The 57,671-nt window shown below is 35.8% G+C and carries 60 protein-coding genes (1 of these 60 running past the window's edge); 51 read left to right on the forward strand and 9 right to left on the reverse strand.

Features of this window, described 5'->3' with window-relative positions; all coding sequences use genetic code 11:
• The first annotated feature begins 248 nt into the window (after positions 1-248).
• The 6 genes from IEV74_RS00005 to merA all read left to right on the forward strand — a co-directional run bounded on the left by IEV74_RS00005 (position 249) and on the right by merA (position 5,844).
• The gene (locus IEV74_RS00005; RefSeq protein WP_188453300.1) at positions 249-566 is read left to right on the forward strand and encodes a metal-sensing transcriptional repressor; all 318 of its coding nucleotides are present in this window, start codon (positions 249-251) and stop codon (positions 564-566) included.
• Between the two features lie 19 nt (positions 567-585).
• Positions 586-2,985 carry a heavy metal translocating P-type ATPase gene (locus tag IEV74_RS00010; RefSeq protein WP_188453301.1) on the forward strand — a complete coding sequence of 800 codons (2,400 nt, stop codon included), beginning with the start codon at positions 586-588 and terminating at the stop codon, positions 2,983-2,985.
• Between the two features lie 29 nt (positions 2,986-3,014).
• Entirely contained in the window at positions 3,015-3,221 is a 207-nt protein-coding gene (copZ, locus tag IEV74_RS00015) for a copper chaperone CopZ (RefSeq protein ID WP_188453302.1), read from the forward strand.
• Between the two features lie 159 nt (positions 3,222-3,380).
• Complete coding sequence (gene merR, locus IEV74_RS00020; protein WP_188453303.1) at positions 3,381-3,779, forward strand: mercury resistance transcriptional regulator MerR; 399 nt, start codon at positions 3,381-3,383, stop codon at positions 3,777-3,779.
• A gap of 32 nt (positions 3,780-3,811) precedes the next feature.
• Complete coding sequence (gene merT / locus IEV74_RS00025) at positions 3,812-4,099, forward strand: mercuric transport protein MerT (RefSeq protein WP_188453304.1); 288 nt, start codon at positions 3,812-3,814, stop codon at positions 4,097-4,099.
• 104 nt (positions 4,100-4,203) lie between these two features.
• Positions 4,204-5,844: a mercury(II) reductase gene (gene merA, locus IEV74_RS00030; RefSeq protein WP_188453305.1), complete on the forward strand. Its 1,641-nt coding sequence runs from the start codon at positions 4,204-4,206 to the stop codon at positions 5,842-5,844.
• A 70-nt stretch (positions 5,845-5,914) separates the two neighbouring features.
• On the opposite strand, the gene IEV74_RS00035 is transcribed toward merA, so the two are convergent.
• The gene (locus IEV74_RS00035; protein WP_188453306.1) at positions 5,915-6,436 is read right to left on the reverse strand and encodes a hypothetical protein; all 522 of its coding nucleotides are present in this window, start codon (positions 6,434-6,436) and stop codon (positions 5,915-5,917) included.
• 200 nt (positions 6,437-6,636) lie between these two features.
• Here IEV74_RS00035 and IEV74_RS00040 point away from each other — a divergent pair, with 200 nt between their 5' ends.
• The 10 genes from IEV74_RS00040 (at position 6,637) to qoxD (ending at position 14,315) form a co-directional block, all read left to right on the forward strand.
• On the forward strand, positions 6,637-7,251 hold the full coding sequence (locus IEV74_RS00040; protein WP_188453307.1) for a peroxiredoxin family protein: 615 nt from the start codon (positions 6,637-6,639) through the stop codon (positions 7,249-7,251).
• Complete coding sequence (locus IEV74_RS00045; protein WP_188453308.1) at positions 7,242-8,042, forward strand: RnfABCDGE type electron transport complex subunit D; 801 nt, start codon at positions 7,242-7,244, stop codon at positions 8,040-8,042. Before IEV74_RS00040 ends, IEV74_RS00045 begins: the two co-directional genes overlap by 10 nt.
• 77 nt (positions 8,043-8,119) lie before the next feature.
• Positions 8,120-8,407, forward strand: a complete 288-nt coding sequence (locus IEV74_RS00050; protein ID WP_229683016.1) for a DUF2933 domain-containing protein — start codon at positions 8,120-8,122, stop codon at positions 8,405-8,407.
• Positions 8,408-8,568: 161 nt separating this feature from the next.
• Positions 8,569-8,721: a hypothetical protein gene (locus IEV74_RS00055; RefSeq protein WP_188453310.1), complete on the forward strand. Its 153-nt coding sequence runs from the start codon at positions 8,569-8,571 to the stop codon at positions 8,719-8,721.
• Positions 8,722-8,816: 95 nt separating this feature from the next.
• Positions 8,817-9,053, forward strand: coding sequence for an SHOCT domain-containing protein (locus IEV74_RS00060; RefSeq protein ID WP_229683017.1), 237 nt, complete (start codon positions 8,817-8,819; stop codon positions 9,051-9,053).
• 218 nt (positions 9,054-9,271) lie between these two features.
• Positions 9,272-10,099 (forward strand): prolipoprotein diacylglyceryl transferase, encoded by an 828-nt coding sequence (gene lgt, locus IEV74_RS00065; protein ID WP_188453311.1) that lies wholly within the window; start codon positions 9,272-9,274, stop codon positions 10,097-10,099.
• Between the two features lie 411 nt (positions 10,100-10,510).
• Positions 10,511-11,422 (forward strand): cytochrome aa3 quinol oxidase subunit II, encoded by a 912-nt coding sequence (gene qoxA, locus IEV74_RS00070; RefSeq protein ID WP_188453312.1) that lies wholly within the window; start codon positions 10,511-10,513, stop codon positions 11,420-11,422.
• Between the two features lie 64 nt (positions 11,423-11,486).
• Positions 11,487-13,436, forward strand: a complete 1,950-nt coding sequence (gene qoxB, locus IEV74_RS00075) for a cytochrome aa3 quinol oxidase subunit I (RefSeq protein WP_188453313.1) — start codon at positions 11,487-11,489, stop codon at positions 13,434-13,436.
• Positions 13,433-14,029, forward strand: a complete 597-nt coding sequence (qoxC, locus tag IEV74_RS00080; RefSeq protein ID WP_188453314.1) for a cytochrome aa3 quinol oxidase subunit III — start codon at positions 13,433-13,435, stop codon at positions 14,027-14,029. The genes qoxB and qoxC overlap by 4 nt, the downstream gene beginning before the upstream one ends.
• Before the next feature lies 1 nt (position 14,030).
• Complete coding sequence (gene qoxD, locus IEV74_RS00085) at positions 14,031-14,315, forward strand: cytochrome aa3 quinol oxidase subunit IV (protein WP_188453315.1); 285 nt, start codon at positions 14,031-14,033, stop codon at positions 14,313-14,315.
• Between the two features lie 24 nt (positions 14,316-14,339).
• Here qoxD and IEV74_RS00090 read toward each other — a convergent pair whose 3' ends face one another.
• On the reverse strand, positions 14,340-14,594 hold the full coding sequence (locus IEV74_RS00090) for a hypothetical protein (protein WP_188453316.1): 255 nt from the start codon (positions 14,592-14,594) through the stop codon (positions 14,340-14,342).
• A gap of 553 nt (positions 14,595-15,147) precedes the next feature.
• Here IEV74_RS00090 and IEV74_RS00095 point away from each other — a divergent pair.
• The 21 genes from IEV74_RS00095 to IEV74_RS00195 all read left to right on the forward strand — a co-directional run bounded on the left by IEV74_RS00095 (position 15,148) and on the right by IEV74_RS00195 (position 34,053).
• Complete coding sequence (locus IEV74_RS00095; protein ID WP_188453936.1) at positions 15,148-16,212, forward strand: PIN/TRAM domain-containing protein; 1,065 nt, start codon at positions 15,148-15,150, stop codon at positions 16,210-16,212.
• 617 nt (positions 16,213-16,829) lie between these two features.
• Complete coding sequence (locus tag IEV74_RS00100) at positions 16,830-17,375, forward strand: hypothetical protein (protein ID WP_188453317.1); 546 nt, start codon at positions 16,830-16,832, stop codon at positions 17,373-17,375.
• Between the two features lie 87 nt (positions 17,376-17,462).
• Positions 17,463-17,672 (forward strand): SHOCT domain-containing protein, encoded by a 210-nt coding sequence (locus IEV74_RS00105; protein WP_229683018.1) that lies wholly within the window; start codon positions 17,463-17,465, stop codon positions 17,670-17,672.
• A 97-nt stretch (positions 17,673-17,769) separates the two neighbouring features.
• On the forward strand, positions 17,770-18,459 hold the full coding sequence (locus IEV74_RS00110; protein WP_188453319.1) for a response regulator transcription factor: 690 nt from the start codon (positions 17,770-17,772) through the stop codon (positions 18,457-18,459).
• Positions 18,456-19,835, forward strand: coding sequence for a sensor histidine kinase (locus IEV74_RS00115; RefSeq protein ID WP_188453320.1), 1,380 nt, complete (start codon positions 18,456-18,458; stop codon positions 19,833-19,835). Before IEV74_RS00110 ends, IEV74_RS00115 begins: the two co-directional genes overlap by 4 nt.
• Before the next feature lie 786 nt (positions 19,836-20,621).
• Positions 20,622-21,404 carry a YwmB family TATA-box binding protein gene (locus IEV74_RS00120; protein ID WP_188453321.1) on the forward strand — a complete coding sequence of 261 codons (783 nt, stop codon included), beginning with the start codon at positions 20,622-20,624 and terminating at the stop codon, positions 21,402-21,404.
• Positions 21,405-22,146: 742 nt separating this feature from the next.
• On the forward strand, positions 22,147-22,413 hold the full coding sequence (locus IEV74_RS00125) for a hypothetical protein (RefSeq protein ID WP_188453322.1): 267 nt from the start codon (positions 22,147-22,149) through the stop codon (positions 22,411-22,413).
• A 732-nt stretch (positions 22,414-23,145) separates the two neighbouring features.
• Entirely contained in the window at positions 23,146-23,520 is a 375-nt protein-coding gene (locus IEV74_RS00130; protein ID WP_188453323.1) for a hypothetical protein, read from the forward strand.
• Positions 23,521-23,536: 16 nt separating this feature from the next.
• Entirely contained in the window at positions 23,537-23,653 is a 117-nt protein-coding gene (locus IEV74_RS19965; RefSeq protein ID WP_188453324.1) for a glutaredoxin family protein, read from the forward strand.
• A 699-nt stretch (positions 23,654-24,352) separates the two neighbouring features.
• Positions 24,353-24,814: a cytochrome c maturation protein CcmE gene (locus IEV74_RS00140; RefSeq protein ID WP_188453325.1), complete on the forward strand. Its 462-nt coding sequence runs from the start codon at positions 24,353-24,355 to the stop codon at positions 24,812-24,814.
• A complete protein-coding gene (locus IEV74_RS00145) occupies positions 24,814-26,793 on the forward strand; it encodes a heme lyase CcmF/NrfE family subunit (RefSeq protein ID WP_188453326.1) in 1,980 nt (659 codons plus the stop codon). Before IEV74_RS00140 ends, IEV74_RS00145 begins: the two co-directional genes overlap by 1 nt.
• 1 nt (position 26,794) lies before the next feature.
• Positions 26,795-27,292, forward strand: coding sequence for a cytochrome c-type biogenesis protein (locus IEV74_RS00150; protein ID WP_188453327.1), 498 nt, complete (start codon positions 26,795-26,797; stop codon positions 27,290-27,292).
• A gap of 16 nt (positions 27,293-27,308) precedes the next feature.
• Entirely contained in the window at positions 27,309-27,659 is a 351-nt protein-coding gene (locus IEV74_RS00155) for a hypothetical protein (RefSeq protein WP_188453328.1), read from the forward strand.
• The gene (locus tag IEV74_RS00160; RefSeq protein WP_188453329.1) at positions 27,649-28,578 is read left to right on the forward strand and encodes a hypothetical protein; all 930 of its coding nucleotides are present in this window, start codon (positions 27,649-27,651) and stop codon (positions 28,576-28,578) included. Before IEV74_RS00155 ends, IEV74_RS00160 begins: the two co-directional genes overlap by 11 nt.
• 12 nt (positions 28,579-28,590) lie before the next feature.
• The gene (locus tag IEV74_RS00165; RefSeq protein ID WP_188453330.1) at positions 28,591-29,286 is read left to right on the forward strand and encodes an ABC transporter ATP-binding protein; all 696 of its coding nucleotides are present in this window, start codon (positions 28,591-28,593) and stop codon (positions 29,284-29,286) included.
• Entirely contained in the window at positions 29,283-29,960 is a 678-nt protein-coding gene (locus IEV74_RS00170; protein ID WP_188453331.1) for a heme exporter protein CcmB, read from the forward strand. The genes IEV74_RS00165 and IEV74_RS00170 overlap by 4 nt, the downstream gene beginning before the upstream one ends.
• A 1-nt stretch (position 29,961) precedes the next feature.
• Positions 29,962-30,648 (forward strand): cytochrome c biogenesis protein, encoded by a 687-nt coding sequence (locus tag IEV74_RS00175; RefSeq protein WP_188453332.1) that lies wholly within the window; start codon positions 29,962-29,964, stop codon positions 30,646-30,648.
• A 16-nt stretch (positions 30,649-30,664) separates the two neighbouring features.
• On the forward strand, positions 30,665-30,778 hold the full coding sequence (locus tag IEV74_RS19970) for a CcmD family protein (protein ID WP_188453333.1): 114 nt from the start codon (positions 30,665-30,667) through the stop codon (positions 30,776-30,778).
• Positions 30,779-30,818: 40 nt separating this feature from the next.
• Positions 30,819-31,340: a TlpA family protein disulfide reductase gene (locus tag IEV74_RS00185; protein ID WP_188453334.1), complete on the forward strand. Its 522-nt coding sequence runs from the start codon at positions 30,819-30,821 to the stop codon at positions 31,338-31,340.
• Positions 31,341-31,384: 44 nt separating this feature from the next.
• A complete protein-coding gene (locus tag IEV74_RS00190; protein WP_188453335.1) occupies positions 31,385-32,101 on the forward strand; it encodes a hypothetical protein in 717 nt (238 codons plus the stop codon).
• Between the two features lie 32 nt (positions 32,102-32,133).
• A complete protein-coding gene (locus IEV74_RS00195; RefSeq protein ID WP_188453336.1) occupies positions 32,134-34,053 on the forward strand; it encodes a copper resistance CopC/CopD family protein in 1,920 nt (639 codons plus the stop codon).
• A gap of 136 nt (positions 34,054-34,189) precedes the next feature.
• Here the strand turns inward: IEV74_RS00195 and IEV74_RS00200 are convergent, their stop codons facing one another.
• Positions 34,190-35,719 carry a Na+/H+ antiporter NhaC family protein gene (locus IEV74_RS00200; protein ID WP_188453337.1) on the reverse strand — a complete coding sequence of 510 codons (1,530 nt, stop codon included), beginning with the start codon at positions 35,717-35,719 and terminating at the stop codon, positions 34,190-34,192.
• A 258-nt stretch (positions 35,720-35,977) separates the two neighbouring features.
• Between IEV74_RS00200 and IEV74_RS00205 the strand changes: the two genes are divergently transcribed.
• Positions 35,978-36,790 (forward strand): hypothetical protein, encoded by an 813-nt coding sequence (locus IEV74_RS00205; RefSeq protein WP_188453338.1) that lies wholly within the window; start codon positions 35,978-35,980, stop codon positions 36,788-36,790.
• Between the two features lie 205 nt (positions 36,791-36,995).
• On the opposite strand, the gene IEV74_RS00210 is transcribed toward IEV74_RS00205, so the two are convergent.
• Entirely contained in the window at positions 36,996-37,712 is a 717-nt protein-coding gene (locus IEV74_RS00210) for a hypothetical protein (RefSeq protein ID WP_188453339.1), read from the reverse strand.
• A 202-nt stretch (positions 37,713-37,914) separates the two neighbouring features.
• Here IEV74_RS00210 and IEV74_RS00215 point away from each other — a divergent pair, with 202 nt between their 5' ends.
• From IEV74_RS00215 to IEV74_RS00225, 3 genes are all read left to right on the forward strand, one after another.
• The gene (locus tag IEV74_RS00215; RefSeq protein ID WP_188453340.1) at positions 37,915-38,937 is read left to right on the forward strand and encodes a hypothetical protein; all 1,023 of its coding nucleotides are present in this window, start codon (positions 37,915-37,917) and stop codon (positions 38,935-38,937) included.
• A gap of 149 nt (positions 38,938-39,086) precedes the next feature.
• Complete coding sequence (locus IEV74_RS00220; RefSeq protein ID WP_188453341.1) at positions 39,087-39,566, forward strand: HAD domain-containing protein; 480 nt, start codon at positions 39,087-39,089, stop codon at positions 39,564-39,566.
• Between the two features lie 1,557 nt (positions 39,567-41,123).
• The gene (locus IEV74_RS00225) at positions 41,124-41,684 is read left to right on the forward strand and encodes a hypothetical protein (protein ID WP_188453342.1); all 561 of its coding nucleotides are present in this window, start codon (positions 41,124-41,126) and stop codon (positions 41,682-41,684) included.
• Positions 41,685-41,814: 130 nt separating this feature from the next.
• Here the strand turns inward: IEV74_RS00225 and IEV74_RS19975 are convergent, their stop codons facing one another.
• Positions 41,815-41,871 carry a YjcZ family sporulation protein gene (locus IEV74_RS19975; RefSeq protein WP_188453937.1) on the reverse strand — a complete coding sequence of 19 codons (57 nt, stop codon included), beginning with the start codon at positions 41,869-41,871 and terminating at the stop codon, positions 41,815-41,817.
• Between the two features lie 411 nt (positions 41,872-42,282).
• Here IEV74_RS19975 and IEV74_RS00235 point away from each other — a divergent pair, with 411 nt between their 5' ends.
• The 6 genes from IEV74_RS00235 to resA all read left to right on the forward strand — a co-directional run bounded on the left by IEV74_RS00235 (position 42,283) and on the right by resA (position 49,194).
• Positions 42,283-43,509 carry a coiled-coil domain-containing protein gene (locus IEV74_RS00235; protein ID WP_188453343.1) on the forward strand — a complete coding sequence of 409 codons (1,227 nt, stop codon included), beginning with the start codon at positions 42,283-42,285 and terminating at the stop codon, positions 43,507-43,509.
• Positions 43,510-43,750: 241 nt separating this feature from the next.
• Complete coding sequence (locus IEV74_RS00240; RefSeq protein WP_229683019.1) at positions 43,751-43,960, forward strand: SHOCT domain-containing protein; 210 nt, start codon at positions 43,751-43,753, stop codon at positions 43,958-43,960.
• Positions 43,961-44,049: 89 nt separating this feature from the next.
• Complete coding sequence (locus tag IEV74_RS00245) at positions 44,050-45,438, forward strand: sensor histidine kinase (protein WP_188453345.1); 1,389 nt, start codon at positions 44,050-44,052, stop codon at positions 45,436-45,438.
• Entirely contained in the window at positions 45,431-46,105 is a 675-nt protein-coding gene (locus IEV74_RS00250; RefSeq protein ID WP_188453346.1) for a response regulator transcription factor, read from the forward strand. The genes IEV74_RS00245 and IEV74_RS00250 overlap by 8 nt, the downstream gene beginning before the upstream one ends.
• A gap of 193 nt (positions 46,106-46,298) precedes the next feature.
• A complete protein-coding gene (locus IEV74_RS00255; protein WP_188453347.1) occupies positions 46,299-48,407 on the forward strand; it encodes a heavy metal translocating P-type ATPase in 2,109 nt (702 codons plus the stop codon).
• 211 nt (positions 48,408-48,618) lie between these two features.
• A complete protein-coding gene (gene resA / locus IEV74_RS00260; protein WP_188453348.1) occupies positions 48,619-49,194 on the forward strand; it encodes a thiol-disulfide oxidoreductase ResA in 576 nt (191 codons plus the stop codon).
• A 197-nt stretch (positions 49,195-49,391) separates the two neighbouring features.
• Here resA and IEV74_RS00265 read toward each other — a convergent pair whose 3' ends face one another.
• A complete protein-coding gene (locus IEV74_RS00265) occupies positions 49,392-50,621 on the reverse strand; it encodes an IS110 family RNA-guided transposase (RefSeq protein WP_188453349.1) in 1,230 nt (409 codons plus the stop codon).
• A gap of 314 nt (positions 50,622-50,935) precedes the next feature.
• Here IEV74_RS00265 and IEV74_RS00270 point away from each other — a divergent pair, with 314 nt between their 5' ends.
• The 4 genes from IEV74_RS00270 (at position 50,936) to IEV74_RS00285 (ending at position 54,899) form a co-directional block, all read left to right on the forward strand.
• Complete coding sequence (locus tag IEV74_RS00270; protein WP_188453350.1) at positions 50,936-52,492, forward strand: multicopper oxidase family protein; 1,557 nt, start codon at positions 50,936-50,938, stop codon at positions 52,490-52,492.
• A 175-nt stretch (positions 52,493-52,667) separates the two neighbouring features.
• Positions 52,668-53,012 carry a four-helix bundle copper-binding protein gene (locus IEV74_RS00275; RefSeq protein ID WP_188453351.1) on the forward strand — a complete coding sequence of 115 codons (345 nt, stop codon included), beginning with the start codon at positions 52,668-52,670 and terminating at the stop codon, positions 53,010-53,012.
• Positions 53,013-53,429: 417 nt separating this feature from the next.
• On the forward strand, positions 53,430-53,888 hold the full coding sequence (locus IEV74_RS00280; RefSeq protein WP_188453352.1) for a hypothetical protein: 459 nt from the start codon (positions 53,430-53,432) through the stop codon (positions 53,886-53,888).
• Between the two features lie 114 nt (positions 53,889-54,002).
• The gene (locus IEV74_RS00285) at positions 54,003-54,899 is read left to right on the forward strand and encodes a cupredoxin domain-containing protein (RefSeq protein WP_188453353.1); all 897 of its coding nucleotides are present in this window, start codon (positions 54,003-54,005) and stop codon (positions 54,897-54,899) included.
• Between the two features lie 155 nt (positions 54,900-55,054).
• Here IEV74_RS00285 and IEV74_RS00290 read toward each other — a convergent pair whose 3' ends face one another.
• The 3 genes in view from IEV74_RS00290 to asnB are tightly spaced (at most 25 nt apart) and all read right to left on the reverse strand, a layout consistent with a single transcriptional unit that may run on beyond the window.
• Entirely contained in the window at positions 55,055-55,402 is a 348-nt protein-coding gene (locus tag IEV74_RS00290) for an AbrB/MazE/SpoVT family DNA-binding domain-containing protein (protein ID WP_188453354.1), read from the reverse strand.
• Positions 55,403-55,425: 23 nt separating this feature from the next.
• On the reverse strand, positions 55,426-56,466 hold the full coding sequence (locus IEV74_RS00295; protein WP_188453355.1) for a C39 family peptidase: 1,041 nt from the start codon (positions 56,464-56,466) through the stop codon (positions 55,426-55,428).
• A 25-nt stretch (positions 56,467-56,491) separates the two neighbouring features.
• Positions 56,492-57,671, reverse strand: the 3' portion of a protein-coding gene (gene asnB, locus IEV74_RS00300) for an asparagine synthase (glutamine-hydrolyzing) (protein WP_188453356.1). 734 nt of this gene lie beyond the right edge of the window; the window shows 1,180 of its 1,914 coding nt (coding positions 735-1,914); its start codon lies beyond the right edge, outside the window; the stop codon is at positions 56,492-56,494.

The raw sequence follows: 57,671 nt of genomic DNA on the forward strand, positions 1-57,671 counted from the left end.
CACATTATCTCGGATTTTAAGCTGGATTAATTTGATATTTGATGTCTGGGATAATGTGCTGATTTACAGCAATATTACTCATAAAGATCAACTCCTTTTCGTAGTACATATATATTTTCCCGTTAATTCAACATTTTAACCATGAGTGTAATTGTGAACAATCAGGGAAAAGTAATAAAAACGATAAATTTGACACAAATAGTATAGGGGGGTATAGTATTAATTGTAAGGCGAAAGAGGTGATGAAAATGGAAAATGAAAATATCGAGATTCAGCCAGATAGAAATCCAATCACTCCAAGGACAGAAGAAGAAAGAAACAAACTGATAAATCGTTTAAAACGAATTGAAGGCCAAATCCGTGGTCTTCAAAAAATGGTTGAGGATGACCGTTATTGTGTTGACGTCTTGGTTCAAATTTCCTCTGTTAATTCCGCATTAAAACAGGTAGGATTTGCTTTGTTGGAACGACATACACGAACGTGTGTATCGAGTGCTGTTCAGTCTGGCGAAGGTGATGAATATATTGAAGAATTAATGAAAGTTATGAAACAGTTTTCCAAATAATAAGAAGGAGGTGACATAAATGAGTGAATCGAAAGATCTATCCGTTGATATTACAGGAATGACCTGTGCCTCTTGTGCGACAAGAATTGAAAAAGTACTAAATAAAATGGATGGAGTTGAAGCCAACGTTAACTTGGCAATGGAGAATGCCAAGATCACTTACGATGAAGAAAAAGTGAATGCTAGTGACATTACGGGTAAAATCGAAAAAATAGGCTATGGTGTTGCAAAAGAAAAAACAGAGTTTGATGTCCGAGGCATGACTTGTGCCTCTTGCGCCGGGCGAATTGAAAAGGGACTAAGCCGGATGAACGGTATTCAATCAGCCAATATAAATCTTGCAACTGAATCTGGTGCAGTTGAGTATAACCCCGGTATAGTATCTCTTGATGATATCTTGGGAAAGGTTAAAAAATTGGGCTATGAAGCCGTTGTGAAAAAAGAAGGTGGAGAAGACCATCGAGATATAGAATTTAAAAAGAAGAAACGAAATTTAATCATCTCTATAATTCTGTCACTACCATTGCTATACACCATGATTGGCCATATTCCGTGGAATCTTGGGATTCCGGTTCCTGATATTTTTATGAACCCTTGGTTTCAATTTATATTAGCAACCCCGGTTCAATTTTATATTGGTTGGTCGTTCTATACAGGTGCTTACCGGGCATTGCGAAATAAAAGCGCTAATATGGATGTCCTTGTTGCACTTGGAACGTCAGCAGCGTATTTTTACAGTGTTGTGGAAGGGATTCGAGCACTTATGAACCCCGACTATGTGCCACACTTGTATTTTGAAACAAGCGCGGTTTTGATTACGTTAATTTTAGTCGGAAAATTATTTGAACATCTTGCAAAGGGTCGAACAACAGCAGCCATAAAGGAACTGTTAAATCTACAAGCGAAAGAAGCAACCGTAATTCGTGATGGAGAGGAAGTAAAGGTTCCGGTGGAAGAGGTACAAGTTGGAGACTCATTATTAGTCAAACCGGGTGAAAAGATTCCGGTTGATGGAAAAGTATTAAAAGGAAAATCTTCCGTTGATGAGTCGATGATTACTGGTGAGTCAATTCCAACCGAAAAGACAGAGGACGATCCAGTCATCGGTTCAACGATTAATAAAAATGGAACCTTAACCATTGAAGCTGAAAAAGTAGGTAAAGACACAGCATTAGCAGGTATTATCAAAATTGTCGAAGAAGCACAGGGATCAAAGGCTCCAATCCAGCGAATGGCCGACGTTATTTCTGGTATCTTTGTTCCGATTGTCGTTGGGATTTCGGTTGTCGCGTTTCTAGCATGGTTCTTTTGGGCATCTCCCGGTAATTTACCGCAGGCACTTGAAGCAGCTATAGCTGTACTCGTCATTGCTTGCCCTTGCGCCCTTGGGTTGGCAACCCCCACTTCAATTATGGTTGCCACAGGTAAAGGTGCTGAACAAGGAGTCCTCTTTAAAGGGGGTGAATATCTAGAAGAAACGCATAAAGTAAACGCTATTCTCCTTGATAAAACAGGGACGATAACAAAAGGAAAGCCAGAAGTGACTGATTTTATTTCTTTCGCGGATAATGACAACGAAGTATTAAGCAACTTGATTTCTGCTGAAAAAGCTTCAGAGCATCCATTAGCACAAGCAATTTTCGAGTATGGAGAAGAAAATGACATTAAAGCCGAAAATGTGGACCATTTTGAAGCAATACCGGGTCATGGTATCGAAGGAACAATAAACGGAAAGAAAGTTTACGTTGGTACAAGAAAATTAATGAAACGAGAAAATATTAGCTATGAATCACATGAAGAACAATTAACACAACTAGAAGAAGCAGGCAAAACAGCCATGTTAATAGCAATTAATGGAGTACTTTCCGGTATTGTTGCTGTTGCTGATACGGTTAAACAATCATCAAAAGAAGCTATACAGGAACTGCAATCACTTGGTATTGAGGTTTATATGATTACCGGTGATAATGAACGAACAGCAAATGCTATTGCAAGCCAAGTCGAAATAAAAAATGTTTTTGCAGAAGTATTGCCAGAAGATAAAGCAAATAAAGTGAAACAGTTACAAGAGGATGGAAAACAAGTTGCGATGGTTGGCGATGGTATCAATGATGCACCTGCATTAGCATTAGCAGACATCGGAATTGCAATTGGTACTGGTACGGATGTTGCCATTGAAACGGCAGATATTACGCTTGTTGGTGGCGATTTAAAACATCTTCCACAAGCAGTTAATTTAAGCCGAAAGACAATGAAAAACATTCGGCAAAATCTCTTCTGGGCGCTTGCATACAATTCTGCTGGAATCCCGATTGCCGCATTAGGATTCCTTGCACCGTGGGTTGCAGGTGCCGCAATGGCGTTTAGTTCTGTATCTGTTGTATCTAATTCGCTTCGACTAAAACGAGTCAAACTATAATTTGATTTAAATTGAAAGGAGAATGAGTGATGGAAAAATTGACACTTGATATTAAAGGGATGACTTGTGATCATTGTAAAGCAGCTGTTACAGGTGCATTAGAAGAATTAAACGGTGTAGCTTCTGTTGAAGTCAAGCTGGATAAAGGAACCGCAGATGTCACCTATGATGAGGCTAAAGTTTCAGTAGATCAAATGAAAGAAACTGTAGAAGACCAAGGATATGATGTAAACTAATAGTCAGTTACTTATTTTTACTAAAAAGCCGGTTTCCCTTATTTTTGAAGGAAACCGGCTTTTCTTATGAATTTTAGAGAAATTATTAAAAACAATATGGTAAATAATCTTGACCTTTTACTATGGTACAGGGTTTATAATTTTGTCTGAGGTGATTAGATGAGTTATCGAATTAGTGAACTTGCTGCTAAATGCGGAGTAAACAAAGAAACAATCCGATATTATGAACGGAAGCATTTAATTCAGGAGCCAAACCGAACTAAAGCTGGTTACCGGATATATTCAGATGATGTCGTTAAACGTGTAAGATTTATTAAACGTATGCAGGATCTAGGTTTTTTATTGCAAGAAGTTGATAAATTACTTGGGGTTGTAGATAAGGATGATAACCGATGCCAAGATATGTTTAAATTTGTATCGAAAAAAGAGAGGGAAGTCCAACAGCAAATTCAAGATTTAAAACGAGTTGAACAAATGTTGAATGACTTAAAGGAACGTTGTCCAGATGAGAAAACGTTACATGAATGTCCCATTATAGAAACGCTGTTTGACGAATAACGAAAAAGGTGACTTTGGTAGGTGATAAAGGAATGATAGAGAAAGTTTCGCAGTTGGCAACGATATTCTCTGGCTTTGTTGCAACGGCTTGTTGTGTAGGCCCTTTGATTTTAGTTCCTTTAGGATTAACAGGGTTGGCTGGAGGGTTAGCTTTTTATGCGACAAAATATCAAACGTTGTTAATAATAGTTACGTTTGTCTTACTAGCATATTCATTTTATTTGGTTTACAGGAGGAAGTGCAGGAAAAAAAGTTCGATTATTGGATTATGGATTACAACCGTTTTAGTATTTGGAATGTTTATTTATACGTTAATGTAGCATGGTATTGATAATTATTATTATTGCTCTTTCTGCGTGTAGTAAATGAAATGGGTTACAAACTACTATTAGTGATCCGTGATTTGAAAGTGGAGGTTATACACATGAAAAAATATCAAATCAACATTCAAGGGATGACGTGTACAGGCTGCGAAGAACATGTGGCGGTAGTTCTTGAAAATATGGGTGCAACAAACATTAAAGCTAGTTTCTGGAAAGGAGAGGCAATATTTGAATTACCCGAAGATATAGACGTTGAAAACGCAAAAAAAGCTATTGATGAAGCAACATATCAACCAGGTGAAATAGAAGAAGTTACATCACAAGAAGACGCAGTTTTAGGTGAGGATAGGGATTATGATTTACTAATCATCGGTTCCGGTGGAACGGCCTTTTCTGCTGCCATTAAAGCAATAGGATATGGAGCAAAAGTCGGGATGATTGAGCGTGAAACGGTTGGTGGTACTTGTGTAAATATCGGCTGTGTTCCATCGAAAACGCTTCTTCGTGCAGGGGAAATCAATCAGCAAGCGAACGTCAATCCATTTGTAGGGTTATGGACCTCTGCTGGATCAGTGGAATTGGCCCCTTTAGTGAAGCAGAAAAATGAATTGGTCAGTGAACTTCGCAATCAAAAATATGTTCGGTTAATTGATGAATATGGTTTTGATTTAATCGAGGGTGAAGCTAAATTTATTGATGAAAATACGGTTGAAGTCAATGGGAAACAACTGACTTCCAAACGTTATTTAATTGCAACAGGTGCTTCTCCATCTTTACCGACAATTCCAGGACTTAGGGATGTTGAATATTTAACAAGTACCACGATACTTGAATTGAAAAAGGTGCCAAAGCGCCTAACCGTTATTGGCTCCGGATATATTGGAATGGAATTAGGACAGCTTTTTCATCATTTAGGTTCAGAAGTTACGCTTATGCAAAGAAGTGAGTGTCTCTTAAAAGAATATGATCCAGAGATTTCGAAAGCGGTGGGACAAGCGTTACTGGAACAAGGCATAAATCTCGTAAAGGGAGCAACTTTTGAACGTGTGGAACAAGAAGGAGAAATAAAAAAGGTTCATGTCTCAGTTGATGGAAAACAAAAAGTAATCGAGTCAGACCAGCTTCTTGTTGCAACAGGCAGAGAACCAAACACGGATAGTTTGGATTTAAGTGCAGCGGGTGTTGAAGTTGGACCGCAAAAAGAAATAATCATAAACGATTATGCCCAAACAAATAATGAAAAAATTTATGCGGCAGGAGATGTGACACTTGGACCGCAGTTTGTATATGTGGCAGCGTATGAAGGTGGAATTGCCGCAGATAACGTGATTGGCGGGCTTAATCGTAAGATAGATCTCTCGGTTGTTCCAGGTGTTACGTTCACCAATCCTGCAGTAGCAACGGTTGGATTAACAGAAGAGCAAGCAAAAGAAGCAGGATTTGAGGTCAAAACATCTGTGGTGCCTTTAGATGCTGTTCCAAGAGCAATTGTCAACCACGAAACCACAGGTGTATTTAAAATAGTGGCAGATGCAAAAACACTAAAGGTACTAGGGGTCCATGTGGTTGCAGAAAATGCTGGAGAAGTAATTTACGCGGCAACATTGGTGGTCAAATTTGGCTTAACGGTTGAAGATTTACGTGAGAGCCTCGCACCATATTTAACGATGGCTGAAGGGTTGAAACTGGCTGCTCTTGCGTTTGATAAAGATGTGTCTCAATTATCTTGTTGTGCGGGTTAGCCAAATGCGGTAGTTAACAACTACCGCATTTGGTTTAATTGTCATTTATCTCTTCGTCATTTTAATTCTATCAAAATATAGGCTCAAATCGATTCAATAGAATGAAAATCAATCCAAATATCAGGACTAAAATAAGGGGGTTATGTAATAAAGATTTTTCACTTCTTTCGACATGATTATGAATGATATTCATGACAATTAAAATAGTCGCAACAAATACAACAAAGATTATTTTTGTAACTGCATCACGATACTCTACCCTTATCATTTCTCCTAGCATTGCTCCCATCAATCCACCCATAATTCCAGAAAGATAACCGTCTAGTACTGCCATTAGACTAATAGGCATTCCAGACAAAAAACCAGTTACCATACCAACAATCATTCCTGATATTGTAGAAATGAATAAATTGCCCGAAAACACAATCCCAAGTATTACTCCGAAAATTAAACCAGCACTCATTCCCATTGTCATTGCAATCATCATACCAGTCATGCAAGGGATACTTTTTCTGTTGTAAACAGTTTTGGTAATGACGATAAATGATGAAATAAATACCACTAAAAGGATAAAAAATAATGCAGGCTGCAATTTTATTCCCCCTAGGACTTGTCCTTATATTCCACTATATGATCCGTAGTTAACTTTAATACAAATTCTAAGGTTGAAAATGGAAAAGAATCCAACCTCATATTTATTCACAAAAACTACACATTTATTGACTAAACTAGTTTAGAGAAAGTAAGTAGGTAAAAAATCCTACCAATAATATGTAAGAAAGGAATCAGAATATGAAACAAAAGAAGAAGCAACGAAATAATAAACCGAAAATTCATAATAAGGGATGGATTTTCGGATTGTCAGGTATTGTCGGCTTGGTAGTAATTTTAGTTGTATTGACAACTTTTCAACAGAAGCAAACCTCCAATGTTAACAAAACAGATCTTTCGGTGGGTTCTTTGGCACCAGAATTTACGTTGCAATCAACAGAGGGCTATATTTCTTTGGCTGACTATAGAGGGAAAAATGTTGTGCTTTTTTTCTATGAAGGCAATGGCTGTCAAGCTTGTATCGATCAGTTAGACGAGCTGAACAAAAAAGTTGGAGAATACGCTGAACATAATACAGAAATATTGGCGATTACTACAGATCCAGTTTCCATGTCTAAACAAATGGTACAAAAAAATAATATTCAGATACCAGTTTTGTACGATCCGAATCAAAAAGTAGGCAAACCATATGGGGTGACGGATGTACCGGGTGGTATGGATATGGGACCAGTAGACACGCATTCCATCTTTATTATTGATAAAAATGGAATTGTTCGGTGGTATGAAATCTCACCACAGGAAATGTATGTTCCTATGGAAACAGTTGAAAAGGAGCTGCAAAAAATATGGGAATAATTCGCGATCCTCGAATCATGCAAATTATGCTCCTTAGCATATACGCAATCATTGGTGGAGGGTTGTTACAGTTTTCTATAGCCTTGTGGCAAATTATTGCAACATTAGGTGTTTGCATACTATTGGAATTAGGGTTTCTATACTGGAAAAAGGGTACTATCTCATGGCCATACAGTTCTATTATAACTGGGTTAGGAATTTTGTTAGCTTTACGGGCTGAAGCAACAATACCTTTTGTTATAGCGGCAATGATAGCAATCAGTTTAAAGCATTTGGTTCGATATCGTGGGAACCATATTTTTAACCCTTCCAATAGCGGGATAGCAGCGGTTTCTCTACTACTTCCGGCAACTGCTACTGATCCGCTGCAATGGGGGTATTATATATGGATTCTAGGTTTGATGTCCTTGGGTGGGCTTTATTTGGTGTATAAAGTACATCGCTTGCCGTTAGTATTTTCCTTTTTTAGTGGATTTGTAGGGATACAGTTTTTAAGACAATTGATATGGCCTAACTTATGGAATACGCATTTTAGTACCTTTATGTGGGGAAGTTTGTTTATTTTTACATTCAATATGATAACCGATCCAAAAACCTCACCTAAAGAGACAAAAAGTCAAATAATATTTGGTATTACTATTGCATTATTGGCCCAGATTTTGATACACATGAATATTCATAATGCCGTGTTTATCAGTTTAGCAATCGTTTGTTTAGGGCGCTTTCTTTGGACTTGGGCAGGTGATCATGGATTATTTAAAAGAAAATATTCTTCTATTAATGTAAAGTGAATAAATTTATTTGATTCTTCAACGTTTCTACACAATTGTCGTTCATAATAATTTTATAAACAAATGGAGGTGGAATGATGAACTGGGAACTTCTTATATTGTTAGCTTGCCCCCTTATGATGTTGTTCTGTATGAAAGGCATGTTTGGTGGGAATAAGAACAAGGATTTAAAGGAAGACAGTAATAATAATCAGTTACAGTCTTCCCAACAGGATGAACTGCAGTCTGTCCAATTAAAGATGGTGGATTTAATGGAACAGAATCATCAGCTGATGGAAGAAGTTAAGGCTTTGAAAGCATCAGAATCAAAAGAATCTAATGTTGTTCACTTTGAAGAAAATCAGGGCAAGCAGGAAGCATTATAGATAAACATACGGGGCATATGGTCTTCTAAATATTAAGGTATAAAAGTCATATTACAAGTTTTTCGTGAAAATACCTGGAGAAAATTTCTTTTACTATCTTCATGATTTCTACAAATTTGTTAGATATATTAGTTTTACAATGAAGAAGGAGGTGATTTCTCATGAGTTGTTGTGGAGGTTCTTCTAAAAAAGACAAGAAAAAAGACAGTATTACTCAACAGACCCCTCTTGATCAATTGAAGCTAAGACTGGTAAATGGAGAAATAGATATGGATCAATATTTAAAAACAAAGGAAGTAATTGAACAGCCTTAGTTTTCTGCCCAGCTATTATTAGCTGGGCCTATTTCAACTAGAATATTGATTAATCTAAGATGAGCTGTATGAGTATAGATAAGGAGTTGATTATTATGATATGTGATGGAATGGGATGGCCCATGATGATTGGCGGTGGGGTGTTTATGTTGTTGTTTTGGGGATTAATTATTTGGTTAGTGATTTATTTAATTCGGAAACTTTCCCGAAACAATACAACAAACAACCCGGATAAGGCCGTAGAATTATTAAGACAGCGTTATTCAAGAGGGGAAATCAGTACAGAGGAATATAGAGAACGTTTGTATGAGTTGACGGATAAAACTAATTAAAACGAAATGAATATAGGTGTATCCCCTAACTTTAATCCTTGCTCAGTCTCTAGTAGACATGAGTATTTTTTCTTTATGAAAGTATCAGTTTTATTATTAAAGAAGGTCTAAAAATAAATTTGATATTCTTCACAAAAAATCTATATTTAACACGTATAATCTTGTTTGTGTGATTGGACAGCATAATTAGTTTAAATTTTATGAAATGAGGATATCAGATGAAACCACTATTTAGTTTAGGCCCTATTACGATTTACTTTTTTGGTTTAATGATAGCAATTGGTGCGTTGGCTGGTCTTCTGTTATTTGTAAGAGAAGCCAAACGTAGGAAGATGAATCATAAATTGTTAACGGATGGAGTTATCTATTCCTTATTCGGAGGAATAATAGGAGCTAGAATTGTTTATATCGTTGTATATAATCCGTCCTATTACCTAGCCAATCCAATGAAGGTATTTTTCATCCAAAATGGTGGACTATCCATTCATGGTGGGATTTTAGGTGGATTATTAGTGGGCTATTTATTTCTAAAGCGTCATAAATTACCAATTTGGCAGACTTTAGACGTTGTTGCCCCATCGCTAATTTTAGCACAGGGAATAAGTAGGATTGGTTGTGATGTATTCGGTGTACCAATTTCTGGTTCTCTCCCTTGGGGGATTGAAAAGTATGGCGAATTGTTGCATCCAGCCCAAGCTTATGAATTTCTGTTGGACTATCTCTTATTCGGTTATTTGTGGCTACGATTAAAGAAAACTTCTTACACAGGCCAAGTATTCCTTCATTATCTAATTGGTTATTTGGCTATTCGGGCAATTGTTGAATTTGCTAGAATTAACCCGATGGTAGTTGGGCCGTTTAGTGTTAGCCATGTAATGAGTTTAATAGGAATTGTTGCTGCTATTTTCCTTATTAGATATCGCAAGCGGAGTGGTTCAATCGACAAGGTTAATTCAATTGTAAAAAGGGATTATCTTAAAACCGGAATCTTTGTACTGCTACTTATGGTTGCTTCATTACTTCTTTATTATGGAGTACAGGGGTAATACTTTAAGTGTGTGTTCAAAATGGAGGATGAAATGGACTGAGAAGTTTAAGGCGGCGAGCTTTGAGTGCCGGAAAAGTAAGCCAACGAAAAAATTCAATGTATTATTTTCATTGGAACTTTTGAACATCCTCTTTAAGAAAATTAATAATATAGATGTCGTGTCAAATTTGTGTTGTAAATAGCGAGCGATGGATTACTAGAATAAGCCATCGCCCGCTATTTTTGTTGTTTAAATCAATTAATCTTTGACAGGTGACAAATCTTGCGCTTCAATTTTGGCTAATTTGTGACAAGTTCATTTCCTCACAATTTCCCCAAATTTCTTTATTAGTATTGATACTGGTGAATTCGTAATGTGATCTTTTCAATTCTAGTAGATAAGAAAACGTCAATGAAAGGGGTACGTTAGATGAAAATCAAATGGGTCATATTAACACTTATAATTGCTATTACCACAGTACTAACGGGATGTGAACCATTAAAAGTTTTAAATCCTAAAGGGCCTCAAGCTGAAACTACAGCTGATGTCATTTGGATTTCGATTATGACAATGGCGGTTGTCGTAATTACCGTTATTGCGCTTTACATATTTTATGTAATAAAAGCGTCTCGACGACCAGATGATTATGAACCGCCTTATATTAAAAGTAATCCGATTGTTGAATCACTTATTGTTGGGGTTCCAGTTTTAATCATCATTTTCCTTACAGTGGTAACTGTTAAATCTTTGTATGTTGTTGAGGCACCACCTGAAATATATGAGAATCAAGAACCATTAGTCATTTATGCTTCATCCTCCAACTGGAAATGGCATTTTAGCTATCCAGAAGAGGACATTGAAACAGTTAACTATTTATTTATACCAACAAACCGACCAATTAAATTTAAACTTTACTCCTATGGGCCAATCTCAAGTTTTTGGATCCCACAACTTGGAGGACAAAAATATGCAATGGTGCATGCGACTACCACGTTACATCTAGCAGCTGATGTTCCGGGGGAATACATGGGTAGAAACGCAAACTTCACCGGTAAAGGCTTTGCTGAGCAAACGTTTAACGTTAAGGCAATGCCCCCAGAGGAATATGAGAAATGGGTAGAGGAAGTGAAAGCTACTGCTGAACCTCTCACCAAGAAAAAGTTCGATGAGTTATTAGAACCAGGTCACCTTGGCCAATTAACGTTCACTGGAAATCATTTAGGATTTTCGCCACCTCCAATGTCTCATGGTGAAATGTCATCCGATACCGAAGAAACTGACTCCGGGCTATCTATGCAGCCTCATGAATCGAAAGATAAATCAGGCAACGAATCTGATTGAGGTAACATGAGTCATTAAGGTTTAATAGTTGTTTCATATATTTTTTGAAAGGAGTTATAAAATTATGGATTTCTTTAATCGATTTGCTATACCAAATCCCACACCTACGATTTACGCATCGATGGTCGCAATTGCTCTTACAGTAATTGCGGTAATCATAGGCTTAACCTATTTTAAAAAATGGGGCTACCTCTTTCGTGAATGGTTAACAACAGTTGACCACAAACGGATTGGAATTATGTACCTAATATCTGCTTTGTTAATGCTGTTCCGCGGTGGGGTAGATGCTATTATGATGCGCGCTCAAACTGCTGTGCCTGAAAATACTTTCCTAAATGCTGCGGAATATAATGAAGTTTTCACAACTCATGGGGTAGTGATGATTTTCTTTATGGCAATGGCATTTATTATAGCCCTAATGAACTTTGTTGTTCCACTACAAATTGGAGCTCGTGATGTGGCGTTCCCACGATTGAATTTACTAAGTTTCTGGTTATATTTTGTTGGAGCGATGTTATTTAACCTCTCTTTCGTCCTTGGTGGTTCTCCTAACGCGGGTTGGACTTCTTATTTTCCGCTTGCTGGAACGCAATTTAGTGAATCTGTAGGGACAAATTATTATATGTGGGCGCTTCAAATTTCAGGTCTTGGTACATTAATGACTGGTATCAATTTTATCGTTACCATTCTTAAAATGAGAGCGCCTGGTATGACATTGATGAAAATGCCCATGTTTACATGGTCAGCTTTGGTTACGAATATTATCATCGTTTTCGCCTTCCCTGTATTGACGGTGACACTATTAATGGGAACATTTGACCGACAATTTGGAACGAATTTTTTTACCATGACAAATGGTGGCGATGATATGCTCTGGGCTAACCTTTTCTGGGTATGGGGTCATCCGGAAGTGTATATCTTAATTTTACCGGCATTTGGTATATACAGTGAAGTCATTCCAACTTTTACACAACGTAACCTATATGGTTATAAATCAATGGTTTTGTCGATGGTTATTATTTCTCTGCTTTCCTTTATGGTATGGGTTCACCATTTCTTTACGATGGGACAGGGAGCACTTACAAACAGTATTTTCTCATTCACCACCATGTTAATCGCCATTCCAACTGGGATGAAAATATTTAACTGGTTACTGACGATTCGAAAAGGGAAAATCAGGTTTACGGTTCCGATGCTTTACTCATTAGGGTTCATACCACTTTTTACAATTGGCGGGGTTACTGGGGTTATGCTTGCGATGGCAAGTGCAGACTACCAATATCATAATACGATGTTCTTGGTAGCTCACTTCCATAATGTAATCATTCCTGGTGTTGTATTCGCAATGCTTGCTGGTCTAACTTATTGGTGGCCAAAAATGTTCGGTTTTATGCTAAACGAAAAAATCGGGAAGTGGGCGTTTTGGTTTATTTCAATCGGATTTTGCCTTGCATTCTTCCCTATGTACATTTCTGGATTAGATGGACAAGCTCGTCGTATGTACACCTATTCTGCAGAGACGGGTTTTGGAGTATGGAATATGATTTCCTTTATCGGTGCAGGTATGATGGCGATAGGATTTATTATTATCGTCTATAACATCTATTACAGCATTCGTTACTCACCTAGAAATGTTGGGGATGATCCTTGGAATGCACGATCTCTTGAATGGGCAACCCATAATCCTGTTCCAGAATACAATTTTGCGGTTACTCCGCAAGTTAATTCAAGTGAAGCACTATGGGATGCAAAGAAAAATGGTCATAAATTATTTAAGGGTGAATTGAAGGAAATCCATATGCCTAATAATAGCGGGTTACCAGTTATTATGGCAGTCCTCTTTTTCGTATTTGGATTTTCTTTTGTATTCAGTATATGGCCAGGAGTTATTCTTTCTGGAGTCGGTATCTTTAGTTCTATGGCTTACCAATCCTATATGAAAGATCGCGGTAAACACATTTCTGTGGAAGAAATTAAAGAAACAGAAGCAAAATTTGGAGGTGGTAAAAAGTGAAAATAAATCATTCGCAACCTCTTGAATATAGTACGGAACACAATCGTTTTAGCATCTTAGGCTTTTGGATTTTTCTAGGTGCAGAAATAATGCTTTTTGGGACACTTTTTGCTTCCTACTTTGTATTAGTTGATCATACTGGCAACGGTCCTGTTGGAGCAGAAATTTTTGAAATTACGCCGATACTAATGGAGACCATTTTTCTTCTAACAAGTAGCTTTACCATCGGCCTTGCAATTCACGCTATGCGTGTAGGTAAGCAAAAAGCGATGATCACTTTCTTTATAATCACACTTTTGCTTGGCATGGGATTCTTAGGCTACGAAATTTATGATTTTTTTATGTATGTTCACGAAGGAGCAACCATACAAACTAGTGCATTTACAGCTATCCTTTTTCTCACTTTAGGGACGCATGGAGCACACGTTACCTTTGGTTTATTTTGGGGATCAGTTATTATCACACAACTTATAAAGCACGGGATAAACTATGAAACGGCAAACAAATCATTTATTTTCTCTCTTTATTGGCATTTCTTGGACGTCGTTTGGATCTTTATTTTCAGCTTCGTCTTCTTGAAAGGAATGATGTAATATGAAAGAATTATTTCCACGAAAACAAGTAATGGGCTTTGTATTTTCGTTGATACTTACTGCGGTAGCTGTTACGGTTTATTTCTTTGACATGTCATTTGAAGTAGGCTCGACGATTTTACTTGTAACAGCATTCGTACAAGCAGCAGTTCAACTTGTGGTGTTTATGCATGCGGGTGAAACTGGGGATAAAAAAGCAATCTATACCAGTACTTTTTATGGTTTAATCATTGCTTTAGTTACTGTATTCGGGAGTTTGCTGACATTAGTATGGGCATACTACTAATAAAGTTGTCAAAATGAGCGTCTACTATGGCGCTCTTTTTTCCGTTTTGTGAACCACCTTATTGTGATAAGAGGTTTTCTCCACCATCGCTTCTGAGGCAACAAAGAATAAACCTATTAGAAAAATAAAAACTGCTCCCATAACTGCACCAATACCAATTGCAGTCAAAATTCCGTAATTGCTTACAAAAAATCCAAGTAAAAAAGTAATGATTCCAATTGTTAGGATAGTCCCTCCAATATATTTTACAGCATTTAATATTCTTGTTTTAGATTCCATGTACTCACTCTCCTTAATTATATATTATTCAATTTGTTCACGAAATTGTCAAAACTAATTAATTGTATTTACGCATTTTTCTTGACATTCTTAGAGGGTTATATGAATGCACATGGGATGGATGTATTCGTTAGTGTGTAATCGAATGTACCTTAAGGGCAAAAAGGAAAAAAGGGGAAACCTCGGAGCCTCTCACTTAATATTAACCGCGCCTTAAAAGTCTAAAAATCTATTTAAGCTTGCAAATAACCAAATTGTTAAATTTAATCATTTAATTCTCCACACATTCAACAAATTCGTGCATTATACTTAATATTGTCCTAGTTTGATGATAAAGGGAGCAACTTAAACAAATGAAGTTAATTTGCTTTTTTTACCTTTATATAAGAGGAATCGTTGGTAAAAAATATTGTTTTTCTATTTTTTTGATGACAATATGTCTTGTGTATCGAAATGAATGGATTGAAATATAATATCCGTCTTACCCATCACCAAAGAAATAAAATACTGGTTTCGTTGTAGTAATACAGGAGGTGTATCATTGTTGGATATAATTCTTAAACGAATCACTATCATTATGAGTGGAACGATTGGGATATTTCTTGTTCTAGATCTCATAAATGGTATGACAAATGGAAAAGTCCCTTTATGGGTGAGTTATCTAATTGGTATTGTTGTTTTTTTCATTACAATATTTTGGATGATTGGTTACGGTATTAGCTTTATACGTCTAATAGAAGAAAAACTAATGGAAGTGCCTGTAACAAATGTTTTATGTGGAAGCATTGGTCTTATTTTAGGATTAAGTTTGGCATTCTTAATTACTAGTCCTTTGAAGGAGATGAGTATAGGGGTAGTTAACACAGTTTTTCCGATTTTTCTAACTCTCTTGTTCGGTTATTTAGGATTTCAAGTGGGATTTAAGAAGAAGAATGACATTATAAACTTATTACCCGCTTTAGAGCTAAATGATACTAAAAACACAAAAATAGGCGTTGAAAGTAAAAAGGAACTTCAAAGAAAAGTAAAAATTCTGGATACAGGTGCTATTTTAGATGGTCGAATTGAAGAAATATGTAAAACAGGTTTTTTAGAGGGTACATTGGTAATCCCGGAATTTGTTCTAGAAGAAGTACAACATGTAGCGGATTCATCTGAACCGATAAAAAGAAATCGAGGAAGAAAAGGTCTTGACACGTTGAACAGGATCCAAAAAGAGTTGGAATTACAAGTTGAAATATATGAAGGTGGATTCAACGAGATAAAAGCAGTAGATCGGTTTGTAAAACTGGCAAAGTTATTAAATGGCACAGTTGTTACGAATGACTCCAATCTAAATAAGGTATGTAATTTGCATGATGTAAATGTTTTGAACATTAATGACTTAGCTAGAGCCATAAAACCGGTTGTCTTCCCTGGGGAGAAAATAAATGTACAAATAATTAAAGATGGTAAAGATGACAATCAAGGAGTTGCCTATTTAGACGACGGTACAATGATAGTAGTAGAAAAAGGACGGGATTATATAGGCGACTACATTGATGTTTTGGTAACGAAGCTTTTACAAACCCCTGCTGGAAAAATGATTTTTGCTAAACCAATAATCCAAAAAGGTTAAAAAGGAGTATTTATTGAATGTTGAGAGTGTACTTAGCACCTAATTGTGTTAACAATAAATCCATTTTTTCTTATTGGTGGTAACAAAGTTTGATTGCAAAGGAGAATATTAAATGAATGGAGCAGTTTTAAGGATAAGCATCTTTCCTTATAGTGTTGATGTCCATGTTTTTTATTTATCGTTTACATGAGCAAGCACACTCATCTTAAATAGTAATCCATAGTAATAGATGAGTAATTAAGCTTGTCTAATGGGAGTCAAGCAATAGGATAAACATTCTCTCAATAATGAAGTAGAAAAACAACTTGCCTTTCCCACATTTAAGGCAAAGGCAAGCTTGTTAATTATTTTTGATAGAAGAAGCGAGTAACAGCCTCCTTTTTGTAAACAAAAACCTTCTGCCAACTCTTCCCATTACTTTTGTAAAAACCAAGCAGTTAGGTCCACATCTTTTTGATTCTTGATACCTATGTATTATTACATATCATTTTTATGTCTATTTTAAATCTTAACAAGTTCTTGACATTCTCTCCATAAGTTCTGAAAGTTGATTGTTTACATTGTTAATAAGGGAAAGAATCAAGCTTTCCACTTATAAATAACAGGAGTGAGTATAGATGAAAAAATTATTAATAGTAGCAGGGTTTGTCGGGGCATTTACAGTTGGGTCAATGACTGCAGGACCGTTCTTTTCATATGCCAGTTCAAACAATTGGGTAAATGATAAACCTTTAAATATGATGGAACAAAATGAAATGATGAGTTCGAATCAAGACTCAGGAATGATGGGTGTTTCGAGCGGAATGGGTATGATGGGAAATATGAATGAGATGATGGATTCAATGTCAATTATGGATGACTTGAGGACCGATCTATTTAGTGAAGCCGCCAAAACTTTAAAAATGACAACAGATCAACTCCGAAATGAAATTCAAAGTGGAAAATCTCTTGAAACGATTACAGATAAGCAAGGGGTAAAGGTAGACAAATTGACGAAAAAGTTGGGGAAGGTCATTCAAAAAGATTTAAAACAATTGGAGAAAGAAGGAACGGCAATAACGGAGCAACAAAAAGAAATGTTGCTTTCTATGAGTGAAAACATCAAAGTAATGTTAAATACTACAGGGATGTTTGCCTGTATTGGGTTTGGTGAATCACTCTAAACAGGAACACCTAAAAAATCACCAAAAGGAGTTTGGTAAAAAATGATGTCGTATAATGGGATGGAATGTTTAGGGGGAGGATTTCCAATGATGATGTTCGGTGGAATTTTTATGTTAGTGTTTTGGGGTTTAATTATTTGTTTAATCATATATGCTATTCGAAAATGGTCGCCAAACAACAAATTAGACCAAATAGACAATGCGGTTGATGTGCTAAGACAACGATATTCTAGGGGAGAAATTAGTACCGAGGAATATAGAGAACGTCTGCAAGAGCTTACTGATAAAAACTTATAATAATTGATTATAGATAATAAACCTTGGTAAACTCATACCAAGGTTTATCTTAGTATTTCTTGCCAAAAAACAATTGGATAAGAAAGGAAACTTGTTGATGAAAAAAACAGTAATGATAGTTGATGATCAAGACGAATTAAGAGAATCAATTTCAACATTTTTACACAATGAAGGTTATCACACGGTAAAAGCTCGTAATGGTAATGAGGCGTTACGTCTTCTTAAAGAGAACCAAAATGTCGATATTATTTTACTTGATGTCATGATGCCTGATAAGGATGGGTATGTGACGTTACGTGAATTGCGAATGGCCCAAGTTAGTATCCCAGTAATTATGCTAACAGCTAAAACAGATGAGCTAGACAAACTTCTAGGACTTGAAATGGGTGCAGATGATTATATTACAAAACCGTTTAGTTTGCGTGAAGTAGTTGCAAGGATGAAGGCTGTTCTAAGAAGAACGTCTAGTGAGCAAACGGGCGATGAATGGATTCACCAAATAGATATTAAAATTAACCTCTCTACATATGAGGTCTTTGTCCATGGAACAAGGGCTAATTTAACCCCTACAGAATTTAAACTTCTAGCTACACTTGCAGAAAAGCCTGGTCGAGTTTATAGCAGATTACAGCTTATGAACATTGCGATGGGAGAAGCATTTGCTAATTATGAACGTTCGATTGACACCCATGTTAGTAATTTAAGAAGAAAGTTAACTAAGCTTGGATCTTCTGCTACTATCAAAACTGTTTACGGGATTGGTTACCGGTTTGGAGGGGAAGAATGAAGCTTAGGAGTAAAGTGCTTATCTCATTGACGGCTGTGGTTATATTCATGGGGCTATTTCAATCTTTATTTTTTCAATCTCGTGTGGAGAAAATGTTTGAAAATTATCTTTCCGAAAGTGATGAAATGAGGGTTAGAACGATTAAACAAGCTGTATCCTCTTATTATGTCTCAACGGGTTCACTTGAAGGTATAGATCAAATTCTTGAGGTTTCAAACCAAATGAATATGAATATGCGAAATATGATGGGGAGTATGGAAAGAACTATTGGGGTTATCATTTTAGATGCTTCAGGTGAAGTAATAGCGGATACAACAAATAACATGGAAAAAAGCAACAAGATGTCAATCAAAGATCCTCTTAAAATAAATGGCAAAACGATTGGAACATTTATTGCGTATCCAAATAAGAGCGCGACTGTTTCTCGTTTAGAACAGCAATTTGTCCAATCGGTTAATTTATCAATCCTTTTTGGGTTCCTTTTTGGTGGCTTAATTACGTTGATGATTGGATACTTTCTTTCTAAAAAAATAACTAGACCCCTTTCACAGCTCGTATCAGGTATTGGTCATGTGTCAAAAGGAAATACAAAATTTCGGGTGACGATTGATTCTAAAGATGAATTCAAGCAGCTTGGTGATGCCTTTAATCAGATGACAGACACGCTTGAACGTACGGAACGCATACGGAAATCCCTCGTTGCTGACGTTGCGCACGAGCTAAGAACACCACTTTCTATCATAAGAGCAAAACTAGAATCTATTCAAACTGGAGCACTAGAAGCAACGGAGGAAGTTATCTTACGCGTAAGTGATGAAGTGTATCGCCTTTCAAGACTTGTCAATGACTTGCAGCAGCTAAGCCTTGCGGAAGCAAGAACACTGCCATTAAAAAAAGAGCCAACAGAAGTAAATGAATTTATTGAAACCATTATTTCCCAGTTTCAATGGTTTGCAGAAGAAAAAAATATTACACTTCATTTAAATAAAATCTCCACTGATCTATTTCTGGAAATAGATCGTGATCGTATCACACAAGTCATTGTTAATCTTCTTGGCAATGCAATTCGTTATTCACCTGAAAATGGAACAGTAACTATCAATGTAAAGGTAGAAGGGCGTTCAGCTATCATTAGCTTTCAAGACACAGGAACCGGGATTGAGCAGGAAAATATCCCATTTATTTTTGAACGCTTCTATCGTGCAGATGAATCGCGAAAACGTGATAAGGGTGGAGTTGGGCTAGGTCTTTCGATTGCCAAAGGTTTTGTTGAGGTACATGGCGGGACAATTAAAGTGAAAAGTGTTATAGGAGAAGGAACGACGTTTGAGATCTCTTTACCTATAAAAAAGGAAACTATGGGAAAGACTGATTGAAATTAAATAGAGCATAATTGCGACGGTATGATAAAAAAAGTTGTTTGCTACCACGTCATTTCATTTCTTCCATTTTTCTTCTTACCGGCAAAAAGGAAAGGATCCTGAAAAGTAAACGGGATTCTTTTATTTTACCAAAAGCAAATCATTTAATGGCAACATTCATACGTTGTTAAATATGTAATTGATTATAGGGAAAATTGTCAGTTTATATGTCAAATGCAGTTCTATGATGGAGATTAGAATTGAGTGTTAATCCAAAGTATTTCCTAGAAAAGAAAAAATTAAAATCTTATGCAGCTCCACACTTTCTACAAACCTTTCTCTTATAATGAAATTCAGGTTTACGAATAAGATGATTTTTAGATATCAAAATACTTTATAAATTGGTTTTAACCTCTTGCTCATCAAATGGTCATGAAAATCAATTAATGTTGATCCCGGTGCAACTGCCCGTAAGACTCCCACCTCAAAACATGAGGTGAATAAAATGTGTTTAGGTGGGAGTTATCGGACGCAAACACCTCGATTCATTCAACTAACAATCAGTGGGATAAGCGCAAAAACCTCCGCTGATTGAAGTTTCACTTTATAAAAATGATTTTTGTGTCTTGACTAGAAGATACATCACAATATTACTCTAGTCTGAACTTTTGATGGAGAATCATTTTCTCTAAAAATAGAGGTAAAGGTCCTTCTGTTCATTAATTCGTTTAAAGAAGAGTAATAGAAAGATGTAACTCATTTACCTTTAGTTAATAGCCAGATTCAAATGGGGGGGTTACAATGTTTTTTCAATTCAAAAGGAACTGGTTAATTATTTTATTACTTATTATTATTTTGGGGATTATATTGATCATTAATCAGAGTAATAACACATCTACTGCAAGTGATAATAAAGATGACGGTCTTTTACTAATGTGCACGCTGAGTGAAGCAAATGTTAAAAATGAAAAGGTGATTTTAAAATTTAGTGGTTTAGTTAATACCTATGAAGATATTTCTCAAATACATTCCTTTAAGGTAGAACTGGAACGAGCTTTTTCAACAAATCTTTCATTAACGACGCAACAAGATGAAAAGGAATTAATTAAGTATCAAGGACAAAAAGTTGTTTCTTCATTGCCAAATTCAAAAATAAAGGTAGCCCAAGCAAGTGTTTTGAAAAAAAACGGAAATTACCAAGTGTATCTAATTGTATCCTTGTTGAGTTACTCAATAGATCAAAATGGCTTTTCTCAAAATTACGATTATCTCAAAAATGCGTTGGAGAATGCTTCTGTAACACCAAATATTAAAGTAAATATTCAAGGGAGCGTGAATCAGAAGTTGACTCATAGCGGTCAAAAACAAAAAATAATGGACATGTTTAATAGTTTAGGTGCTTCTGTTTCTGAAGGTCTTAATGAAAAGGAAGTAATAAGTCTTTCCGGTTATTCTAAAAAGCTTAGTAATTCTATAAAAAGTGATAAATATAACATGAATATTCAAATTGCTAGTCGCTTTGACCCACTTGATGGTATAACGACGTTTACTATTGGCACACCTCTTATAACGATAGAATACTAATCTGTTGAAATCCCTGTTACTGAAATCAGCAATATTTTTGAACGTTTTTTATCAGTGAACCACAGTAACTTAAAGGCAGATTGGATGAAGAGCTTGTATATTATCCGAAAAGAGATGTCCTTTTCAAGTGTGTTCAAAGATATAGTCGTTATAATTAGTACTACTATTTTAGCAGTTATGGTAGACCGAACTTTGATTAGATCCTCACATGAAATTAGAAAAATAAAATAAAAGAGCAATTCTTTTATGAGTTGTTGTGGTGGTTCATTTAAGAAGATAGGAAAAAAGATGGTATGACTCAACAGAGTCCTCGTGATCAGTTGAATATGAGATTCATAAATAGAGTAATAGATATGGAAGAATATTTAAAAACAAAGGAAGTAATCGCACAGCCTTTATTATTTTCGCCAGTCTATAATAGGCTGGGCCTATTATAATCAGATACTGATTAATTTTCATATATGTTATCATAGAGTCTTTTTTCTCATATTATTTAACTAAAGGGCAGCCTGAGATATTAATAGTGATTAAGGCAGCAATTTTACTATTCCCACCACTCTCTTTAATCATCTATTTTTATACTGATCCATGAGGATTATTTATTGATTAGAACTATAGTAGCACAAGAAAAGAAGGATGTTTTTGCGAATTTAACTTAAGAAGAAACATGGTAAGGGAAGCGTTACATATACAAATGAAAAAGTTATTGGCAAAAGCCTCCATAAAAGAAAGGGAGATATGATTGGATTTACAGTTTATAACTAAATTAGTAATTTATATTATTGGTGTCGTAGTTGGAACGGGAATTATAACTCGAGCAACCAATAAATTTATTTTTAAATCGTTTGGTCGTAAACAAAAAGCTTTTTATTCATTTATAACAGTTTCCGTTTTTTCTGTATTAGGATATGGAGTTCTTGCCTTTATTGGAACAGTGATTTGGCTCATTTACGACCTGAGACGAGTACCCGAAAATAAGAATCATAAAAGAATAAATTTATTTGGATGAGAAATTGGTTGTTTGTTAGCTAAATTAATCATTTTAAATATGAGCCCCGTGGCTGAGGCGTTTTAGAAATAAAAAGTATCTCTACTAGTCTTGTTTAATTAAATCTACTCAGACCTAAACATTAAAGGACTCCCTATGCCTAAATATAAGCCAATAGAGTTAATTTTGCATTCCTGAAATTTTGATATGGAACCTGTTCAACGGTATAAATTGATCATTTAGTCGGTTGATTTAAGTGATGATCAACTTGATTATCCATTGCAATGACACTATTTTTAAAAGGGAAGATAGAGTTAGGCGTAACTTCTTCATGATTTAGCTTGAAATGGTATGCTTTTTTGACACAATTAGGAATAAAGGTAGCGGATCCTGGCCTAAATATTGCAGAACTATGGAATTACCTATTTGACTGCTTTTCTGCTTGGTTTTAACAGCAACTATATCCCCTTGCCAAGTGACAACAAATGCTAGTGCGCTTGCCTTTGGTGTCACAAAATGCTACGGATAGAAAACAGACATTGATTCAAATGCTTTTGTTTGGTGCGGGTAAAAATAGCAATAAGAGGTGGAATGATAGAAAGTCATAGTCCGTAAACCATATATTAAATCACCTTTTTTATAGTTAATTTGTTAGTTATTTTCTCCGTAAGTATGTTTGTTATTCTGTCAGAATTATGCAAACGTTTTATTTTACATAAATTCGAATCTATGTAGATAAACTACTGTTATAGAATGGAGGTGATATTTACAATGATGAGTGGTGTGCTTAAATTAGTTATGACATTGTTTATGGGATTAGCCATTGCTATCCCAGTTAATACTTCTGTTCATGCGGAGGTGATACCAACTAAAGCAGAAAATGTTGGGGAAGCAAAAGAAAAAAACTGCATCGAAAAAATGGAAATGATGAAGAAAGAAATGAAAGTGATGATGGAGAACCATGAAATGATGAAGAAGGAAATGAATAGTCTCTTTAATGATTTACAAGAGAGTGGAAAATTGACGCAAGAACAGATACAGAAACTAAATAGTATCAAACAAATGATGCGTCAGATGGAAGAAAAGATGAAACATATGTCATCAATGGAAACGGACGAATTAAAATAATAGGGGGATAAAGGTTATGAATGATGTTACTATCGAAATTTATATAACCTCGACTTGTCCGGATTGTAAAGCAGTAAAAGAGTATCTCCCGCAACATAATTTCCACTTTACAGTACACGATATAAAAACTTAACAAATTGACAGGAAAAAATATAGTTCCGACGACTGCAATAAATGATAAGGGTTTTGTCGGATTTGATCAAAATTGGGAAAAAATTGAATCCTTGCTGTTATCTTGACCTTAGATTTCTAAAGGCTGTTATCTTTTGTTAGCTCATGTTTTCTAGTTGGTTATTATTTCCGACAGCAACATGAGCATTTTTTCTACTCGGGCCAAGCTTTTATTCATTATATGATTGGCTACTTAGCTATACGAGTAATCACGGAAGCTGTCCAGAAATCTGATAGTTATTGGTTCCTTCAGTGTAGCTAAGTAATGAGTTTAACAGGCACTGTTATTGCCATTTTTCTTATAAGATACTGCAAACAAAGTAGTTCAATCGATAATATTAATCCGATTCAAAAAAATGAATACATCAAAACTAGAATATTTGTTCTACTCATGATGACTTTTTTTTACTGCTTATTGTGGAGTTCAGAGATAAAAATCTTCAAACAAAACGGTTTTATAACAATAGAAAGGCTAAACCCAGCATCTTACAAATGCTGGGTTTGTGTATTTGTCATAAATGATATAAAATCCTGTTTCCTCACAAAATCTACATATTTTTTGATTATAATCCAATGAGTTGAAGATTATAGAGACGTTTTTGACTTTCAAATTTCCGAACCATTTTTTAAAGGATAAAAATGAACAAAACGGGGTGATTATATGAGTAAAAGAGTAAAAATAGTTGTCGTAGCAGGCTTGTTTTTCGGAATTATAGGGATGTTGGTTTACACCAGCATTGGTAATGCTGCTACGTTTTATATGACAGTGGATGAACTGGAAGCCAATCAAGCAGGGGCTGTAGGAAAGCCAATCAAGGTTAGTGGGAAAATTGTAGGGGAATCAATAAATTTTGATCAAGATAAGATTCTATTAACCTTTGAATTACGAAACAAAGTGGATACATATCGTGTCCCGATTAGGTATGAGGGAGTTAAACCAGACACATTAAATGATGGTTGGGAAGCAATTGTTGAAGGTGAGTTAACATCAGATGGCACATTAATAGCTTCTGAACTACTCGTAAAATGTCCTTCTAAATATGAGGCGATGGAAGAAGAAGAAGAAAAAATGCCTGCGGATCACCTTGAGTCAAATAAACAACAAGAAGGAGGCTACGAGTAATGGGTGAAATAGGTCGTTGGTCCCTTATCTTTGCGCTATTCATTGTTTTTTATGGAATCATTTCACATTTTGTAGCGATTCGAACAAGTAGTGAGCGATGGCTTAAAAGTGCCAAACGTTCTGTACTGATCTTAGCGGGACTTACTACATTGGCATCGGGGTCATTAATTTACTTGCTAGTTACCGGGAATTTTGATTATGAATATGTTGCACAATATTCAAGTTCTGAAATGTCGCTATTCTATAAAGTTACTGCGTTTTGGGGAGGCAATGCTGGTTCCCTGCTGCTTTGGCTATGGATTCTTAGCATTTACACCGCATTAGTCACGTGGTCCAATCACAAGGATAGTAACCAGTACTTGCCGTGGGTTTCTATATTTCTATTAGTGATTAATCTATTTTTTGCTTTCATTCTCAATACGATTGAATTTCCATTTGCCCCGAATCCCGAAGAAATGAACGAAGGGAATGGACTTAACCCACTTCTACAAAATCCAGGAATGGCCGTACATCCTGTTACGCTCTATCTCGGATATATCGGCTTTGCGGTGCCGTTCGCCTATGGAATGGCTGCATTAATGATAAAAAAGGTGGATTCGACCTGGTTAAAAGTTACTAGACGGTGGACATTGGTATCATGGCTGTTCCTGAGCATGGGAATCATACTTGGATCACAATGGGCATATGTAGAACTGGGCTGGGGAGGTTATTGGGCTTGGGATCCAGTGGAAAATGCTTCACTGCTTCCTTGGTTGACAGGTACTGCGTTTTTACATTCAGCAATCATTCAGGAACGAAAAGGAATGATGAAAAGGTGGAATATATCCCTTGTTACGATAACATTTCTTCTTACCATATTTGGTACATTCCTAACGCGTAGTGGACTACTATGGTCTGTTCACGCATTTTCCAACGGCCCAATTGGGGCTTATTTCTTCGGCTTCATTGGGATATTAGTGGTGGGGTCACTAGCATTAATCTCATCCAGGTGGTCACTGTTAAAAGCAAAAGGTCGATTTGAATCACCAGTGTCAAGGGAAAGTAGCTTTCTAGTAAACAATCTCTTACTAGTAGTATCGGCCTTTACAGTTTTTCTAGGAACAGTATATCCAGTTCTATCCGAAATGATTACAGGTACAAAGGTAATGGTCGGAGCGCCTTATTTCAATCGCGTAAATGTTCCGATTTTTATAGCGTTGATCCTGGCAATGGGTATTGGCCCTGTTTTGGCATGGAAACGGTCCAGTCTTAAAGAACTGAGACAGAATCTAATGATACCCATTCTCATTACAGTTGTCGCAGCGTCAACATTAATTATTTTAGGAGTTCGTAGCTGGATGGCTGTGTTGGCAAATACCAGTGCCTTATTTGTATTTATGACGATTATTCTAGAATTTTCAAAAGCTGTACAAGCAAGGATGAAGGCAACTGGTGAGGCACCAATTCGTTCGTTCTTCATGTTGTTTGTAAAAAACAGACGACGATACGGGGGCTATGTTGCCCACCTCGCTGTTTTGTTTATCGTGATTGGACTGACTGGTGCTAGTGCATTTTCGCTAGATTTGCAGCAGGGTCTTAATCAGGGTGGAAAACTAGAAGTTGGCAACTACACATTAGAGTACCGTGGACCTGGACAAATAAATACAGACTTAAAACAAATTACGTATGCGGAATTTTTGGTTGAAAAAGACGGTGAGGAAATCGGAGTTATCCGTCCTAGTAAAGAGTCCTATACAAATGGAACCCAACCAACAACAGAAGTTGCTATCGTTAGTTCTCTCCAAGAAGATTTATATGTTGTTTTAAATGGAGTGGTTGAAGATAGTGGAAAGGCAATCATTCAGGTGAAAATTTTCCCGCTTATTTCCTGGGCTTGGTTTGGTGGTTATTTGTTGATCTTTGGTTCGTTAATTGCGTTATGGCCTGAAAGATCTCGCAAAATACGAGAAATTCCCCGTTTGAAAATGGAGTCGATGTAAAATGGCGGCGAAGATTAGCAAGATTTTTCTATATTTATCAACGGTCATTTGGTTGGCGTTGGTTGCATTACCTAAATTGACATTGGCGGAGAAGGTAGCGGTGACTAGACAAGAGGTGCTGGATGTCGCAAAAGAGATCCACCCGCCAGGCTGTACAGATTCAAGGACAGCAGATTATTGTCAATTAGCTACCGCATATGACGTACGCGGGGAAATTCGGGATTTGCTTGAACAAGGGATGAGTAAGACACAAGTAATTGATCAATTGGTGCAAAAATATGGTGAACGTATTCTAGCTGCACCAACCAAGGAAGGATTCAATTTAGTTCCTTGGATTTTGCCGGCAATAGCTATTTTAATTGGAAGTATATTGGTTGCGTTCATTATTCATCGATGGGCCAAAAAGAAACCGAATCATGAAGAGGATCAGAACTTGCAACCTTCCTATACGGAGGAAGACGAGCTAAAGGTTAATGAAGAATTAAAAAACTGGCTATAAGAAAGGAAGAGAATGCATGTCAACACTGATTATAATTGTAATAGGCGTGACCATTTTCATGGTTCTTCTTGCACCCTTCTTTTCAAAACAGACGGACAATAAGAATCAAGCAGCTGATGGGAATGACTTTCAAGAAAAAGAACACATTTTTTCACAGCTGGCTGATTTGGAATATGATTTTCAAATGGGCAAATTGTCCGAAAAGGATTTTGTTAAAACGAAAGGGGAATTAACTGCCAAGGCAGCAAAGTTTGTTCGATCAGAAAATAAATTGGAGCAAACACAATGGATAGTAGATCAGGAAATAAGCACCCATATAGAGAAGTATGGGTTGGCGTCAAACACGGAGGTTCGTCATGAAAATTAAACAATTTCCTTATGTCACTGTTTTCTTAGCAATTTTTGGACTTTTGCTTTATCCATCCAATGCTTTTGCAGATGGTAAGTACCCAGTACGGATAAGCAGCGAATCGATGGTCGTCTTCCCGGTAGATGAAACAACAGCCCAGATTGTGCAGAGCATGTCCTACAAAAATAATGGGACAAAAACAGAAGAACAATTACCAATCTATCTTCCAGAAAATTATGCAGATTTGCAACTTGGCGAAGGATTAACAGAACAAAATACTGTAAAAACATCAAAAGGAATAGTCGTTAAAACTGGACTCGATGGCGGCGAAGAAAAACAATTTGTTGTTACGTATAAGATGCCAATGTTTGATAATGTTTCTCAATGGTCAATTGGAGTGCCATATGTAGCAGACCAGATGCAAGTTATTATCCAGCCAGGTGTTTTATCATTTTCTGCAAGTGATTTGATACCGCAGTCTGATTTATTTGAAATGAATAATCAAAAGTTCCGTCGCTTTACTCGTCTTGACCTTCATCCAGATCAACCTTGGACGCTATCTTTTAAAGCTTTGAATGAATCTGCTCAAGATGAAAGTCCTGCTGCAACAGAGGAAGGTGCAAAATATACAGAAGACGGAATGAAAATTATAGGCGGGGACGGTTTTGGATTTGGCAAAGCTATTTTTGTCATGATCATAATTGTTGTTGCCCTAACGGCTGCCTTAATCGGGTTAAAGCGGGATTTGCTCAAAACAACAGGTAAGCATCGAAAGGTGAAACGATCATGGCTTGTTCATGAGAAACAAATGCTATTGCAAGAAATCGTTGAGCTAGAGAAAGATTACCAATCTAACCTGTTAACAGAAAGCACATATAAAAAGACAAGAGAACAAATACGTGATCAACTGATACGTATTACAATGGAATTGGATTAGGAGTCTCGTAGAATGATGGAATTACAAAATATTAATCTCTTTATGAACGATAAAAACGTGTTGCATTCAATCAATTTACAATGGAGAAAAGGTGAGTCTATTGCACTAATAGGCGCTAATGGTGCGGGCAAATCTTCGTTGCTGAAAGTATTGGGCACACTGGTTAAACCAAACTCTGGAAAGCTAAAGTATCCATCTGATCTATCGGTAAAAGAGTGGAAAAAATTGCTAGGGATCGTGTTTCCAGAAACGTTTTTATATCATTCCTTAACTGCATATGAAAACTTGAGATTTTACCAAAAATTGTATGGAAAGATTAACAAAGATAGAATTGATGAAGTTTTAAAGCAAGTGAAGCTATTCCACGTAAAACAGGAAATCGTAGATACGTATTCAAAAGGGATGAAACAGCGACTCTCCATCGCAAGGGCGCTTCTTCACAATCCAACGTATTTACTTCTAGATGAACCCTTTGACGGGCTTGATTCGGAATCAAAAGAGATTCTAAAGAACATGTTATTGCAAATGCGACAGAAGGGGACGGGCTATATTTTAGTTAGTCATGACAGTGAACAGGCATGGGAGTTGTGTGATCGGGCGGTTCTCATGCATGAAGGCAGAATCATAGCAGAAGGAAAGTGTACGAATCAGGGTTATTTTCCATTTATAAAACGGTACAGGGAAATTGTTAAGGAGAAATCATCATGACATTTATTAATCAGGTTGTTCTAATTTTAAATCGTGATTTACGGATTGAATTTAGAAGTAAATCGCTCCTGTTATCAATGGTGATTTTTGCATTATTATTTCAAGTATTTCTACAAATTGTGTTTGATGCGAAAACGCAAGCAATTCAAATGATTGCACCAGGTATTTTGTGGCTACCAGTGTTACTGTCAGCGATGTTAGGTTTCAATAAATATGGCTCAGCGGAAAGAGAAAACGGTGCATTAACAGGCTTGTTGGTTTCTCCAATTGACAAAGGTGCATTGTTTTTAGGCAAGTTAATCGGGAATTATGTTTTGGTCTTTATTGTTATCGTGACTTCCGTACCAATTTTCTTTCTATTTTTAAAGCAGCCTTTCCCTGCTTCAATCGGATTGTTGCTTACGACCCTGCTACTTGGGAGTTGGGGATTCGTAGCAATAGGTGTATTTTTAACGACACTTGCGCATTCAAGTAGTATTACGGAGTTACTTGTCCCAATTATGATTTTTCCCTTAGCAGTACCATTGTTTTTGGCCATCATACAGTTGACGGAAATGGCGTTATTTCCATCCCTTGGAATGGGTGAGAACTTATGGATATTACTGTTAATCGGATACAACTTGATATTTACAGTTGCACCAACATTTTTATTTGATCTTTTGCTGGAGGTTTAGAATGATGCAAAAATATTTAAATCCAACGAAACTGTTTTTAACCTTTGCAACAGGAATTCTAATGGTAATTCAATTATATATGTCGCTTTTCTATGCACCTACGGAAAAGTATATGGGGCATATTCAGCGAATCATGTACTTTCACGTACCAAGTGCATTTGTTGCTTTTGCTGCTTTTACGATTGTTTTTATTGCAGGCATTATGTATTTATACACAAAAAATAAAAAATGGGATGCCCTTGCTGTGTCATCAGCGGAGATAGGTGTTCTTTTTACGACAGTTGTTCTTGTCACAGGTTCTCTTTGGGCAAGACCAGTATGGAATGCATGGTGGGTCTGGGATGATCCACGGCTAGTTACCGCTTTGATTTTATGGTTCATCTATATTGCTTATCTGTTAATACGCACCTCTGTCGCAGGAGATGAACGCAGGCGAAAGTTTGCTGCTGTCTTTGGGATTGTCGGCTTTATCGATGTGCCACTCGTATATTTTTCGGTGAAATGGTGGAGAACCATTCATCCAAAAGTCATTGATGAACAAGGCGTACACATGCCGGCTGAAATGGCACAAACATTATTTTTTAGTATTTTTGCTTTTTTGGTTCTATTTATAACATTACTTCTCTATCGGTATGTGCTTGAAAGCCAAAAAGAAAATGTTAACGAATTAAGAAACAAATATCTTTAGGAAAGGAAGAACGATTATGACTTATCTGGTTGCTGGAGTATTGATATTATGGGGTGGCATTTTAATCTATATGAGTCGATTATACAGCCAACAAAAGAAACTTGCTCGTCGGTTAAACAATTTAAAATAGCGTACTTACTTTGACAGATTAAGAGAAAGGAGGCTGAACCTTGATTCGAAAGATCATAAGAATTACTTCTCTTGTTGTCATTTTAGCAGGATTTATATATGCAGCAATTAGTTTGGGGAAAAATTCAATAGCTGCCGAGGTAGGGGATCAAGCACCTGATTTTACTTTAGAAAATATGGAAGGAAATAGGCTAAGTCTGTCAGATTACAGGGGACAATTTGTTATTTTAAATTTTTTCACTTCTTGGTGTCCGCCGTGTAGGGAGGAAGCTCCAGATCTTCAAGAATTTGAGGAACAGTATGGAGACCAGACGAAATTACTAATCATTGATCGAGCAGAGCCAAAGGTAAACGTTCAAGAACATATTGATGAATTTAATTCGACGTCAACATATTTGTTAGATTATAACGATTCTATGGCTAAACCATACGGAGTTAAAGGCCAACCAGAAACCTTCTTTATCGATGAACAGGGAATTATTCGCTACCATCAGATTGGACCTATGACGAAGGGGTTTATGGTTGAAACAGTTAATAAGTACCGAAAGACACCGTTAAAATAATAGATATAGTATGGTTTTATTAGATAATATGAATGAGGTATAACATGAATGTAGCATTATATAATCAGCTGATTGAACAATATAGTTTTATAACAGAACCGTTATGGGAGTTATATGGCTCTTATAACGGTTATTCAGGTTTACCACTAATAGGTACCATTTTGTTAGGATTGATCGTAAGCACATACCCTAGTCAAATTACTTACCACTTAGGGAGCATTACGTATATTGCCAATCAAATGGCACACAAATCCAACTGGTGGATAATTGTCATCAGTTTTTTCATTGGTAAGGTAGCAGGGGTTTATCTCATTGTAAGCCTTCATTTTTGGGTGGAAAAAGATTGGGTGGAAAAGTTTTTTGAAGGGATAAGAAATTTAAGTGGTCCACTTTATTTTTTGTTGGGTATCTTACTTCTACTATCTATGGTACGGAATAATGGTAAAACGAATCATCTTTCTTTTTACAAAGGACTTTTAATAAGCTTTTGTTTATCACTTATTATAGATCCGGTTGCACTTTCCATTTTGAACATGTTTATACCGTGGATATCAAGCCAAAATTTATTTTTGGGAGTAGTCATACCATTTGTTTACGTGCTTGCCGCTTTCATTCCAATTTGGATCTTTTGTATTTTAGGTTACGGTTTTAATTTAGATATTTTCTTAAAGAAACATTCTATCAAAAAGCACATATATATCTTTTTTGGATTTGCACTAATTGTACTAGCATTTAATCAATTTTTTCTTTATTGGATGTAACCATTAATTTGATTTAAAAGGAGTAAGATTTGATGAATGGATTTGTATTGCAGACAAGTAAAAAGCTATCTTTTTTAACAGTCCTGCTAGCACTGTTTTTTTCTTTCAGTTTACCAGCAAACGCACATTCGACATTAAAAGATACGTATCCTAAAGGTAATGAAGTGCTTGAGGACGCCCCTTCTAGAATCGAAGTTTGGTTTCAGGATCCGGTAGTTATTCACACGGATTCCATAAAAATTGTTGATTCAGCTGGTAATGTAGTCCCTGCAGCAAGTAAATTAGATTCCAAAAATGCCGGACATATCATTACTAAGTTAAAAGAAAAATTAGAGCCTGGAAAATATACGGTAAAGATCAATGTAATCGCTCAGGATGGGTTTGTCATTGAAGAAGAATTCAGATTTTCCGTTATAAAACCAGTAAAATCAGAATTTAATGAACTAGAACTAGTTAAATCAAATATTTCAGATGGAGAAATCTATAAGGGATCTCCAAAACAAGTGGAGTTATGGTTCAATCAAGCTGCAGAAGTAACTGCATTTGGTATCTTTGATGACAATCACCAACCTGTTGGAGTAAAACAGCCCAAGGTGGATCCCAAGAACCCACGGCATACAATTATACCCATTTCAAGAAAGCTTTCTTCCGGGTCCTATCAAATAACATGGTATGCAGCTCCGGTTAATAAAGGCGAGCAGACAATACAAAGTGACAGAGTGGGCGTTTATTATTTTGCAGTTGATGAGTTTTCGTCCATGACACCAATTGGAAATAATAACAGTTCCATTGACTGGGGTACATTTAAATTTTCTTTCGGACTTAAACAAATAGCATATTGGTTAACGTTTATTGGTTTAACAGTTTTGTTCGGAATATCTTGGTTCTATTCTGTTATCTTAAAAAATCGAATAGAACAACCTAGACGCAATAAATCAATTTTACTATTTTATTTACTGAGTTTAGTAGGAATTGCATTGTTGATCATTCACCATAGAATAGACCTCTCCGGGTTGTCGATAAATGAATTCCTGTTGATAAAGTTTTCATGGATTCCCATTGTTCAACTATTTCTCATTACTATTGGTATATGGATAAAAAAAATACGTCCGTTCTTATTTGCTTTGGCATTAATATTGTGGCCGTTTATCATTGGCCACGCTTCATACCCACGCTATGGCGGTTATGTTACGATGGCTGCGGCATCACTACATGTTTTAGCTGTTGGAATATGGATGGGAGGGCTAATAGCACTAATTATAAAGCCTAAACATCAAGACTCTAGGGAATGGTTCAAAACTGTAGGATCTTCATTCTCTAAATGGGCCTTGGCTAGTGTAATGATAATCATATTTTCAGGTGTTTGGATGACTGTTGAATTCCTGCCATCCTTTTCTATCAAAAGTTTGGTAGAAAGTGAATGGGGTAGGTCCTTACTAGTTAAAACCATACTGTTCTTATTATTAGTAATTATAGGGTATATTCAAAGAAAAGCGGTTAAGCAGCTTAGTTCAAAACTAGCCCAATCCTTCTTTGGAAGAGTGAGAGCAGAAATCATGTATGGAGTTATTATTTTCTTTTTTGCTGCAACATTAGTTGCAGCAAATCCTAGTGCGGCCGAACAAGGAGTTTATAAAGAAACACCAACACAACAGGATTTGGATTTAACTGTAGAAATTACGCCTTTAGAAATGGGATTAAATACGATTACATTAGATTTTAAAAATGATCCCAAAATTCGTAATGTTAAAGTACAACTAAGTATGCCTCCGGACTGGAGAATCGAGAATAAAGCGTTTGAGGTAGATAAAGGGACATACAAGTTGACGGGAAATTTGCTCCATGCCGCGGGAACTACTAATATGAAAGTGAATGTTCTTATGGAAAGTGGAGAGGAAATTCAAATACCTTATAGAATTGTGGTGCCTGGTGAAATAAGGTTTAATGAGTGATTATTACGTGATTGTATCATTTCATCACCACAACCATCTAGCTTGTTTAATTATTACAAGATAGATTTTAGACAATTTAAAGACGAGCAGAAAAGCATTCGAGCTGCTCGTCTTTTTATGTGCTGGATTGTTTTATTTAAATGATAAAAAATGACACGGTTATAAACAAGATTGCTGTGAGGGCTGCAGCCGACATATTATATGGGCTCATCGCTTTTACATATTTCATGTGATCTGCTCCTGAAATTCCTGCTGACATCGCAGTCATACCGGAAACTGGAGAAGATACATCTCCAAACGTTCCTCCTGAGAAAACAGCTGCCACTGCCAATGGAAGGGAGCTTCCCGTAGTTACTGCCAGTGGAATGGCGACTGGCATCATTAATGCCCATGAACCCCACGAAGAACCAATGAAATAGGTAACTGCTGCTGTAACAAGAAAAACAATCAAAGGAATCCAGACAGGTGTTATTGTTCCGGCAAGTGTCTTTTCAATCAAGGTTGTTAGTCCTAAGTCCTGAGAAACATCTGAAATTGGCCATGCTAATACAAGGATAATAATGGTGGTCATGAGCTTGTTACCGCCTTTGATAAAACGATCTGTAATCATTTTTAAACGCAATCCTTGGAACATATATAGCGCAATCGAAGCAACAATTGTAAGCATTAATGCTATTAACATCATTCTCGAAGGATTATCACTATTCCACATTAGAATAAAACTCAGTGGAATAAGGATGATAATGGGTACCAATAGGTTTGAAAGTCGTGGCTTTAAGGCTGGTTCTTCATGTTCCATTCCCATTTTCATGCCACCGTCCATTTTTTCATGTTCATCCTTCTTGGTTGCTACTCCCATTTGATCTTTTGCGGTGTCAGCTTTATCAGCATTTTCCTCGTCTTCATCGGAATCCCGTGCAAATTCAAAGGCAAACGAATGCTTTTTGCTTGTAGGTGCCTCATTCTGAACATCTTTCTTTTCGTTGCTTTGTTTCATTAACTCTTTCATGTAAGAAAAATTTAATGATGGGACTAATGAAGCCAACGCAACAATAATTGATGTATAGCTAAAAAAGTGGAAAGGTAATGAATGGATAAAAAGAGTGAGTGCAGACCCTTCTATGTTTGCTGCGTCCATCCCTTTATTGATAACACCAGTTGTATAACCAATAAAGGTAGTTGCCATCGGAATCAGGACAATGACTGGGCTGGCAGAGTTGTTAAGCATGTAGGCGAGTCGTTCCTTAGCAACATGAAAACGTTTCGCCAACGGATTAATAATGGCTCCGCCAGCTACTACCCTAAAGCCACAATCCATGAATGTTATCGGTAATAGCGCCCATGAAGTTAGTAAGGCTTGATTTGGACCTTTTATATATTTTGCAATAAATTTAGCAAATGCTTGGACACCTCCCGAAATCTGGATCAATGCTACAAGACCACTAAATGTAAAAAGAAATAGTAAGACATCTAGATTTCCAGTGTCTGTCAATACTCCTGCAATGTATGTAATGGTTTGATTGAATGAATTAACAAATGAACCGGTATATAGCCAACTTCCAATCCATAACCCGATAAGCAATGATGGGATCACTTGCTTTGTCCACATTGCAAAAAGAATGGCAGAAAGAGATGGAACAATGGAAAGCCATAATTCAAGGGACATTGTATTAACCTCCTTATCATGTAAGTTGTATGACTATTAATTATTGCAAGTGTTTTTTACTTTTTGTAGGTTACCCAGAAATTTTGGGATTATGATACATATTCTTCAATGGACTAGAATGAATGGATGTTGTCCCATTTTTGTGATTAAGAATTTAAATAACATTTGTTTTAACTTTTTAAGAAATAGCTGTTCGAATTTGTAAGATCACCTGTTAACATGTTTCAGATTAAACTTTATCAAAATGGAGGATTAACAATGAACAAAAATTTTTTAAAAACATATGAAGTTAAAGGTGAGAATGTTCAATTATACGATTATGAGATTCAGGCTTTAGTATTTTTACATCACCAAAAAATGGTTACAGCTGAGCAATTTTTGGAACATTTAGTGGGTTTTCATAAGGCCAAGTTGGATTTTAAATCGTATGATAAACGTTTAACATATTTGTGGCACTCACATCTGGTTGAGGTAGGAGAAATCGGAGAGAGATACGTGGTTTTGCTCAGCCAAGAAGGAGAAAGTTTACTGAAAAGGGCTACTGACAAAGCTGTGATGAGCTATTCTGCACCGTTAAACACAATTGAACAAATAAACAATCATCTTCATATACAGCAAATTATTATTGGGTATTTTAATTTGGTAAGAAACAGATTTGATCATGTGTACCAACCTGGTTTACCTGAAAGGGTAAGGAAAGAGTATTTGTCACTTCCTCTGTTCGTCGGAGGTAATTTAACATTTCATCCCGTCTGGAATTCAAAGTTAAATATAGGTCAGCACTGGATACTGGGGAGGAAGTATAATGGCAATACAAAAGACAAATTTATTCATTTCCTTGTTATTTCTAATGATCAGGATGCGGATCAATTTTTGGAACCGTATATTGAGCTTCAGGAACAAAATGAACATGAGGACCATAACGTGATCTTCATTCATTTTGCTGATATTAAAGCATATGATTTGAAAGAGTTAGACAGTTATGAAAGGAATAGTTATAAGAAATCAATAGAACAAACAATTGATATGACATTTAGTCAATTAATTAAAAAAGATCTATTACCCTACTAGTTAGGGCAGAAATTAGTTAGTAAGAATAAGTAAAATGAGGGAATTAAGCCAAGCCAATCTTGTTTTTGGTCTTGGCTTTTTGTTTTTTAAGGAAAAATTGAGTGGAAAAACTGATCAAAAAATTAATATAAGATATAAAAAGGATAACGTAGGAAGGAAGATACATTATCTTTCACCACCATCTTGTTATCCTTTTTAGATCTAGTTAGAAAGGTAGATTACCTGTTGTCACTTTTTCTAGTTCCGTCATTAAGAGTAGTGTTGAATCTTTCGCTCTTTTTACTTCATTGTCCATTCTGTGATTAAAGTATTTTAAAAACTCCTTCAATAGTGAAACACTACTTTTAATAATTTCCCTTTTCTCTGATTCATTTGTTGCATAAAGTTTATAAGGAAAATTTAACAGTGATTTGGCTTGTGCTTTTAGTTGATTTATCTCATCAATTCCGAAATTAGGAGCTAAATCATTAACCAAAAAATGAGACCAATTGTTTTGAAAAATTATTAGCCTGTTAAATAGTTTTAGATTAGATGACACATAGTCTATGAACTTTAAATCACTGTTATTTGCACAGCAATAATTTCGTAATGCCTCCTGTATTAGACTTATAGAATTGCTGTAGTTATCGCAAAAATGTGACATAGAGAATAGGATCTCATCTTGTGTTTGGTCGTGATCACGATATATATTGATTGTAAGTTGAAAAAGTGTGTACCCTTTTGAATAATTCTCTAAAATCCAATCATGAAATCGAATTAAGTGTTCTGTCCAAGCTACAAGTGAATTGCTTCCTTCCTCAAAATAATTGAGCTCAAAAGGTGCATCAGAAGGATCGTCATACCATGTTAGATCAAACTCATCCAACTCATCCCATACACAATTGTTTTTGTGATTATTAAATACTGCTCTAAATGATAACAAAATAGAAGACCTCCTTGATAATTTTAAATATTATACTCGGTGGGAGAACTTATTTTAATAGTTGATCCGTTTTTTTTATAGATTTTATATTGTCAAGGGTATAATAGGATCTTTTGTAAAAAAATGCTTATCCAAATCTTAAAATATAAAATAAGTGAGGCTATTATGTTTAGGTGAATTTCATAAGAAAGGATGAACTAGAGTGAGTAATGAAACAATAGTAGCCAAAGGATTTCTGATAATACCTAGATTGAAAATAGAAAACCCTAGAGACAAAATGCTTTTTTTATTTTTGTTTGAACGGGCAAATTTTGCAGATGACAAACTTTGCAAAAGAGGTGAGTTAATAACATCAAAGAAACAATTAGAAGAGTTAACAGGATGGACCTATGGCATTATCAGAGGGGCAATTAGTAGACTAGAGGGTCATGGACTAATTGTAGCAGAAACGCTTTCCCAAAAGAGGGGTACAAAAATTCGAATTAACAACTATTCCTTTTTTCAAGACCTCACTAATTATAAAACTGACTCATCTTTTTTAAGATATGAAGATTCTAAACAGGATAACAAACAGTATCAACATCCGAATAACAAACAGAGTAATGCTGAGAATCCCGAATTACAAGGCAATACAGACCCTTATGAAGTAACAGATAACAAAGAGGATACCAAAAAGGATAACAAACGGGCTAACAAAGAAAAATGCAATACTATAACAGAATTTCTTAACAGCATTTCTGAACAGAATGTATATAACAAAAAAGAAAACTGTTTGTTTCTTGAATTGGTTGAAAAATATTCTATTGGACATTTACTGTTTTATAATAAAGATGAAATAGCCAATTTTGTTGATTTTGCAGCAGACATAAATTCTTTAATACTAAATATTGATAGACTAATATTAATGGATTATCTAAACATAGTTAGACTTGCACGTTCTTCCAAGAAGGTGTCATTACGAGTAATAGCCAAATTTCTAGATGATGTATTGAACTATCCGATTAAAACGGTTGAGTCAGCATTGAGGGTTCATCTCCAGAATCATCCGGATAAGATTGAAGCATATACAATTGGAATAATAAAAAATATGGCAGACCAGAATATAAATGTACAAAAAGAGAAGCATTTTCAAAAGAAAGGTCCTTCCAAGAGTAGAGAACGAGAGGCGAGATTAAGGGCAAAGGGATATCTTGCAAATACTGGAGATGTACAGTTTGATTACTAAGGCGAATGGTAAATCTGTCTAGCAATTATCGGATGCAATAAAGAGTTAGCCATAATATACTTATTCAGAAGGGATTTTGTATATTATGGCCATTTGTAAATACTGATTGAGAACTGCATAAATCTAAAGCACCAAGGAGGGTGGAGTAATTGGCAAAATCTATCAACATCTATATTGACATTGATGGGGTGTTAACAACAAAGTTTTCAAATTCATCTAAGCAACACAGTGGGTTACAATTTGATTCTGTATGTGTTGAAAACTTAAAACAATTAATAACAGACCTTAGAAATATTTTTGAAATAATAGTTATTATCATTATTAGTGATTGGCGATACAATTTTTCACGAAATGAATTGGAATATATTTTTTGTACGGTCTACAAGTTAAAAGGATACATAGACAGATTAGACGTTACCGAAAAAATGTACAATCGTGAATTTGAGATTAAGCAGCATATGGAGTCGCAAAATGATTCGGATATAATTGTTATTCTTGATGATATGAATTTAAAGGATGACAACTTAACGAAATATCACTTGCGAACAAGGGAAGAAGACGGGATAAGAGCATTTGATGATGTTAAATCGTGTATTCTGAGAATCATACAAAAACAGATCGGTTTGTGATGGAAAGGGTATGTACGAAGGTGATTGTAGCAGAAGGTATGTTATGTATATTCATTCTCTTGCAATGACATTATCGCTTGTGGCCATTTGCAAAATCAATGCTTTCTATTTTTCTTCCACCATTTTTGTTTCTATTCCACTTTTCGTCTGCATTTTTATCTTTGCTTCTCATTTCTTTATAACTCACTTTATACTCCTATATATTGATGCTAGACAAAATTTGATAAAAGATGGACTTGTATCGATTATTCTACAAAGTTATTTTGTAAGAAAAGTTGCTATTAGGTATTCATCAAAATGAACATATTGTGGTTAACTGTGTCTGTATATTTGTCTATTCAATTTGGTGCAATACTTTTTCCATTTAAGAGTGGCAAGGGAAATGGAGATAGTTACTATTGATAGTAACTATCTTAAGTAACGAATTAAGGTCAATGGTAACTAACATTGGTTTCCTCTGGTAGAAACCTATGCATACCTTTTGCAATGATGGGAAGAAAAACTTAATTTGCTAAGAGTATCGGCTACAGATAGGGTTATATGTAGCAAAAAAGTTAAAATTGCAGCTGAATATTATGATCATTATATACGTTTGAGAGATTCAGTTACTATATATGGTAACCATAAAGAAAGCCTTTATATCAATGTTTATACGGTTAGGAGAATTTTGTAATAGTTTATAGTAACCATTGTTGGTTACGTTGAACAGGTTCATAGTTACGATCAATAGAGACTATAATTCGATACAATAAAATTGCTAATTTGATCAAACAGATATTTTAATAAAGGTGGCACACACTTTCGGATAAGAACCGGTGCCAAAAGGGACATTTCTCACGCTATCTTAGCTAGATGAAGTAATGACACAATTGTTCCATTTGTGGCTGGATTTAAAGCCTCTTTAGACAGTTATAGCGAAGGCTAACCGAAGAAACACAAATTTTACATGTTGTCTACCCGTTTCCCTGTTTCGCCACATGTCTCAAATAGAGGAAACATATCTTAAAATTTCATAAAAATCGTTCAAATTCACTACCTCAAATGGGTATAGTTAGCCGTACCCCTTTAAAGTAGTGAACAAGTTCATCAATCCGGTTATGGAAAACCCTATTGTACCAATCCTCTACACGGCCCCAAGTAGCCCTTTTATCCCGACTTATTAGTATATTTGGAATCTATATTAATGCATTTTGCAGTATTCTATGTCATTGTCATAAAGACTTTATTTTTCTCTTCTTAAACCATATAAGAATTGAAATTATTATTTGGGAATTTTCATCTAACTCATCTCTAAAATCACTTGTTTTCTTTTCCGTTAAATTAAATTGTAAGTTTTTTAGATTGATATTTGCCTTCAAGTAACAAGAAAATTCACCTATGTAAGCATCGAATTTTCCCCTGTAACTTTTTAGGCAAAGTAGCATTGATATCAAATTTGTGGTTTATGTATTAGTGTAATAAATGAAGTATTTAATATAATGAATGCATTAGATTGATGCATGATTTAAGTCACAATGGATATTCTATAAAAGAAAAAACTTATGAAGGAGGATTCAAGTGATAGTAAAAACAGTGGATGTAGGATTAATGGCTAATCATTTATCCGCACATAAAGCCATAATAAAACGACTGGAAATATATGTAGAACATGCTCAAAACCAACAAATTACCACCATTTTGGAAAAGCAAATATTGATGATGAAAAATCATGTCCAAGCAATGAATCAATTGCTTAATCCTAAACAAAATAATGCCAGTTTGCCTCCGATACCGAATGGAGTAGGGATGTCTCATAACAAGGTTCCTAATAACCTTGGTGTAAGTGATCAAGATATTGCGGTGGACGCTCATTTTACTGCTAGTGCAATGGCTAAGGAAAACTTTAACTCATCTGAGAATATGAGAAATCAGCAGGTAAAAAAACTTCATTCTGAAATGGCCTTGCAGCAGTCTACTATAGCTGGCATGTATGAGCATTTAATGGATCAAATGGGGTGGATGAATCAACCAAATGCGTCTGTTTCAGAACAAACTGCAGCAATTACACCATTGAATGCAATGCAAAATAAGATGATGAATGAAAATCAACCAATGAGCAATTCAAATCATATAAATTAAATTGTAACCTAATAGTAATCACACTTGATTTTTACAAAAATATATAAAGGGAGTTGCTAAAGACTAGCAACTCCCATAAATAGCACTTCAAATTAGGTAATTAAATCCAAAGCTGCTGCTCCTACAATGATTAGTAGATAAACAATACGACAATCAGTACAAAACCACCATCACAATAGCTGAACAGTCAAATACGTCATATCCGAGGCCCACGAATACTTTCGAACTTCTAATTAATTTTTTGTATTAACCAAGACCAACGTGTGCAGTAGCTATAAGAATTTAGTAGGATAATTGGAATTTATTAATTTGGTTTCAATAAATAAATATGGGAGGATATTTTTCTTATGTAGAATATCAGTACTATACTGGTATGATTTTTGATGATTAGTGGCAAAAAATTTAACGAATAAACAAGGGAATCGTCGTATTTGAAACATAATTGTAACATCCATATTACATGGGTGTTATTTTTCTTTGTTATACTACGAATTGCTTAAGTTTAATAGATTACATAGTTTATTATATGAAAAATCACATAACTGCAATTGAATTAGATAAATAAGCAGTTGTAAAAAAGGAAGCGGGGACGAGAAGGTTGAAAAAAACAGTATTAACAATCTCGACTGTTGCGGTAGTTGGATTAACCGGTTCATTTTTTGGATCAACGGTAAATGCTCAAAAGAGTATGTCAGATATTAAGGATCAGCGCGCTGAGATCAAAGTAAATCTATCAGATGCGGAACAAAAAATTGCAGATGTATTGGTTGAATTGGAAGAGTTAAATAAAATGATTGCTAGAGTTGATTATGCTCTGGGTGAAAATAATAAACAAATGAAAGAAACAGAAGATAAAATAACTGGTACAAAAAAAGAAGTTGAAAAATTAGAGGCTGAAATTGTAAAGCTTGAAAAAGAAATTCAAGAACGCTATGAAATTATGAAAGATCGTGTCGCTTCCTATCAAAAAAATGGTGGTAGTATTGGTTTTTTAGAAGTGATTTTCGGTTCTGAAAGTTTTGGTGATTTTATTAGCCGAGTTTCAGCAATTTCCACGATTACAGAATCCGATGCTAATTTAATGGAAGAACAGGAAAAAGCTAAGGCAAAAGTTGAAGAAAAGCAAAATACAGTTCAGAATAAATTGGATGAATTAAAAGATATGAAAGCTGAACTGGAAGAAATGCAAAGTGTTATTGTAGAGCAAAAGAAACAAAACGAAGCAGCAAAAAAGGAATTGAAAGAGAAAGAGCAAAGATTGAAATCACTGAAAGCGAATTTGCAAAGTAAGGATAGTAATCTTGCCGCACTTGAGACAGAAATTCAACGAGGCATGACGGCTGCAAACAATGGATTAAATAGTACAAGTTCAAGCTCAGGATCAAGGAAATCTTCATCATCCTATTCTGCACCATCTGCACCTGCATCAAAAGTCAGCGGTAATATAAGCACAGTGATTAACGCAGGTTACAAGTATATTGGAAATTCTGTTTATGTATTTGGTGGTGGGCGAACAGCTTCTGATATTCGCAATGGAATATTTGATTGCTCTGGATTTATCGCTTGGGCATTTTCACAAGGAGGAATCTCTGTACCTGCCAGTACTTCACAATTACAATATGTAGGTAAACGGGTTTCAATCAATGAGATCCAACCAGGTGATTTAGTATTCTATAATACTTATAAACCGAATGGACATGTTGGAATTTATATCGGCAACGGCAAATTCATTGGTTCACAAAGTTCAACAGGCGTAGCAATCGTTGATATGGATACAAATTGGTGGAGCAGCAGATTTAGTGGACTGGTAAGACGTGTTCGATAACATAAAACGACTTTGTTGAATGGCGTGCGGTTGTAAAAATCCCGCACGCCATTTTTTGGTAATTACTTTTTGTTCTTCCCTCATTCAATATTCTTGAAATATCACCTAACAAGTTCCTGCCTATAATGCATAGAATTGCATTAATAGTCGCTGTTCAATCTAATTTACTGCATTCTGCAAAATTTCTTGATAATTATGGGGTATATTAGTAACAACTGAAGGTGATAAAAGGATGTATTTGATGGACGGGAACAGCTTATTTTTGTGGATGTTTATTATTTTTTGGCTGGGTCTACTGATACTGGGTATTTTGCTGGTAATCAATTATGTTAATGGGGGAAACGAAAAGAAATCCCAGCAAATATTAAATACACGGTTAAAAAATGGTGCAATTGATGAGTCAGAAAACAGTCGGTTAAAATCAATCTCAGAGCGAAATAAGAAGGCGTAAAGCTTCATTAAGGAAAAGAGAAATTGAAAAAAAGTTTTTTGAATTATTAATGGTGTTAATAATCTACTAACTGGTTGAAGAGGCGGAAAATGTTTAACAAACTTTCTTTGAAAATCGGATTACTATTTTTTGTTTTTATTCTAGTCATTGAGTCATTTCTATTTTTTATTCTTTATACAAATCTTGCTCATAATAGAATAGACGAGGTAATGGATAGTATATTGGCTCGCGGTAATACGCATCGCGATGTCTTGGAGGACAACTATAATCAATCTACTTTAGAGCATGTTGGAATAATGGAATCAACATCCGAATACGTGGTGGTAATTACTGATAAATCCGGTAGTGTAATTGTTGCGTCAGATCCTCTTGAGCAAGAAATGTTGAATGTAATGAAACATACAGAGGGAAACATAATACCTACAGAGGGTAAGGTTGTAGAGGATAGATGGAAACAAAAAGAATATATTGCTACTGAAAGCCCAATCACAATTAATGGTGAACATAAAGGCCATGTCTATATGTTTGCTAATACGAGTAATGTTAAAAGTATTGTCGATCAGCTGAACAATCAATTCATTGTTGTAGGTCTTATAACAATATTCCTGACGATAGTTACTGTATTTATTCTGTCAAGGTTTATTACCATTCCTTTAATAAAAATGAAAAAGGCAACAGAACAATTAAGTTCGGGAGCGACTAAAGTTGACTTACATACGGGTCGTAAGGATGAACTGGGTGAATTGGCAAGCACCATATCGAAATTATCAAATGATTTAGAGCGGGTGAAAACAGAAAGAAATGAATTCCTAGCAAATGTTGCACATGAGCTACGGACGCCATTAACCTACATTAAGGGATATGCTGATATAGTCAGCCGTCAAGGTATATCTAAAGAAGACAAGAAAGAATATTTGGCTATTATTCGTGAAGAAACGGAGCAATTAACGGTACTAATTAAAAATTTGTTTGAGTTAGCCAAAATGGATGAAAATAAATTTATAATTAAGCCTGAAGAAGTGACATTGTATAAATTGATCCAGTCTGTAGAAAATCGTATTAGCCCATTATACGAGGAAAAAAACATCACGTTGTCAGTTGTTTGTCCACAGAATATTATTGTTTTTATCGATCCAGAACGGTTTCAACAAGTCTTGGTAAATATTTTAGATAATGCAAGAAAATACACTTCTGTTGGTGGTCAAGTATTGCTTAAAGTTAGTCGTAAAGATGATGATATCAGTATTATAATCAGTGATAATGGGGAAGGCATACCCAAAGAAGACTTACCATATATATTTGACCGCCTATACCGTGTTGAAAAATCGCGTTCAAGACAAGGTGGTGGGACAGGATTGGGTCTCGCAATTGCAAAAGAAATTGTAGAATCACACGAAGGAACTATTGTAATTAATAGTGAACAAAGCAAAGGTACAAGCGTTATAATTAGATTGCGGGAGGTGACTACTGATGAATAAAGTCCTTTTAGTTGACGACGAAAAACGAATGTTAGATTTGTTAGCATTGTATTTGGAACCTCACCAGTATAGTTGCAGAAAGGCGTTAGGAGCTAATGAAGCTCTGTCAATTATTGGAGAAGAACCTTTTGATATCATTTTGCTTGATATTATGATGCCGGAAGTGACTGGATGGGAACTGTGCCAAGAGATTAGGCAAATTTCGGATGTACCAATTGTTATGGTGACTGCTCGCGATCAGAATGAGGACATTGTTAAAGGTTTAAAATTAGGTGCAGATGATTATGTTACGAAACCTTTTAATGAAAACGAATTATTGGCTAGAATAGAAGCACTATTGCGTAGAACAAAGCCCGCTAACCGAATTGAGGTAAATGGTTTATTATGGAATGAAAATCGATATGAACTGACTTATAAAAACCAATTAATTAAGCTAACTCCAAAGGAATTTGCAATGATTGGGTACTTGTTGAAAAAACCTAATCAAGTGTTTACAAGAGAGCAGTTAATTGACTTAATATGGGGATTCGATTCGGATACTGAGGGACGAACTGTTGATTCGCACGTACGGAATATAAGAGAAAAAATTAGGAATGCAGGTTTTCCGATTGATAACCATTTCAAAACGGTTTGGGGGCTTGGGTATAAATGGATTAACCATTCCTGAACTGAATGGTAATTATATTGTGTCATACCATTCCTTATTAACAGATTAACGGGGAATTATCTTAGTTAAGATAGTTCTATTTTTGGGATTAAAAAATACTGTACATGGGTATTGTATAATAAAGAACGATTTCCTTAAAGAAAAAAGCATTGATGTAAACATAAGAAACAATTCGTGAAAGGAGAGAAAATAAATGTCAACAGACGATAAAGAAAATCAAAAACATATTCATAACAAAAATGAACATCATAATCACAATCATCACCACGAGAATCATGGCCATCTTGATCAAAATGAACACCAACATCACCATGAGCATGGAAATCATGGGGAACACAATCACAGTGGACATAATCATCACAATCATGGTGATATGGTTAACGACTTTAAGAAACGGTTTTATATTTCATTGATCATTACGATACCCATTCTGATATTGTCTCCGATGATTCAAGATTTCATTGGAGTGGATTGGCAATTTGCAAATGATAAGTATATCTTATTTGCGCTTGCAACTTTTATATTTTTTTATGGAGGCTGGCCATTCATCACTGGCGGAATAAGTGAATTAAAGGATAAAAATCCAGGGATGATGACGCTTATTGGCCTTGCCATATTGGTTGCTTACGTATATAGTTCCCTGACCGTATTTGGTCTAGAAGGAAAAGATTTCTTTTGGGAATTGGCAACATTAATCGATATCATGCTGCTAGGACATTGGCTTGAAATGCGATCCGTAATGGGTGCGTCTAATGCGCTTGAAGAACTTGTTAAACTGATGCCGAGTGAAGCACATAGACTTGACGAAAACGATGAAATACATGATATACCAGTAGGAGACCTTAAAAATAATGACCGAGTACTTGTTAAACCGGGCGAGAAAATCCCTGTTGACGGAACAATAGTGAACGGTAAATCAGCAATCGATGAATCGATGCTTACTGGGGAATCTGTCCCTGTGGAAAAGTATAAAGGCGATGAAGTAATTGGAGGTTCTATTAATAATGAGGGGTCGCTTACCATTCAGGTTGAAAAAACAGGCGAGGATTCGTACCTGTCCCAAGTCATTTCGTTGGTGAGGGAAGCACAAGAATCAAAATCCAGAACACAGGATATTACAAATCGAGCAGCAAAATGGCTATTTTATTTAGCATTGGCATCTGGCTTTATAACGTTGTTCGTTTGGATATTACTTGGCTATTCCTTTGATGTGGCTTTAGAACGAATGGTCACTGTAATGGTTATAACTTGTCCACATGCGCTTGGATTGGCTGCACCACTTGTTATTGCTGTTTCCACTTCTATTTCTGCCAAACAAGGATTGCTTATTCGGAATAGGGCTAATTTTGAAGGGGCAAGGAATCTTGACGCAGTCGTGTTTGATAAAACAGGAACCTTAACAAAAGGTGAATTCGGTGTAACAAATATTGTACCAAATAACGGTTATGGGGAAAAAGAGGTCTTAAGTTGGGCTGCTAGCTTGGAACAAAATTCCGAGCATCCTCTTGCAACGGGAATTGTCAAAGCTGCAAAGGAAAAAGGTGTTGAACTAAAGAAAATTGTCGATTTTGAATCGATAACCGGCAAAGGTATTGAAGGAACAGTAGATGGCAAAAAGGTCAATGTTGTTAGTCCGGGTTATGTGAATGATAACGATATGGAATATGATCAAAAAATTTTTGGTGAAATGTCAGAGGAAGGCAAAACGGTTGTTTTTGTTTTGCTGGAAGATAAATTGATTGGCATGATTGCATTGGCTGACATGGTTCGTGAAACTGCTAAAGAAGCAATTGCTTCGTTAAAAGAAAATGGGATTCATTCCATTATGCTGACAGGAGATAATAAGAAAGTTGCCAATTGGGTAGCTAAGCAGATGGCAATTGATGAAGTTTATGCAGAAGTGTTACCCGATGATAAAGCAAATCAAGTGAAGAAAATTAAGGGAAAAGGCTGGAAAGTTGCAATGACAGGGGATGGCGTAAATGATGCCCCGGCATTAGCTACAGCAGATTTAGGGATTGCCATTGGTGCAGGAACCGATGTAGCTATGGAAACGGCTGATGTTGTACTTGTTAAAAGTAATCCGAAAGATGTTGTGTCCTTAATCGAGTTATCAAAAAGAACATATAGAAAAATGGTACAAAATCTTTGGTGGGCAACAGGGTATAACATAGTCGCGATTCCACTAGCAGCAGGAGTTTTGGCCCCATTTGGAATCGTTCTAAGCCCAGCAGTTGGAGCAGTATTAATGAGTCTAAGTACGGTTATTGTCGCAATCAACGCAAAGTTATTAAAAGCTTAATATAATTTATAATGAAATATGTGATTCCCCCCAAGGCAAAGTTTAAGAGCAGTGGGGGGTTAAATTTGTGCCAATTTATTTTTCCTCTAATCTTCACAGTTTCTACATAAACAGAATTTATAATATAAAAAGAATATCACATTACACATTGGCTTTGTAGCCCTTTAATTGAACGTTTGACAGGGAGATTTTTAAGTAAGGAGTTGATTCTATGGGGTTAGAAGATATTAGGTCAGGGAAAAAAAGGAAAAAAGGGAAGAGGTTATTAATTCGAAGTGCTATTTTAACTATATTGTTGGCAGCAGTTGTATTTGCATTATTCAATAATCTCACAAAAGATAATGTTATCTATGGGGTTGGAGACGATGCACCAGACTTTAAATTGAAACAAATCAACATAAATAATGATGTAGAATCCATACAGCTTAGTGATCTGGAGGGTAAGGGTGTGATGCTTAACTTCTGGGCAACATATTGCAAACCATGTGAAAGAGAAATGCCATATATGGAAGGGCTGTACCGAGAATATAAGGATAAGGGAATAGAAATAGTTGCAGTAAGTTTAGACGCTACAGAAATCGTTATACATCGATTTATTGACAAATATAATCTTACGTTTCCTGTCGTTCACGATAACAAGAATGTAGTGATGGATTTATATCAAATTGGCCCTATTCCAAGTAGTTATTTTATTAATCCACAGGGGGAGATTGTAGAGAAAGTGGAAGGGGCATTAACACTGGAAAGACTGGAAGGTTATTTCAAACAAATCATGCCAAATTCATAAATGATCAGCAATTACCATTTACCAGTATGAAATAAAATATTGAATCTTAATTTCTGCAAAATTTCTCGATATTTTTCTTATAAACTACTTGATTGTGTAAGGAGGTAATTAAGTTTGAAAATCATTAGTTGTAGGAGTTCGCCTTGGAGCACTTAAAAAAGACAATACTAAATAAAGGTACTAAAAATCGTAAAAAATTAGGCTATCTTAAAACCGTGACTCTTTGCAAATTGTATTGCCTCCTCCACGGATAGTTCCTTTTCTGGAGGGATATAGTTGATCGCATGATATAAATCCGGATTATAAGGCTCTTTATTTAAAAGAACATGATAAATTGCGACCAACAAACGGTGGGCAATCGCAATAATTGCTTTTTTATGTCCTCGGCGTTTCTTTAATTGAAGATATTTATTTCGGATCTCCGGATGTTTTTCTGAACGAACAACGGCATTGGCTACTTGCACCAAAAGTGGTTTAAGATATCGACCACCCTTGGAAATCTTGGTGGAGTGTTTTTTACCGGCACTTTCATTATTTGCTGGTACAACGCCTGCCCAAGAACTAAGATGACCTGATGTAGGAAATTTTGTCATATCAACACCAATTTCAGAAATCAACCGGATGGATGTTAATTCTTTTTTGAATCCGGGAACCGTCTGAATCAATTTGATTTGGGGTTGATATTCCTGCGCCAGTTCTTTGATAAGTTGTTCTAAATCATTCTTGCAAAGAACAATAGCATCATAGTGGGCTTTGATTACCCGGATTTTCTCGGCTTGCTCGTTACTAATTTCGCCTTCTATAGAGAGTTTCAGGTGATCGACTTTCTTGATCATACTTTTGTGAACAAGGGTTTCAATATCTGGTATTTGACTTGGGTCATCTAGGACGCTCTTGATAATCTTTTGAGCGCTTTTTCCGAAAACATCGGAAACAACACTAGCTATTTGGATATTCGACCAAGTCAAGGAATTTTGAAACCGATTCTTTTCACTCGTTTGAACAGAGGTTAACTTATTGTAATAACGAAACAGATCACGCAGTTGGCGGATTTTCGCTGGCGGGATAAAACTTCCAGCAACTAGATCGTGTTTGTATAAATCGGCAATCCACTGGGCGTCCTTTTTGTCTGTTTTCTTTCCACGAATCGCCTTGACATATTTTGGGTGGGCCAAACAAATGTCACGTTCTGATTCAAGGATATTGTAGAGGGGAATCCAGTATTTACCGGTAGATTCCATACAAACGTGAAAACAGGAATAGTAATCCAGCCACTTTTTTAGTTCCTTCAATTGATTGGTGAAGGTGGAAAACCGACGGCGATAATATTGGGTGATCCCTTGATCATCCGTAATTGCGATGACTGCAACCACAAAAGTTTTGTGAACGTCAATTCCGCAGCAATTCGGATAAACGATTTTCATCATGGTAGGTACCTCCTAATCATTATTGAAGGAGAACTGTACATTGACTGCAAGGCTCTCTATAAACGAGTCGCTTATGCAAAGATAAGTTTACGTGCTCTATGTCACAGTTAGTTGTTCTTGAAAAGCCAAGCTACACATATAAAAATGCGAGGTCATGTAGTGAGACCATGCACTTACTCACCTCCCCGTGATTTGTAGTGTATACAGGCTCCTTAAAGAACAGGTTACTACTTTATAACAAAAGATAAAAGGCGGAACGCCTCATTTTCATGCGGTGTTGTGCCTTGAGCGTAGCGAAAGGAATGATTATAAAGATGAAAAAAATATATCTGTTCATCATAATTATAATGGTTAGCATTTTAGCTGCGTGTTCACAGCAGTCATCTGGATCCAATGATCAAGAAAAACAAAGCGAGGAAGTGGAGTCCCAGACGACAAATCAGGCAAGCGCTAAAGATACTGATGAAAAAAAGGTAAATGAAATTAATCTTACGGCAAAGGAAGTTAAATGGACATTAAGCCCAGATAAAACAATTACTGCTTGGACATATAATGGAACGGTTCCGGGTGAGCAGATTCGTGTTAAAGAGGGGGAGCTTGTACGGGTTAATTTAACAAATGAATTAGACAAGCCTGTTACTATCCATTGGCATGGTGTTCCTGTTCCGAATACGGAGGATGGAATTCCTGGTGTTACGCAGGATGCCATCGTACCTGGGAAGACCTATACGTATGAATTTGTTGCAAATACCCCAGGAACCTATTGGTATCATTCGCACCAAAATGGAGTAGAACAAATTGATAAAGGGTTATACGGTACGTTTATTGTGGAACCAAAGAAAGGTGTAAATGTTGATCGAGATTATACACTTGTTTTGGATGAATGGGAGTCAGGCAACGAAGGCCACGGTATGGATATGGAAGGAATGGACATGGGAGATATGGATAATATGGCCAATCATTCTGAGTCAGAAGGTTCTAGTATGATGGGGCATGACATGAGTTCTTATGATATTTTCACTATTAACGGAAAAACCTATAAAGAGAACAAACCATTAATAGTGAAAAAAGGGGATAAGGTTAAACTGCGGTTTGTGAATGCTGGATATATGGTTCATAAAATTCATATTCCAGTTGATTATAAAGTAACCCATGTTGACGGTCAAAAAGTAAATAATCCGGAAATTCAAAAAGGATCTGTATTGGAAGTCGCTCCTGGCGAGCGTTATGATATTAAATTTATAGCGGATGGCAGTGGTGATTTCACAATTGATTGTCATGGTGAAATGGATGCTGCCAAAGACATGAAAATTGACGTTGTTTACAAGGAAGGTAATGGAAAAAAGATTGAACATAGTCAACCGTCCACTAAGGTTGATTTAACAACGCTTGGTGAGGATGCCGAAGCACAATTCACCTTGGAAGATGAGTTTGATGTGGAATACACAATGGATCTTGGGACTAAGATGGACATGAGTAATGAAGATATGGGAATGGCATGGACGATAAACGGTGAAACCTATCCTAATGTTCCACCACTAAAAATCGATAAAGGTGATAAGGTTAAAGTAACACTTACGAATAATAGCATGGATGAATCTACTCATCCAATGCATTTGCACGGTCATTTCTTCCAAGTGTTGAGCAAGAACGGGCAGCCACTTGAGGGTTCACCAATTATTAAAGATACACTAAATGTAAAACCTGGGGAGACATATGAGGTAGCATTCATTGCAGATAATCCTGGTAACTGGCTCTTCCATTGCCATGACCTACATCACGCTTCAAGTGGTATGGTAATGCTTGTTAAGTATAATAATTTCGAGGAATTTTATACGGATACGGGCAAGGTAGATAATAAGCCTCAATAAATTTTAAGGTATGTGGATGTCCCCACATACCTTTTTTCAATCCATTTAAATTATTTTCTTATAGTCATGATAGGTATCAAGGTAAAATGGCATAATATCGATCACGTTTGGGTCAAGTATAAATCCCATAACAATGAACAACATAATTATTGATACGTAAAAAGGAGGACTATAAATGGGAGTATTATCAACATCACCAACAAATATGGAGGAATGTATTGAATCCTGCCTTAAATGTCTAAGGGCATGTGAAGAATGTCTCACGGCTTGTTTGCAGGAACCCGATGTACAGGCAAGGGTTAAATGTATTCAAACATTAAATGATTGCGCTGCCATATGTAATGAATCAGTAAAATTTATGTCACGAAATAGCACATTTTCAGCTAATTTGTGTGGCTTATGTGCAACTCTTTGTGAGCAATGTGCAACAGAATGTGAACAAATGAAGGATACACATTGCCAAGAATGTGCAAAAATTTGTCGTCAATGTGCTGAAGAATGCCGTAAAATGGCAGTCTAGTCTTACTGTTTGGAGTGTGGAGATACTTTTATTTCTGCACTCCAATTTATCTTTTGAAATACTTTAATTAATTTTCCCCTTTAAACTTCGCTTTGACTATTTGCCTTAATCCGTTAATAATCAACCCACGCACCCAACAGTGATTTTAACCAAAAGGTTCGTCATTATTGTAATTTCCTTGTTAAATGCTTTTAATCAAATATTCACCAAAACTGCATATTTAATTATTAATCTTATAAGGTATAAAGTCATGAATGGTATAATTTAGTATCTTAGACTCATTGATTCAACAATTTAGATCCAAATGGGAAAATTGTGTTTACTTATGATTTTGTAGCTTCTAACATAAGCAATAACAAAAATGGGGAATATAACTGATATTTGGGTCATTTGGTGATATGTTCCATCTATTTCGGGATGGGAGGTAATGTTATTAGAAAAGTTGCAATAGTATTGTTGGTTTTTATTATTGGGTTAATGTGTTTCCTGTATTGGTTGTTCCAATTTAATGATGCAACATTAGTTTCCAATAAATCTATTTCAAAGCAAGTGGATGATTTTATACTGCATATAAGAATTGAAGACATAGATAATGAGGTACAAGTATTTCGTTCGATTCAGTATATGGGAGAGGATTCTGTTAAAATTGTACATAGTACTCCCTTAATATCTGTATCATTTAAGGTTAAAAACCATGATTTTACAGGGGGACCTGTTTCAACAATTTTAGGTAGAGGCGAGAGTTATCATCCCCAAGACGCGTTTACATTTGCATCTCCCAAAAAAGGAAAATACAACCTATACGTTAAGGCACGATTTTGTGTCAATGGGGAAGAAATGACAATAGATTATGTTGAGAATCTTATATTTGAATAAAAGGGCAGCACACTAGCAGTAGGTGCTGTTTTTTAGATTTCATGAATTAACGATGAAAGTAATCATATATTTTAATAATGGACCATAAAAGGACAGGCAAAGAGGGGATATTATATGACACTTCCATTGTATCTTACTTTTATAGGTGTATTCACCTTATCAATCGTGATTATTTGGAACACTATTTATTACCGGAAGAAGATTCCTTGTATGACCGGAATGATGATTGCTATGGTACTTGGGATGAGTACAGGATTAACTATCGGGGTAATTCTAGGTATACTCTACGCTGATAATTTGTTTTATTCTACTGTACTGTCGATGGCGATAGGATTATTAGCCGGCTTTCTGGCGGGACTACCGATCAGTTTAATGGCAGTTTTAGACGGAACACTTTCAGGGGTAATGGGTGGCATGATGGGAGCAATGCTTGGGGTAATGATTTCTTCCAATTTTCAGGATTCAATCATAAAAATTATGTTTTTGTTGTTCATTGGAACGATTTTAATTCTATTTCGAATGATGGATCAAGAATTTATGAAGAGGAAAGGGTTGTTAAGTCACCCCTTAATTATCCTCTGTATATTTGCACTATTTTCCATTGGTTATAACCAGTTGGGGCCACTTGTTTCCGCTTCAAACATGTCAAATGACACCAATCATCAACACAACGGTATGAATCCTACTAATCTGGTAATAAAGGCAGACGAATTTTCTTTTACACCAAATCGAATAGAGGTGGCTGCCGGTGAAAGTTTAACAGTAGTTTTAGATAATATTGGGGAAGTAGAACATGATCTAGAAATAATAGGAATAAAGGTAGAGAATGTGAAATCTTCTTCATTACATGATCATCAAGGCAACCATAATCAAATTCATGTTCACAGTAAACCAGGGAAGAAGCAGGAAATTACGTTTACGCCAACCACACCAGGTACATATCGTTATACTTGTACAATTCCTGGACATGCAGAGTCAGGGATGACGGGAATGATTGAGGTGACTTCATAAAAATGAAAGCAGACTGGCGTTGCAAACCAGTCTGCTTCTAAAGTTTTAGAAAATGTTTAGTTTCACAATCAATGTAAAATAAAATTTCCCGATACATCTTATTTATGTGTCAAATCCCTCCAAAAAAATTGAGGCTGATTTGCTACTAAATTAATTTATATGACTTTCGTTAGCTTAATAAGCTGTGTGGAATTTGAGACATAGACCTGAAACATATCACCTTTTCTCAGGCATAAGGATTTTCTTAATTCTTTTGGAATCCATATTCCTCCCCTTTCACTTATTATCATTTTATTATCTAATGATGCCCTGTTATATTTGCGGATGATTAATTCCTGTAAGCTGTTGGTTAAGCCAACTGTTACTTCATCCCCAGGCATCAATGGCACTGTTTCTCTTATTGATTTTGGAATTGTGATTGATTGTCCATTATTTAACGTGCAAGTCAGACCAGTGTCAGTGAATTGGTTGCATTTATTCTGTATTTTATAAGTTTCATACATAAATCAACACACCTTATTAGTACTTAGCGAATAACCATCGCATGACTACCTGCCAGTTTATAAACCCTAAAGAACGTATCAGTATAATGGGTTACTTGCCCTTTTAGCGGATCCATAGTATATACGGAATCTTTATTAAAACCAGTAAGGACAACTGTATGGGAATTAGACAGTGCATTATATATTTTTTCCGTTCCAGGAATATACCATGAATAATCAATATGTGGTTTTTTCATATCCCTTGTTATCCAAACGATAACAGGTACACCTTTTTTAAGCATATTCAGTATTTCTTCACGTGTACTACCACTTATGTTTTTGGGAGTATGATTACCTTCCACGTCCTTGAAGAACCTTTCAGCTGTTTTAATTATAGGAGGGGCATAACTGAAAAATCCCCCTGGATCTCTGCTAGGATCACCAACATATGCTTCGTAAGGGCTTGGTCCATATAGCCTATTATTACTACGCGTAAATGATAATTTTGGCAAGTAGGTGTTAGCTAGAACGGTTTTTGATGTTTCATAACCGTAATATTTAAGAACAGCGGTTAATGCTGTAACCTCGCATCCGTTAGGCAGTTCGGGATTTTGTAAAACCGTATCAACCGTTAATTGTAGATCAGTAATTTTTATTTCGTTATCCTGTGTCAAATGATAGTCCTTGATATATTTTGGCATATGATTTTTTGTGATTAACAAATTAAAGTTATCATTTAATTCCACAATGTACTGCTTATCAATGATTTTATATGGCTTTATCACATTTGTTTGTAATACTTTATAGGCAGTATCAGTGTCTAACAAGCTTGAGGTTACTTGCCCATTACTAAATGTTTTAAGTATCTCTACAGTATTATTTGTTTTCACATCAATAATTTTGTATTCTGTATTTTTAATTGGCTTTCCAGTTTTTGCATCAACATTTACAATCGTTAATCGACTCTCGTCCTTATCAAAAACTTCGTAGAGCATACTTAAAATTTGACCTTTGTAAATAACCACCAATGCAATGGACATGAATAGAAAAAAGAAGAGTAAAGAATTTCTAATCATCAATTTCATTGCACAATTCTCCTAAAGATACAGCTTATACCGATGTAGCAACTTTTTCATGCATACGGTCTTTTTTATGCTTATATTCTTGATGATTATGCTTATCATCTTCAAAAAACATCTTATACCATATAAGAAATACATATACGGTCCAGATATACCGTTGGCGATTAGCTTTTCCATCAAAATGCTCATCAAGGTACTTTACAAGCTCTTCGGTATGGAAAAACTTCTTTGCCATATCTGATTCAAATAACGCTTTTACCCGATTATAATATTTTTCTTGCTTTAGCCAATCTTTAATTGGCACCGGGAATCCTACTTTTGGTCTATTCGCCCATTCATCTGGCAAAACTTCACTGGCAGCTTTACGTAATACGTATTTTGTATCTTTGTCATTTACTTTAAGATGTGCAGGGATTTTAGAAGCCATCTCCATCACTTCTTTATCCAAAAATGGTACACGAAGCTCAATAGAGTGTGCAGAACCCATTTTATCCGCTTTTAATAGAATATCGTTTGGCAACCAATGCTTCATATCAACGTATTGCATTTTCGTCACTTCATTTTTGCCTTGCACGTTTTGATAAGACGGGCGCACAACTTCTTCCGGTGTTGGTGCATCTTTGAAATCATCTTTTAGGATTTTTAGAGCATCTTCCGCTTCAAAAATCTTAGCTTGCCCAATAAATTTCTCTTCTGTTCGTTGACCACCCTTAACCAAAAAGCTGGTGATATGTTTTTTAGGAAATTTTTCACTAACTTTAGAGGCCACTCGACGAATAAAAAATGGTACTTTTTCATATTTTCGCATCGTATTCGACGTTTCGTACCATGCGTATCCACCGAAAATTTCATCCGCGCCTTCTCCCGATAATAGAACGGTTGCATGTTTGCTTGCTAATTCAGATAAGAAGTAAAGTGGAACTGATGATAAATTTGCATGTGGTTCGTCCATATGATATTGAATCGTTGGAATCACATCGAAAAATTCATCTGCACTAATTATTTTTTTGTGGTTTTCAATTTCTAGAATAGCAGATAAATCTTCTGCAAGATTCGTTTCATTAAAAATCCCCTCATAATCCTCAAAACCTACTGAAAAAGTCTTATCTGGTTTTAATAATGCTGTAATATAACTGGAATCAACACCACCAGATAAAAACGATCCAACCTTAACATCACTTATTCTGTGGTAACGAACAGACTCCCGC

Origin of the sequence: Virgibacillus oceani (assembly GCF_014638995.1) — a bacterium.
Classification (GTDB): Bacteria; Bacillota; Bacilli; order Bacillales; family Amphibacillaceae; genus Virgibacillus_E; species Virgibacillus_E oceani.

What these genes read in the sequence shown, in the direction of transcription:
- IEV74_RS00005 (WP_188453300.1), top strand. Translation starts at nt 249, where the DNA reads ATGGAAAATGAAAATATCGAGATTCAGCCAGATAGAAATCCAATCACT.
- IEV74_RS00010 (WP_188453301.1), top strand. Translation starts at nt 586, where the DNA reads ATGAGTGAATCGAAAGATCTATCCGTTGATATTACAGGAATGACCTGT.
- copZ (WP_188453302.1), top strand. Translation starts at nt 3,015, where the DNA reads ATGGAAAAATTGACACTTGATATTAAAGGGATGACTTGTGATCATTGT.
- merR (WP_188453303.1), top strand. Translation starts at nt 3,381, where the DNA reads ATGAGTTATCGAATTAGTGAACTTGCTGCTAAATGCGGAGTAAACAAA.
- merT (WP_188453304.1), top strand. Translation starts at nt 3,812, where the DNA reads ATGATAGAGAAAGTTTCGCAGTTGGCAACGATATTCTCTGGCTTTGTT.
- merA (WP_188453305.1), top strand. Translation starts at nt 4,204, where the DNA reads ATGAAAAAATATCAAATCAACATTCAAGGGATGACGTGTACAGGCTGC.
- IEV74_RS00040 (WP_188453307.1), top strand. Translation starts at nt 6,637, where the DNA reads ATGAAACAAAAGAAGAAGCAACGAAATAATAAACCGAAAATTCATAAT.
- IEV74_RS00045 (WP_188453308.1), top strand. Translation starts at nt 7,242, where the DNA reads ATGGGAATAATTCGCGATCCTCGAATCATGCAAATTATGCTCCTTAGC.
- IEV74_RS00050 (WP_229683016.1), top strand. Translation starts at nt 8,120, where the DNA reads ATGAACTGGGAACTTCTTATATTGTTAGCTTGCCCCCTTATGATGTTG.
- IEV74_RS00055 (WP_188453310.1), top strand. Translation starts at nt 8,569, where the DNA reads ATGAGTTGTTGTGGAGGTTCTTCTAAAAAAGACAAGAAAAAAGACAGT.
- IEV74_RS00060 (WP_229683017.1), top strand. Translation starts at nt 8,817, where the DNA reads ATGATATGTGATGGAATGGGATGGCCCATGATGATTGGCGGTGGGGTG.
- lgt (WP_188453311.1), top strand. Translation starts at nt 9,272, where the DNA reads ATGAAACCACTATTTAGTTTAGGCCCTATTACGATTTACTTTTTTGGT.
- qoxA (WP_188453312.1), top strand. Translation starts at nt 10,511, where the DNA reads ATGAAAATCAAATGGGTCATATTAACACTTATAATTGCTATTACCACA.
- qoxB (WP_188453313.1), top strand. Translation starts at nt 11,487, where the DNA reads ATGGATTTCTTTAATCGATTTGCTATACCAAATCCCACACCTACGATT.
- qoxD (WP_188453315.1), top strand. Translation starts at nt 14,031, where the DNA reads ATGAAAGAATTATTTCCACGAAAACAAGTAATGGGCTTTGTATTTTCG.
- IEV74_RS00090 (WP_188453316.1), bottom strand. Translation starts at nt 14,594, where the DNA reads ATGGAATCTAAAACAAGAATATTAAATGCTGTAAAATATATTGGAGGG.
- IEV74_RS00100 (WP_188453317.1), top strand. Translation starts at nt 16,830, where the DNA reads ATGAAAAAATTATTAATAGTAGCAGGGTTTGTCGGGGCATTTACAGTT.
- IEV74_RS00105 (WP_229683018.1), top strand. Translation starts at nt 17,463, where the DNA reads ATGATGATGTTCGGTGGAATTTTTATGTTAGTGTTTTGGGGTTTAATT.
- IEV74_RS00110 (WP_188453319.1), top strand. Translation starts at nt 17,770, where the DNA reads ATGAAAAAAACAGTAATGATAGTTGATGATCAAGACGAATTAAGAGAA.
- IEV74_RS00115 (WP_188453320.1), top strand. Translation starts at nt 18,456, where the DNA reads ATGAAGCTTAGGAGTAAAGTGCTTATCTCATTGACGGCTGTGGTTATA.
- IEV74_RS00120 (WP_188453321.1), top strand. Translation starts at nt 20,622, where the DNA reads ATGTTTTTTCAATTCAAAAGGAACTGGTTAATTATTTTATTACTTATT.
- IEV74_RS00130 (WP_188453323.1), top strand. Translation starts at nt 23,146, where the DNA reads ATGGAGGTGATATTTACAATGATGAGTGGTGTGCTTAAATTAGTTATG.
- IEV74_RS19965 (WP_188453324.1), top strand. Translation starts at nt 23,537, where the DNA reads ATGAATGATGTTACTATCGAAATTTATATAACCTCGACTTGTCCGGAT.
- IEV74_RS00140 (WP_188453325.1), top strand. Translation starts at nt 24,353, where the DNA reads ATGAGTAAAAGAGTAAAAATAGTTGTCGTAGCAGGCTTGTTTTTCGGA.
- IEV74_RS00145 (WP_188453326.1), top strand. Translation starts at nt 24,814, where the DNA reads ATGGGTGAAATAGGTCGTTGGTCCCTTATCTTTGCGCTATTCATTGTT.
- IEV74_RS00150 (WP_188453327.1), top strand. Translation starts at nt 26,795, where the DNA reads ATGGCGGCGAAGATTAGCAAGATTTTTCTATATTTATCAACGGTCATT.
- IEV74_RS00155 (WP_188453328.1), top strand. Translation starts at nt 27,309, where the DNA reads ATGTCAACACTGATTATAATTGTAATAGGCGTGACCATTTTCATGGTT.
- IEV74_RS00160 (WP_188453329.1), top strand. Translation starts at nt 27,649, where the DNA reads ATGAAAATTAAACAATTTCCTTATGTCACTGTTTTCTTAGCAATTTTT.
- IEV74_RS00165 (WP_188453330.1), top strand. Translation starts at nt 28,591, where the DNA reads ATGATGGAATTACAAAATATTAATCTCTTTATGAACGATAAAAACGTG.
- IEV74_RS00170 (WP_188453331.1), top strand. Translation starts at nt 29,283, where the DNA reads ATGACATTTATTAATCAGGTTGTTCTAATTTTAAATCGTGATTTACGG.
- IEV74_RS00175 (WP_188453332.1), top strand. Translation starts at nt 29,962, where the DNA reads ATGATGCAAAAATATTTAAATCCAACGAAACTGTTTTTAACCTTTGCA.
- IEV74_RS19970 (WP_188453333.1), top strand. Translation starts at nt 30,665, where the DNA reads ATGACTTATCTGGTTGCTGGAGTATTGATATTATGGGGTGGCATTTTA.
- IEV74_RS00190 (WP_188453335.1), top strand. Translation starts at nt 31,385, where the DNA reads ATGAATGTAGCATTATATAATCAGCTGATTGAACAATATAGTTTTATA.
- IEV74_RS00195 (WP_188453336.1), top strand. Translation starts at nt 32,134, where the DNA reads ATGAATGGATTTGTATTGCAGACAAGTAAAAAGCTATCTTTTTTAACA.
- IEV74_RS00200 (WP_188453337.1), bottom strand. Translation starts at nt 35,719, where the DNA reads ATGTCCCTTGAATTATGGCTTTCCATTGTTCCATCTCTTTCTGCCATT.
- IEV74_RS00205 (WP_188453338.1), top strand. Translation starts at nt 35,978, where the DNA reads ATGAACAAAAATTTTTTAAAAACATATGAAGTTAAAGGTGAGAATGTT.
- IEV74_RS00240 (WP_229683019.1), top strand. Translation starts at nt 43,751, where the DNA reads ATGGACGGGAACAGCTTATTTTTGTGGATGTTTATTATTTTTTGGCTG.
- IEV74_RS00245 (WP_188453345.1), top strand. Translation starts at nt 44,050, where the DNA reads ATGTTTAACAAACTTTCTTTGAAAATCGGATTACTATTTTTTGTTTTT.
- IEV74_RS00250 (WP_188453346.1), top strand. Translation starts at nt 45,431, where the DNA reads ATGAATAAAGTCCTTTTAGTTGACGACGAAAAACGAATGTTAGATTTG.
- IEV74_RS00255 (WP_188453347.1), top strand. Translation starts at nt 46,299, where the DNA reads ATGTCAACAGACGATAAAGAAAATCAAAAACATATTCATAACAAAAAT.
- resA (WP_188453348.1), top strand. Translation starts at nt 48,619, where the DNA reads ATGGGGTTAGAAGATATTAGGTCAGGGAAAAAAAGGAAAAAAGGGAAG.
- IEV74_RS00265 (WP_188453349.1), bottom strand. Translation starts at nt 50,621, where the DNA reads ATGATGAAAATCGTTTATCCGAATTGCTGCGGAATTGACGTTCACAAA.
- IEV74_RS00270 (WP_188453350.1), top strand. Translation starts at nt 50,936, where the DNA reads ATGAAAAAAATATATCTGTTCATCATAATTATAATGGTTAGCATTTTA.
- IEV74_RS00275 (WP_188453351.1), top strand. Translation starts at nt 52,668, where the DNA reads ATGGGAGTATTATCAACATCACCAACAAATATGGAGGAATGTATTGAA.
- IEV74_RS00280 (WP_188453352.1), top strand. Translation starts at nt 53,430, where the DNA reads ATGGGAGGTAATGTTATTAGAAAAGTTGCAATAGTATTGTTGGTTTTT.
- IEV74_RS00285 (WP_188453353.1), top strand. Translation starts at nt 54,003, where the DNA reads ATGACACTTCCATTGTATCTTACTTTTATAGGTGTATTCACCTTATCA.
- IEV74_RS00290 (WP_188453354.1), bottom strand. Translation starts at nt 55,402, where the DNA reads ATGTATGAAACTTATAAAATACAGAATAAATGCAACCAATTCACTGAC.
- IEV74_RS00295 (WP_188453355.1), bottom strand. Translation starts at nt 56,466, where the DNA reads ATGAAATTGATGATTAGAAATTCTTTACTCTTCTTTTTTCTATTCATG.